The sequence below is a fragment of the Bacteroides sp. AF34-31BH genome (genome assembly GCF_003602795.1).
GTDB classification, from domain to species: domain Bacteria; phylum Bacteroidota; class Bacteroidia; order Bacteroidales; family Bacteroidaceae; genus Bacteroides; species Bacteroides uniformis.
Window position 1 is genome coordinate 79015 of record NZ_QTLV01000011.1, and the last position, 57671, is coordinate 136685.

The following is a 57671-nucleotide window of genomic DNA, read 5'->3' on the forward strand; positions in this document are numbered from 1 at the left end:
CAATCTACAATTTACAATTTCTATGCAGCACGACAGCGCGGCTAATTGTCAATTGCCAACCGTCAATTCCCAATTAAGCATGATGTATTTTCAAGAGTATCTGGAGCGCCTCTGCTGGCAACAAGGCAATATGAAGCAGACAGCACCGGCACAGAGAATGGCAGACTTCACTAAGAAAAAACTGAGTTACGACCTGCCGGAAACTTCGTATGCACCGGGACTGGTTTCCTCACCTCTGCACTTCTGGATGCCTTCTTTCATTGCAAAACGCCTGAGCAAAGGTTTCCAGCTATTCGGGAAATACAGCCGTGGTTTCTTGACGAACGAGGCGACAATGATTGGAGTGGAAACCCGTACTTCGGCGCCGGTACGCATAACAAGAGACAAGGAGACACTGCAACATGTACGCGTAAAAGGATTGTTCCCTTGCGGAGAAGGCGCCGGATATGCCGGAGGCATTGTTTCTGCCGGAATTGACGGCGAACGATGTGCGGAAGCGGCAAAGGCATTCTTTGATTAAGCTATAATATTTACATCCAAATTTTGATTTTTCACTTTTTCTCGTTTAATTTGTAAACTATTATCACATATATGTTGTTATATTGTATTTATTATGAGGTTCATCATAAACATTGTATGCTTTCTATTCCTTTTGCCTCTCATAGCTACGGCGCAAACATATAAATACATAGGGGTGGAAAACGGATTGAGCAACCGCAGAATCTTCGACATTCAAAAGGATTCGGTAGGTTACATGTGGTTCCTCACCAACGAAGGCATAGACCGGTACAATGGAAAAGACATCAAGCATTATAAATTAATAGAAGAAAACAAAGAGTCAAGTTTCCCCATCCATCTCGGTTGGCTATATTTTGAAGAGAAAGGGAAATTATGGGTCATAGGTAAAGCCGGTCGCATTTTTCAATACAACCAAGAACACGATGTGTTCAACAGAGTATATAAACTGCCCAAGACACCGGTCAATATCAGCTACGGCTATATGGACTGCAATCACAGGATTTGGCTCTGCAGCAGATACAGCATCGCTCTCTACGACACACAAACCGGAGAGGTCCATCAAATGTCCAATGAACTGAAAAGCAGCATTACAAGTATCGAACAAGTGGACAATAACCACTTCTTCATGGGTACCGACAAGGGATTGCGATATGTCAAACTCGAAAATGAGACATTGCAGATTGTCCCTCTTGAACCTCTTGACAAAATCCAGGCCCAAATCAGTTCACTCTATTTCCGCCAAGAATCACAAAGACTTTTCATCGGTACTTTTGAAAAAGGAGTCTTTGCCTACGACATACGGCAACAACGGATTATACACTCCAATACGGATTTGAGCGATGTAAACATTGCCCGAATCAAGCCTCTGAACCAGACAGAGCTATTGATAGCGACAGAAGGTATGGGTATACACAAAATCAACATGAACTCGTGTATCTCGGAACCGTACATCGTCTCCAGCTACAAAAGCCACAATGAGATGAACAGCAATAACATCAATGACATTTATATTGATGAAGAAAAGCGGATATGGATAGCCAACTACCCGGAAGGAATTACCATTATAGACAACCGGTACAAAAGCTACAACTGGATAAAGCATTCTATCGGAAACAGACAATCGCTGGTCAACGACCAGGTACACTCTGTCATTGAAGACAGTGACGGAGACCTATGGTTCGGAACAAGTAACGGAATCAGCCTTTATCAATCGAAAACCGGGCAGTGGCATTCATTCCTGAGCTCCTTCGACCATCAACTGAAAAACAAGAATCACATCTTCATTACGCTATGCGAGGTATCACCCGGCATTATTTGGGCAGGAGGATATACTTCGGGAGTATACAAAATAAATAAAAGGACACTCTCGGTAGAATATTTCTCCCCTTACCTGCTCAATCCGGACAACATTCGTCCTGACAAGTATATCCGCGACATCGTAAAAGACTCCAAAGGATATATCTGGTCCGGAGGGTTCTATAATCTGAAGTGCTTCGATTTGTCCCTGAATTCCGTCCGTCTGTATCCCGGAATAAATTCCGTCACCGCCATTACAGAAAAGGATGACGGACACATGTGGATTGGGACAAGTGCCGGACTGTATCTGCTGGACAAAGAGTCGGGTAGATTCCAATATGTCGCCTTGCAGGAAGAGATGACCTACATCAACACACTTTACCAAGCGGAAGACCTCTCTCTATATATAGGAACAAACGGCTCCGGAGTGGTTGTCTACAACGCAAAGGACAATACGTTCAAGCATTATCACAAGGACAATTGTGCCTTGATTTCAAACAACATCTACACCATACTCCCCGAGTCGGACGGGCATATCCTGATGAGTACCGAAAACGGAATCAGCTGTTTCCACCCTACGGAGAAGACATTCCACAACTGGACCAAAGAGCAAGGGCTGATGTCCTCCTGCTTCAGTGCCTCTTCCGGAACGCTACGCAAGAACAAGGGTTTTGTCTTTGGCAGCACAGACGGAGCCATCGAGTTCCCCGAAGGAACCCGTTTGCCCAAGTACATCTACTCTCCTATGATACTCAGCGATTTTCAGATACTCTATCAGCCTGTCTTTCCCGGCAGTCCGAATTCCCCCTTGAAGGAAAACATCAACCAGACAGACCGGTTAAAGCTGAAATATAACCAGAACACTTTTTCCCTCAGCATTTCATCCATCAATTATGACGCGCCGGACAATGTCACTTTCTACTGGAAGCTGGAAGGCTTTTACGATGACTGGAACCGCCTGGGTGAAGAAGGGCATCTCCGCTTCACCAACCTTGCCTCGGGCGATTACAAACTTTACATACGGGCGGTATCCAAGGAAGAGCCGTATCTATACTTTGAAGAGCGAAGCATCGACATCAGCATTGCGCGCCCCGTCTGGTTCAGTTTTTGGGCCATAGCCTGCTATGTCCTGCTGACAGTACTGATGTCCGTTGTCGGTTTCCGTGTCATGGCACTGAGAAAACAGAAAAAGATATCCGATGAGAAAACCCGTTTCTTTGTCAATACCGCGCATGATATCCGCACGCCATTGACACTGATAAAGGCACCTCTGGAAGAAATGCTTGAAAACAAGACACTGAACGAAGCCGAGACCAACAATATGCACATGGCACTGAGAAATGTCAACTCCCTCCTGCGCATGACTACCAATCTGATAAACTTTGAACGGGCAGAAGTATATTCCCCTCATCTGTACATAGCAGAATATGAATTGAATACTTACATCAAGGAGATATACAACAATTTCCAGACCTATGCCACCATAAAACATATCACTTTCAGATACGAAAGCAATTTCAGCTACATGAATGTATGGTTCGACAAAGAGAAGATGGACTCTATCCTGGAAAATGTCATATCCAATGCTCTGAAGTATACTCCCCAAAATGGCGATATACTCATTTCTGTTTATGACATGAAAAGTTCCTGGAGACTGGAAGTCAAAGATAATGGAATAGGAATTCCCGCCAAAGAACAAAGAAAACTGTTCAAGATGCACTTCCGTGGAACAAATGCCATCAACTCCAAAATAACGGGAAGCGGTATCGGTCTGATGCTGGTGCGGAAGCTGGTAAGCCTGCACAATGGAAAAATATACATTGAGAGCACCGAATGCCAAGGCAGTACTGTCAGAATCATCCTTCCCAAAGAGAAAGAACAGTTCAAGAACTTCACTCTGTCCGTTAAGGATAAGAAGACCTTCTATGAACCGGATGTCCCCACCGTTCCTTTGAAACTTGCCGGAGAACTCCGGACTGAAGACAATGACAAACTGCATCGCATCTTGATTGTAGAAGACAATGACGAGCTGCGCAACTATCTCTTCCAGTCGTTCTCCCCGATTTACAATGTACAAGTATGCAACAACGGCAAGGAAGCGCTGACCATTGTAAAACAATTCTGGCCGGAACTGATTCTTTCCGACATCATGATGCCGGAAATGCGAGGCGACGAATTATGCATCGCCATCAAGAACGATATTGAAACATCCCACATCCCGGTAGTACTGCTGACGGCACTGGGAGATGAAAAGAACATTCTCGAAGGACTCCATATCGGTGCGGACGAATATATTGTAAAACCTTTCAGCATAAACATACTGAAAGCCAGCATTGCCAATCTGCTTGCCAACCGCGCATTGCTGCGCAAGAGATATGCGAATTTGGAAATCAATACAGAAGAAGAGCCCTCCACAACTACCACTTGCTCCAACAGTCTCGACTGGAAATTCATGTCGAATGTAAAGAGACATATCGAGGAGAACATGGATAATCCCGATTTCACAGTGGACGTATTGTGCTCGCTCCTGAATATGAGCCGTACCAGTTTCTACAGTAAACTGAAAGCGCTGACCGGCCAGGCACCGGCAGATTTCGTACGGAATATCCGTTTGAAACATGCTGCCGAGCTATTGAAAGAAGGGAAATATTCCGTGACTGAAGTAGCAGAAAGAACCGGTTTCTGCGATGGGAAATACTTCCGGGAAGTCTTTAAGAAATATTTCAATGTCAGCCCCAGCCAATATGCGAAAGGAGACACTCCCCGTTCCCCAAAAGGAGAGGGAGAATAGTTCTGCATAGGAGAATTTTTCATTTTGCAGCCCCGCACAGACAAACCCTAAAAAATAATCCGTATTTTTGCAGAAACAAAAAAACGAGAATGACTCCTGAAATAGCAATCGTCGACTCCAACACCCTCTCCTGTCTGGGACTGCAGAACTTGCTGGAGGAAATCATCCCGACAGCCATCATCCGCTCTTTCCGTTCCTTTGGCGAACTGATGGATGATACGCCTGACATGTATGTGCATTATTTCATCTCTTCACAGATTTACTTCGAGCATACCGCTTTCTTTCTGGAGCGCAAGCCCAAAACCATTGTGCTGGTCAATGGTGAAACCGTCCCCCAACTGTCGGGCATGCCGACGCTAAACATCTATCAGGACGAACAAAATCTGGCAAAAAACATTCTGCAGCTGCGCCAATACGGAAACCAATACAGACAAAACCACGGAAAGCCGGCACCCGCCAGACACTCGGATATGGCAATAAATACAGCCGCCGGGCACGACCTTTCCGCCCGCGAAATAGAAGTGCTGGTGCTGATTACCAAAGGTCTCATCAACAAGGAGATTGCCGACAAACTGAACATCAGCCTGACCACCGTCATCTCACACCGCAAGAATATCACCGAGAAGCTGGGTATCAAGTCCGTGTCCGGGCTGACTATCTATGCCGTGATGCACGGATATGTGGAAGCGGACAGAATATAATCCTACAACCGGATACATCAGAAGCGAAGTCTTTTCAGAAAGACTTCGCCCCAATTAGTGTGCTAATGTGCTAACATCTAATCGTTCCTCCGTGGGGTAAAAATCGTTCCACCATGGTGGAACGATTTTTACCCCACGGAGGAACGATATTTTCCGCATGATGGAACGATTTAAGATTAGCACTCCAGGAACGAAATCCTAATAAATGAGGATTGTCCCTTCCGCAAGAATCCCTTTACTTTGCAGGCGCTAAAAAACCAGTTTATGAATAGATATAGAATTTTGACCGGTATCTTCTGCCTCCTGGCAACCGGCAACGTACTTGCCGAAGAGGCAGACACCTTGAAAGTGGTGGATGTAGAGGAAATAACCGTCATCGCCGCCCCCAAAGAAAACCGGAAACTGCGCGAGCAGCCCGCCGCCGTCACCCTGCTTTCGCAGCAGGACATGCAGAACGCACAGGTGAACTCCATCAAGAATCTGACATCCGTAGTGCCCAATATGTTTATCCCCGACTACGGCTCGCGACTGACTTCGGCAGTCTATATCCGCGGCATCGGCTCGCGCATCAACACTCCCTCCGTAGGACTTTATGTAGACAATATACCTTATATAGACAAGTCAGCCTTCGACTTCAGCTATGCCGACGTAGAGCGCATCGACGTGCTACGCGGTCCGCAGGGCACGCTCTACGGGCGCAATGCCATGGGTGGATTGATTAAGGTGCACACCAAATCGCCCTTCTCCTACCAGGGGACGGACTTCCGCATGGGGGCAGGTACGTACAATGCCTATAATACCTCGCTGACCCACTATCACCGCCTTTCGGAACGGTTCGCCTTTTCCACCGGAGGTTTTTACGATTATCAAGGAGGATTCTTCCGCAACACGGTGAGGGACGAGAAAGCGGACAAGGGGCAATCGGCAGGTGGACGCATCCGCGCCATCTACCTCCCCTCGGACAACTGGAAGGTGGACCTAAACATCAACTACGAATACAGCGACCAGGGTGGCTACCCGTATTTCTACCAAGGCAGCCTGGCCCCCGAAGCACAGAGCGAGCCGCTGAAGCCCTACATCGGAAAAATCTCCAATAACGCCCGTAGCAACTACTACCGCAACCTGCTGAACACGGGTCTGAACCTGGAATACCAGGCACAGCACTTCACGTTGAGCATGGTCACCGGCTACCAGTTTCTAAAGGACTGCATGGACATAGACCAAGACTTCACCGCCAACGACATCTATACCCTGCAACAGAAACAACGCTCCCACGCACTGAGCGAGGAAATCATCTTGAAGAGTAAAAGCGGCAGCCACTGGCAATGGACCACCGGCGCCTTCGGCTTCTACCAATGGCTGAATACGGAAGCTCCCGTCACTTTCAGGGAAGCCGGAATGGGGATGCTGAACCAGATGTTGGGCAGTGTCATCCCATCGCAAATACAAGTAGAGATGGGACCATCCATGAGTATGAATATCCTGCCCTCACTGGGCATCAGCAGCCGGACCATGCCCATCGGGGGCAGTTTCAACACTCCGCTGCTGAATGGGGCACTCTTTCATCAATCCACCTTCAGAGATTTATTCGGGCTGAAAGGAGTATCGTTCACTGCCGGGTTACGCCTGGATTATGAGCGTATGAAGATGGATTACAACTCCGGCACCAGCCTGGACTACAAGGTGGGCATCAAGGGAGAAATGAAGCGGGGCGACGTCGTCATCCGCGAAATAGAGATGATGCCGGAGACGGCGCTGACCGTAGAGTCGCGCTACCAAGGAAGCATTGATAAGGATTATCTTCAGCTGTTGCCCAAGTTTGCTTTGCAGTATGACTTTGCGCGAAACAGAGGAAATGTATATGCAGCGGTCAGCAAAGGTTACCGTTCGGGAGGCTACAACGTGCAGATGTTCTCCGACTTGCTGCAATCCAGTTTGAAGAATGACATGATGCGGCAAAGCAAAGAGGCGATTATGCCCAACGTGCCGGATGCCTACAAAGAGCTGGTGGGCAAATACTTCCCCGATGCGGGAGAGAATCCGGATGCAAAATCCGCCACCGTCTACAAGCCCGAACAGACCTGGAACTACGAAATAGGAACACACTTGAATCTGCTGGACGGACGTCTGCATGCCGACGCCGCCATCTTCTGGCTGGAAACCCGCGACCAGCAGATTTCACGCTTCGCCCCAAGCGGACTGGGACGCGAAACGGCAAATGCCGGCAAAAGCCGCAGCCAGGGGGCAGAGGTTGCCTTGACGGCTGCCGTTGCTACGGACTTCACGCTGAATGCAAGTTATGGTTATACCTATGCCACCTTTAAGGATTACATCACCAACGAGAAAGTGAATGGGGAGCTTCAGGAAATCAGCTACAACGGCAAGTACGTACCCTTTGTTCCCAAGCATACCATGAACGTGGGCGGTCAGTACATCTTCCGCATCCGTCCGGGGCACTGGCTGGACCGCATCCAGCTGAACGCCAACTACACCGGTGCCGGGCGCATCTACTGGACCGAGAAGAATACCGTGAGCCAAGCCTTCTACGGCACGCTGAACGGACGTATCAGCTTCCAGAAAGGACATGGACAGATTGATTTCTGGGTGCGCAATGCACTGGACAAAGAGTATGCTTCGTTCTATTTTGAGAGTATAGGGAACGGATTTATGCAGAAAGGACGGCCTGTGCAGGCGGGAATAGAGTTGAGGTGCAGGTTCTGATTGGAGAGCTTTGTCCCTCCGAAAGTAAAGGAAAATAGAAACGGGCGTTCGGGTACTTACACATTGCATACCCGAACGACCGTTTCTATGTTTCTATCTGACAGAGGAGAAGTTATCCTCTATGTACCCAGTTTTCAATTTCAATATTAGGTATTCTTTCCAGATGTTTCTTGTTTTCAGTAACCATTATCATTTGGTTAGCCACCGCTGTACATCCTATAAATAAGTCCAAATCCTCAATGGGAGTTTCTTGACTATATAAGGCAGCCTTACTCCGGGCATAACAACATAAAGCCGAGGACAAAGGTATTACCTTGATATCTTGGCAGAAATCAGTAACAAGCTGCAAGTTTCTCTCCACATTATTACTTCGCTCTGCACCGAACAACAACTCTGCTACCGTAACCTCCGAAATGCAACAATGTTCCCAGCCCACCTTTTCAATATGTTCGTCTACTCCAAATTTCTGACGCATGAAGTGAACACAAATATTAGATCAAGCAAATATCGTTTCATTCGTCAAAGGGGCTAAAGTTTTCTTCTTTTCGAGAAAGGCGTGATGCATATATATCATCATTGATTTCATCAGAATCACGATTGTCCTTCCAACTACCGGCATACTTTGCAAGCATACGCTTAGTCAGCAATTTGCTATCTGCCGCTGTCGGAATGGAATGACTATTCTTATTCAAAACCTCCTTCATATATTTTCTGAGGCTCTCCAATGCAGTACTGCTATTGATATTGACTATCTCACGAATCAACTCCAATTTTCCGGCTTCCAACTCCAAACTACTCATAATCAATTCCTCCTTTTAAAAGTTCAACTACAAAGTTACATTTTCCTACTGAATATGGAAAAGTTACAAAGCTTTTTTATTCATTGATAGCTCCGCAATGTGGGCAGACTCCCTTCTCCCTCAGTTTCTGCCCGCATCTGCCGCAACGATAGCGTGAAGCCAGCAGCGAAATGCGAAGCCTTTTGAGGAATACCCATACAAAAGCGGTCAAAAACAAGTATCCGACGTAGATAGATGTAGTCAGGATAAAGAAGAAATAACAGAAGATGCAGCAGGAGGCCAGCCCCAACAGATAGAATACGGCCGCCGCCGGACTTAACTGGCGAGACAAATCGTCGAGTACCGCCAGCAACACCACTATAAACAGCCAGATACCCATCAGAAAAGCAGAAAGCACAAGCGGTACCTTGAACGGCGACAAGGTAGGATTAAAATAGAAGTGTTGCCACGTCTCCGGCGCAAACACTTGTATAGATTCGTAAATAGTGGCACAGAACGCCATCAGCAGACATAGCAACAACGGATAGAGACTGTCTATATCATTAAAGTACACCATCCTCAACTGCTTGCGCCGAAAAGCCCGGAACAGCCAGACTGCCACAAACAAGGCAAAAATAATGATAAAATAAGAGGCATGGGTATCACTGAACAAGTAGATGGCCTGCGAAATGCTGTCTGTAGGAACAAAGGCATGCATCATTTCGGACTCCCGCAACCAGCCCTGCACTTCCTGCGAATGGGCAAGCTTCACCCATACACTATCCACACTGTCGGCAGGATGGATGGCGAACTCGGCAACCACCACGCGGTCTCCCCGATAAAGCATATTATAGCAGTCCTTCACGGGCAGACAAGCCAAATTCACAGAATCTGCCAGCACTTCCAGATTGGTATTCCAAGTATAATGCCGCTCAAAAAGATAGGCCAGCGAATCACGCGTCTCCTTAGACAGATGTTCATCTTCAAGATTAGGACGGGAATAATGGCAGGAAACTAAAGCAATGAAGCATGAAAAATAAAGAATGCAGAATAGGAGGGAACGCAGTGAACGCAAAGGATGTTTGTCCCTGCCCGCTTCCCGGTACCGGTCATTTGCCAGCCTTTCATTATGTGCCCGTTCCTCACTCCTCATTTTCTAGTTTTTATTAGTAATTCCTCATTCTTCATCCTTCATTAAAGCGGCTCTTCATGAGCAATGACTTTCATCTGGCAATTCTTGCAATCAAAAGACAAGCGGAAACGCTTGCCGTCCGTCCCAACCAAATAATAAGGTTCCCTATAAGGAGAATGTCCTTTCTGATAGGTGGGACACCATCCCATACTGAAACGCAGGCAATGTTTGCAGAACATGAGTACAGCATCCGGAACCGCTTGTGCCTCGTAAGCAGGTGCTATGGACGACAACCCGTGCTCACGGTAGAAACTCCGGGCAGCACCGTTCATCACATTACCCAGATAGGTCAGCGAAGTAGCCGGGAAAGCATGGCTGGTCGGTTTCCAAACAGCCAGCTCACGACGATAAGTAACACGCCGAGCCGCAATCAGCTTATCTATCACCTGCCGGCGCCAGTCCGCCACCGCAGAAGCAGGAAGGAACCAGTTAGCAGAAAGATTGAGCCTGATGCCCGAAGCATCTTCAGACAAATATCCTGCTATCTCAAAAGGAGTATTCCCCAACTTGCCCAGCTGATTACGCAGATTATCCACCTGCGGTGTACGTGCCAACTCTTTCGGATAAGGGAAAGAGAGCGTCACGCGGTTATCATCCTCGTCCGCAGCCGTCAGGCTAAACCCGAAAGAAGTATCTGACAACTCCCAACAAACACCGATTTTACGTTCGGAGGATTTGCGGGTAAGAATACGTTCAAACTCCTGGTCGAAGTTACGATAAAGTCGGGTACGGGGTTTGATACGAGGCACTTCCCCTGCCGGATAGAGTTTGTTACCATCCACCCGGTTGATGCGGAAACCTTGCAAACGTCCCTGCTCATCAAGAAAACAGACACCGTCTCCGTTGTGGAAAGGCTTTACGCCTGCCACCGTGAGATATCCCCCGCGCTGTTCCTTCAAAGTGCCCATCTCCTCTCCCAAAGATTTGGGCGTATCGAACGAAGTGATCTCCCCTCCCCTTCCTTGCAGGAAATAATGGGTGAAACCGCGGCTGAAACTCTTGTCCAACTGTGGCTGGAAATCGAAACGGCAGGTGCCCGAAGAAGCACGGGCATATTCCTTGCGACGGGCAAAAATGGCATCGAGCTTCCTACGGTAAGCCGCCGTCACATTCTTCACATAGGTCACATCCTTCAAGCGGCCTTCTATCTTCAGCGAAGTGGCTCCGGCATCCAGCAGTTCTTCCAACACCTCGCTTTGGTTGAGGTCCTTCAAAGAAAGCAGATGCTTATTACGCACAATGGTCTTGCCATCGGCATCTACCAGACTGAAGGGTAAACGGCAGAATTGCGCACATTCCCCCCGGTTGGCACTCCGTCCGAAACAAGCCTGGCTGACATAGCACTGCCCGCTATAACTGACGCAAAGAGCCCCGTGTACAAAGACTTCGAGCGGCACGTCGGGACACGCCTCATGGATACCGCGTATCTCCTGCAAAGAAAGTTCGCGTGCCAACACCACCTGACGGAAACCGGCATCGGCAAGGAAACGTACTTTCTCCGGCGTACGGTTATCCATCTGCGTACTGCCATGCAACGGAATGGGCGGCAAATTCAACCGCGTAATCCCCATATCCTGTACAATCAGTGCATCCACACCGATGCGGTACAGCTCCCAAATCATCCTCTCCGTCTCTTTCAGCTCTTCTTCTTTCAGAATGGTATTGACCGTCACATAGATACGGGCATTATACAGATGGGCATGCTCCACCAAAGCGGCAATATCCTCCAAAGAGTTGACAGCAGCCGCACGCGCACCGAACTTGGGTGCACCGATGTATACCGCATCTGCCCCATGATTCACAGCTTCTATGCCACACTCCAAATTCTTGGCAGGAGCCAGCAGCTCTATTTTACGTTGCTTTATCATCGTTTAGTTACGAGTAACTCACCCTATTTCATTAATATTATACGGCGTCTCCTGATATACAAAATAATTCAGCCAATTGGAGAACAACAGATTGGCATGGGCACGCCAACGCACCAGCACTCCTTTGTCCGGGTCATCGTCCACATAGTAGTTACGGGGTATCTCAATGGGCAGGCCCTTATTCAAGTCACGGCGATACTCTGTATCCAATGTCAGCGGGGAGTATTCCGAATGGCCGGTCACGAAGAACTCACGCCCTCCACGGGCCACCGCCATATATACACCAGCATCCTCCGACTCGGAAAGCAGCGTCAATTCCGGAACCTTCTGTATATCTTCCCGGCGCACTTCCGTGTGGCGGCTATGCGGCACATAGAACATATCATCAAATCCACGGAAAATGGGATGCAACGGTTGCAAGGTACGATGTTCAAAGATACCGAACATCTTCTTATCCAGTGCATACTTCGGCACTCCATAATGATGATAGAGCCCTGCCTGCGCCGCCCAGCAGATGTAGAGCGTAGAGGTGACATGCGTACGCGCCCAGTCGAAGATTTCAGTAATCTCATCCCAATAAGTCACCTCCTCAAAATCCATCTGCTCTACCGGAGCACCGGTGATAATCATGCCATCGTACTTTTCACCGCGCATCTTGTCGAAATCCGTATAAAATGTTTTCATGTGTTCTATCGGAGTGTTCTTGGAAGTATGGCTTTTTATCTTCATGAACGAGATTTCCACCTGAAGCGGAGTATTGGAAAGCAGACGCACCAGGTCCGTTTCCGTTGTAATCTTTAGCGGCATCAAGTTCAGAATCACGATACGCAGCGGACGGATATCCTGCTGGGTTGCCCGGGAATTGTCAATGACAAATATATTCTCCTCTTTCAGCAACTCGATAGCGGGTAGTTTATCGGGTAAATTTAAAGGCATGAGTTTATATCTATGGTTTAACTTATTACTGTCTACGATTTTAGCGTGTAAAGTTAGGCAAAAAATCAGAGTGTGATAAATAAATTATAAAAGTTTTATCGATTTATCCCTCTTCATTTAACACGTTTAATTACATTTGTACCCGAAACCTATTAAAAGTTATTAAAAAATAAGATTAAAAAGCACTGCGGCATCAAGCGTGATACTGATAATTAGCATCCAAAAGCGTAAAAGACTTTTCCATACCGGTTATAGCTCTGCTAAATCCATATTTTTAAGACAAGGTTCATTGAGTATAATTGGGAAAGCGGAAAAACCGTTGCCCCACAATAATAATACAATGAAGAAACTTATTCTTGCAAGAGGAGTCTTGGCTGCCTCTTTATTCTGCTGCATGTCCTTAGGGAATACAGCTTGTGTGAACCGGATTGACGAAGAATCAGAAGCGGAAATCGAGGAAGGGACGACACCTATCACGTTCTCTATCAAAATGGAAAAAGCCAGTACCAAGGTCACAAACACCGCCTTTGAAAAAGGAGACAGAATGGGCTTGTTTGCAACCACTTCCTCCGGCTCCATCAAGGGAAAACGGTATATTGACAATCTGGCCCTGGAATATACGGAAGGCTCCACACTGGTTCCCAAAAAGACAGTATTCTATCCGGAAGGAGATGTGTCACTGGACTTTATCAGTTACCACCCTTACCAAACCGAAGGGGTAGCTGCCGGTACACCCGTTCTTCCCGTATCTGTGCAGATAGACCAGAGCAATGAGAAAAACCGCGCACAAAGTGACTTCTTGGTAGCTAAAGCGCAAGGAATCACCAGTAAAACCAAATCTGTAACCCTGGAGTTCCAACACAAGCTGTCCAAACTGGCAATCTCTCTGACACCCGACGCAAGCAACTCTGCCAATGATTTGCTGAAAGCCAATCCGCGTATCATCGCAACCGGGCTCAAGACCTCGGCCGATTATAATCTGGAAGACGGGACTTTCAGTAATCTTACGGGGACACAAGACATCATAGCCTCCGGCGAATGGAGCGTCAAAGACAACAAACTTACCGGCAAGGAATTCATCATCATACCCCAAACGATAAATGATGGCAAGCAATCCTTCATTATGGAGTGGAGCGGACGTATATACAGTTGTGCAATACCCGAAGTGGAAATGAGTAGCAGCACGCAATGTATCATTAACATATCAGCCATGCAGAGCAACAGCAACGTACTGAGCAGTTTTGCCGGAAAAATCAAGGAATGGAGCAGCCTCCCTCCCATCGACACCGACAATATGGAAGATTACACTGCCATACATATCTCCGCTCTCTCCTTTTCTCTTTCAAATGTGTACAGAATTTATCACGAAGGGATACCCATTGCAGAAGTCTGCAAGGAATATCTCAAATCAGCGTCATTGACTTCCAGAGCCGTTATAGCCTATCCCATAGGCGAAAATGAAAAGACCGACCTGAGCAATGGAGTCATCCTACAGCTTGCAGACCGTAAAGACACCATCTGCGGAGGAAGAATAAGCTGGAATACAGACGACTATGGATTTACCTACACTAAAGGGGAATATACCGGCATAGACAAGCTCTATATAGACAATAACCATAAGCTACTTCTGGATAAACCGGAAAACGCCATCAAAGTGAATGTGGCATGCTACACCCTTCGAGACATCAGAAAAGGAGTGTCTACCGAATACCCCATTGTCAAGATTGGAGCCCAATACTGGATGGGTAAAGAGCTCCATGCCACCACCTACCGTGACGGAGCTCCCTTGAAAAAACAGAGTGACTTGGGAACAGACAAAGCCGGATATTACAAGCCGGACAAATATGATATTTATTTTTACAATGGAGAATCCATACTGGCAGGAGAGCTGGCTCCCGAGGGCTGGAAAATTCCATCGGATGCAGACTGGGAACAGCTGAAAAACTACACCGGCAACGATGCCTCCATACTAAAAGCAGGAGAATGGCAGGCAATGGTATCCGGTGAAGTTGCCCCCGTCAACAACCATACCCGGTTCAATGCTTTTCCCGTAGGAATGTGGTACAACAAGGGGCACAACAGCCCAAACAAAATGACCGCCTTCTGGAGTTGGGACTACACAAAGCATACCCTTTCGGAAAGCACCATTTATTTTCTCGGAGAAAGCGACGAGTTTGTATCAAGCGCCGCCCATGTCACCGGCAAGCCCTACTATAAAGCTCTTTCCATCCGTTGTATAAAAGAATAGCCGGCAATTTCGACATTTCTCATTTCTTTTTTGTATTTTTGTTCCCAATGTGCAAGATTTTTGCCAATCGGACAAAGATAACGAAAGAGAAATGAGAGTAATCGACTTGATAAACAGTAACGAAAAAACAGCTTTTTCCTTTGAAATATTGCCACCACTGAAAGGTACGGGCATCGAAAAGCTGTATCAGACCATAGATACGTTACGGGAATTCGACCCCAAATACATCAACATCACCACGCACCGCAGCGAGTACGTATACAAAGACCTCGGGAACGGATTGTTCCAGCGAAACCGCCTACGCCGCCGCCCCGGCACCGTAGCCGTAGCTGCTGCCATCCAGAACAAGTACAACATCACCATGGTGCCGCACATCCTTTGCAGCGGCTTCACCCGCGAAGAGACGGAGTACGTGCTGCTCGACCTGCAATTCCTCGGCATCACCGACCTGCTGGTGCTTCGTGGCGACAAGGCAAAGCACGAATCCTCTTTTATCCCCGTGGGCAACGGTTACCACCACGCCGTCGAACTACAAGAGCAAATCAACAACTTCAATAAAGGTATTTTTGTGGACGGCTCCGAGATGAAAGTTACCAATACCCCGTTTTCATACGGTGTGGCGTGCTATCCGGAAAAGCATGAAGAAGCCCCCAACATGGATACAGACATCTACTGGCTAAAGAAGAAAATGGAAATGGGTGCAGAGTATGCCGTGACCCAGCTCTTCTACGACAACCGGAAATATTTCGACTTCGTGGAACGTGCCCGTCAAGCCGGTGTCACCATCCCGATTATCCCGGGCATCAAGCCCTTCAAGAAGTTGTCACAACTCAGCATGATACCCAAGACGTTCAAAGTAGATTTGCCCGAGGAACTGACCCAAGAGGTTCTGAAGTGCAACACCGATGCGGAAGCTCAGCAAGTGGGTATCGAATGGTGCGTGCAGCAGTGCAAAGAGCTGATAGCCCATGGCGTCCCAAGCCTCCACTTCTACTCGGTAGGAGCTACAGACAGCATCAAGGAAGTAGCCAAACAAATCTACTAAACAATGGACAATCAACAGTTGACAATTGACAATAGGCAGTGTCACAAGTAATAACTTATAACTAATTAACCCGTGTTCAGTTTCAAGGACATAATAGGCCAAGAGGCAGCCAAGCAAAGGCTGATACAAGAAGTGCAGGAAGGACGTATCCCCCACGCACAACTCTTCTGTGGCCCTGCCGGAGTAGGAAAACTCCCATTGGCACTTGCCTATGCCCGCTACATCTGCTGTCCCAACCGGACGGAAACCGATGCCTGCGGTACTTGTCCCTCCTGCGTAAAATGGAATAAGCTGGTGCACCCGGACGTACACTTCGTATACCCTATCGTCAAGAGCGCCAAAGGGAAAAAGGAAGTCTGCGACGACTATATCGCCAACTGGCGGCACCTGTTGCTGAACAGCCCCTACTTCGGGCTGAACCACTGGCTGAACGAGATGGATGCCGAAAACGGACAAGCTATTATCTATGCCAAAGAAAGCGACGAGATAACCCGCAAGCTGAGTCTGAAATCCAGTGAAGGAGGTTACAAAGTCACCATCGTATGGCTACCCGAAAAGCTGCATGAAGTATGCGCCAACAAGCTGCTGAAACTGCTGGAAGAGCCACCCGAGAAAACGATATTCCTCCTCATCTCCGAAGCTCCGGAAATGATACTGCCCACCATCCTCAGCCGCACGCAGCGCTTCAACATTCCTAAGATTGAAGAAGCCGACATAGCCGAAGCCCTGCAGCAGAAGTACGGAGTGCAGCCCCGCGACAGCGAGACGATAGCCCACCTGGCAAACGGAGACTTTATCAAAGCATTGGAGACCATCCATCTGAACGAAGAGAACGAACTGTTCTTCAACCTCTTTGTCAGCCTGATGCGACTCTCCTACCAGCGCAAGATACGGGAAATGAAACAATGGAGCGAGCAGCTTGCTGCCATGGGACGCGAACGGCAGAAGAACTTCCTGGACTACTGCCAGCGCATGACCCGCGAGAACTTCATCTACAACCTGCACCGCAAGGAGATGAACTACATGACGCTGCCCGAACAGAACTTCGCCACCCGTTTCGCCCCCTTTGTCAACGAACGGAACGTCATGGGTATCATGGACGAACTAAGTGAAGCGCAACGCCACATCGAGCAGAACGTAAACGCCCGCATGGTGTTTTTCGACTTCTCTCTCAAAATGATTGTTTTATTGAAACAATGAAAAGTGGCAAAATAATGAAATGCAAAGTATCAAATCGTAAATAGTAAATAGTAAATAAATAGATGATGGAATTTAAACTACATAATGGAAGCGGAGGTCTCTGCTGCAAGAGTTGCGGCAGGCAGGACAAGCAACTGAACACCTACGACTGGCTGGCAGACATTCCGGGCAATGCCGATGAGAGCGAGCTGGTAGAGGTTCAGTTCAAGAATACCCGCAAGGGATATTTCCGCAACAGCAACAAGATACCTCTGGAGAAAGGCGACATCGTAGCCGTAGAAGCCACCCCCGGACATGATATCGGTGTGGTGACCCTGACCGGACGTCTCGTGCCGCTGCAAATGAAGAAAGCCAATATCAAGTCTGAGGCAGACATCAAACGCATTTACCGCAAGGCGAAGCCTGTGGATATGGAGAAGTACAACGAGGCAAAAGCCCGTGAACACTCCACCATGATACGCTCGCGTCAGATAGCCCTGGACCTCAACCTCAACATGAAGATTGGAGACGTGGAATATCAGGGAGACGGCAACAAGGCCATCTTCTACTACATAGCCGACGAACGGGTGGACTTCCGCCAGCTCATCAAAGTACTTGCCGACGCTTTTCGCGTGCGTATCGAGATGAAACAGATTGGTGCCCGCCAGGAAGCCGGACGCATCGGCGGTATCGGTCCCTGCGGACGCGAGCTGTGCTGCGCCACCTGGATGACCTCCTTCGTATCGGTATCCACCAGCGCGGCGCGCTTCCAGGACATTTCACTGAATCCGCAGAAGCTTGCCGGACAATGCGCCAAACTGAAGTGCTGCCTCAACTACGAAGTAGACTGCTACGTGGAAGCACAGAAACGCCTGCCCTCACGCGAGATTACCTTAGAGACCAAAGACGGTGAGTTCTTCTTCTTCAAAGCCGACATTCTGAGCAACCAGATAACCTACTCGAGCGACAAGAACATCCCTGCCAACCTGGTGACCATCAGCGGCAGACGCGCCTTCGAGATTATCGGTTTGAACAAACGTGGCATCAAGCCCGACAGCTTGATAGAAGAAACCCATCGCTCCGAGCCCAAAAAGCCGGTGGACTTGCTGGAACAAGAGAGCCTCACCCGCTTTGACCGCAGCCGGAAAGGCAAGAGTGGCAGTGACGGCAACGGTGGCGAGAACAGCAACAACAGCCGTAACAAGAGAAAGAAAAAGAGTGGAAACGGTCGTCCGCAAGGAGGTGAGCAGCAGGGTGCTCCGCAATCCAACAACCAGAGAGAACAATCCAGGCAAGACCGGCAACCGAGACAGAAACAAGACCGGCAAGCACCCAAACAAGGTGAACAGCAACAAGGCGAACGTCAACAACGGAACAATAACAACCGTCGTCCGCCCCGTAACAATAAGCCCAAACCTCAAGGTGAAAGACCTGCCCAAAATGACAAACCGGCTCAAGAATAGGAATCTCTGCCTGAAAGGTATCATACTACTGTTTGTCGCAAGCCTGCTGAGCGCTTGCGACAAACAGACTGTATACCATTCCTTCCAATCCCTTCCCACCGAAGGCTGGCTGCGCGAAGACACGCTCTCTTTCGACGTGAAGGTCACCGACTCACTGACCTACTACAAACTGTCTTTGGAAGTTCGTAACCGAAGCAACTACCCCTATCAGAATCTACCTCTATCCATCTGCTACACCATCGCAGATTCCATTCCGTCACCCACGGACACCATACAGCTAATCCTCGCGGACAAAGAAGGAATCTGGAAAGGTGACGGCTGGGGAGGTCTCTATCAGACTGCCGTCTCCGCAGGAAGCGTTCAAATCGGCAAACCCGGCACCTACCTCTTTAAAGTGGCCTATACGCTACCGGACGAAAGGCTGCAAGGAATCAATGACATCGGCATCAAACTGAAGAGATAGGAACTCCCTATTGTTCTTTATCACCTTCTTCTAACAACCATCTCAGTCTCCCACTCACGTCTCCTTGAAGCGGAAACGGGCGGGGTATCATAACTTGCCCTCTTACCTCATAGCGTTACGTCTTTTACGCCAGGATGTAACGACCGTTACACCAGCATGTAAAGGGCGTTACAATATAGCGTAAAAGTCGTTACGATACAGCGTAAAGGACGTTACAATGCGGTGTAACAGCCTTTACATTACGATGTCAACAATGTGTAAATGCAATGTAATGATAATCAAGTCCATTCGTATGTCCCACAAGGAAACGGTCATAACTAAATTCGGCGATTACGTCCCGCATCAATCCGCAGGAAAATAAACAGCAGGATTGTGAATCCCCAAAGAGAAGAACCTCCGTAACTGAAGAAAGGCAACGGGATACCGATGACGGGGGTCAGTCCCAGCACCATGCCTATATTGATGAATAGATGGAACAAGAATATACTAAGCACAGAGTAACCATACACCCGGCCAAAGGGAGATTGCTGCCGCTCGGCCACGGCAATCAGCCGTAAAATAAGAATAAGGAACAGTAACAGTACAGCCGTAGACCCTACGAATCCTTCCTCCTCACCCACGGTGCAAAAAATGAAGTCCGTATCTTGCTCCGGCACATACTTCAGCTTTGTCTGCGTACCGTTCAAGAAACCTTTGCCGGTCAGCCCCCCGGAACCGATGGCTATCTTCGACTGGTTCACGTTATAGCCGGCACCAGCAAGGTCCTCTTCCATACCGAGCACCACCTTGATACGTATCTGTTGATGGGGCTCCAGCACTTTATTGAAGAAGTAGTCGCTGGAGTAGAGGAAACCTATCGAACCCAAAGCAAACAGCCCAATCAGAAAATAAGATAAATGGCGCTCGCTTAAAGAAAGAAAGACAAGATACCCGACAACAAGTGCACAAAGCCCCCACTGCACCCACACCAAGTTGAAGGGTACCACGTATTCCGAAATCAGATAAGCCACGAGCAGCACTCCCAGCGAACCGCCGATAATATTCCGCGTGGGTTCCCAACGTTTTTTATAAACCCATACCATGCCTCCGGCAAAAAGCAGTACCATCAGCAGCACGGCAAATTCTCCGATAGGCGTCGGCGTATCGGCAATCATCACCGCATCAAAACGGATACCCACCACGAAGTAGACCACTGCACATATACCCGAGAACAGCACCACGCCCGGCATTCCCTCCCGATAAAGCATCAGGAAAAATGCAGAGTACACCAATGCCGAACCCGTCTCCCGCTGCAGGATAATCAGCAACATGGGGAAGAGAATCAGGAAAGCCAGCATAAGGGAGCTTTTCCAGTTCTTCATCGTAAACGAGTAGGCGCTCATATACTTGGCAAGCGCCAGCGCCGTGGCAAACTTGGCAAACTCCGCCGGCTGCAAACTGACCGGCCCCAGGATGAGCCACGACCGCGACCCTTTTGTGTCGGGCGCAATGAATATCGTGACAATCAGCAACAGCATCAGCCCTATATATATAAGGTAGGAGAACATGTCATAGAGGGAATCGTCCAGCATCAGCAGCACAAACCCCAGCCCGAAGGAACATATAATCCAGACAAACTGCTTGCCGGCACGCGTAGAGAAGTCCAGAAAGTCACGGTCACCATAATCATAACTCGCCCCACAGACACTGAACCAGCCGAATACAATCAGCAGCAGGTAAACGACAATCGTCACCCAGTCCAATGATTTCCATATGCTATCTCTCCTTGTCACCAATTTATTTACGATTTTACGATTTACTATTTACTATTGAAGTCACTCACCGTTCATCCCTAACCCCTCATCATCATCTCTCCTCATCTCCGTAAAGTATCACCCGGTTACTGAATTCTTCCGCCCGTATCTCATTCTCGGGCGACAACTTTCCATGCAGATACTGGTCCATCATCATGGCACCGATAGGTACGCCATACGTGGCACCGAAACCACCGTTCTCCACATAGACGGCAATGGCTATCTTAGGGTTGTCCATCGGGGCAAAGCCCATAAAGACAGAATGGTCCTTGCCGCGGTTCTGTGCCGTGCCCGTCTTTCCGCAGACCTCCACACCCGGCAGGATGGCTCCCGCCATGCGGCAAGTGGCGCTACCCGTACTTCCGTCTACGGCGGCACGCATACCTTTCACCACCATTTCATAATATTCGCGGTCGATGGTGGGATAACGGGGATTGCGATAGATGCTGTCCAGTTCATTGTCTTCTATCTCCTTCACGATGTGCGGAGTAATGAAATGCCCCCGGTTGGCAATGGTGGCACCCAGATTGGCTATCTGCAACGGGGTGGCAAGAATCTCTCCCTGCCCGATGGAGATACTAATCACCGTCAGACCGTTCCACGAACCCCGATAGGGCTTGTCGTAGAACTTGGCATTCGGTATCAGTCCACGCTGTTCGCCGGGGAGGTCGGTACCGAGCCGATAGCCGAAGCCCTGCGATACCATGTGGTCTTTCCATACGGTAATGGCATTCTGCGGCGAACCGTATTTTTTATCACCGAACATGCGATACAATCCCCAACAGAAATAGGAATTACAAGAGGTCGCGATGGCAGGAATCAGCGACAGAGGCGAACCATGTCCGTGACATCCCACATGAAGGCCTTTATGATTGAAACCATGCGCACAAGGGAAAGTCGGATAATCTTCGTGGATAATCTCTTCTTGAAGGAAAGTCAGTGCCTGCGCCGTCTTGAAGGTGGAGCCCGGCGGATAAGCTCCCATGATGGCACGGTTCAACAAAGGCTTCCGCTTGTCCATCTGCAACAGGCGGTGGTTCTTTCCCCGCTGGCGCCCTATCATCAGATGAGGGTCAAAGGTAGGCGAGGAAACCATACATAGAATCTCACCCGTAGCCGGTTCGATGGCCACAATGGCACCGATTTTGTGTTGAAGCAGTCGTTCTCCCAACATCTGAAGGTCAATGTCGATGCCCAACGTCAGGTTCTTGCCGGGTACGGAGGAACGGTCCAACTGTCCGTCCATGTAGTGTCCCTGGATACGCCCGTGAGCGTCACGAAGCAGAATCTCCACCCCCTTCTCTCCACGCAGATACTTTTCATAGGATTTCTCGATGCCTTGCTTGCCTATATAGTCTCCGCGAATATAATAGTCATCGTTCTCAATGTCTTTCTTGGACACTTCGCCGATGTCTCCCAGCAAATGGCCGGCAGAGTTATAGGTATATTGGCGGATAGTACGCCGCTGAATATAGAAACCTGGAAATTTGAACAGCTTCTCCTGAAACACACCGCACTCTTCGGCAGAAAGCTGCGTCATGAACACCTGATGGGTGTATTTGGAATAACCGGGGTTCATCCAGCGGTTCTTGACGTCCTTCATCCGTTTGTCAAACTGCTCACGGGTAATGTTCAAGGCACTGCAAAGGTCGAGTGTATCCAGCTGCGTCACCTCCCGAGGCACAAACGTAATATCATAGGCAGGCTGGTTAAACACGAGCAACTTACCGTTACGGTCGTAGATAGCCCCCCGTGATGGATATTGTATCTTGTTCAGAAAAGCGTTACTGTCCGCGTTCTTCTTGTAGTCATCAGTCATGATTTGCAGGTCGAACAGCCGGAACACGTAAATAAGAACGATGACAATAGCCGCCGCTCCAATTACATATTTCCGCTTTTCCAGTGTATAGTCTTTCATCAATTCCTAATCCTTAATCCCTTTATCCTTTCTTTCTTATTCCCTCAACAGCCATAATGCAGGTCACAGTAAGCAGGGTACTTGCCGCAATTCTCAACAACAGCGTACCAATATGGGCAAAAGAGAAGAATTCGAGGGTAAGCAACAAGCCGTGATGTATCAGCACACTCACAACCAGATATTTCAGGAAAGGAAGAATCCCCATTGTACGGATGGCCGGAACCAGTGTATCCAACGTGTCACGAGGCACGAACAGCCGCAGGAAAGTGGGGCGCAAGAAAGCCAGCAACACCGTAGCGGCAGCGTTCATCCCCGGTGTGTCGGAAAAGACGTCGACAGCCAGCCCTAAAAAGAATGCCCACAACATCAACGCATTGCGGGGAGTGTCCGACTCAAACTTCAGTATCAAGTAGATATACAGAAATGGAGTGGCATATCCTGCAATATGCACATTGTTCAATATCAGCACCTGCAACAGTACCAAGCCTATGAACCATCCTATTTTATGCAGATAATTAATTAACAACGCTAATGAGTTATAAGTTACGAGTTACAAGTTATTGAGTGTATAAGTTATAAGATATAAAGATGATTAATCCCTAATCCTTAACCCCTAATCCCTAATTTCTTAGTCACTTCTCGTCTGCCCTCGACTCCAATGCCTTTTGTTCATCCTGCCCGTTGCGGGAAATGACGCGCACATTGCTCACCTTTCCAAAGTCCGTAGCCAGCTTTATCTTCAACAGATACGAAAGCCCGTCGTGCGAGTCAGACATGTCATCCACCGTCCCCACCATGACACCTTCTGGAAACACGGTGGAATAGCCGCTGGTCACTACTGTATCTCCCAGATTGAATTCGGCATGCCGGGGCAAATCCTTCAGATAGGCAAAACGGGAATTACCTCCCTCCCACTTCAAATAACCGAAATAATCACTGCCCACAATCTTACAGCTGATGCTTGACTTGCTGTTCAGCAACGGAATGACCAATGAATAATGAGGAGAGGTTTTATACACAATACCCACCACGCCATTGGCATCCACAACTCCCATCTCAGGACGGATACCTTCTGTTGTTCCACGGTCTAAAGTGATATAATTGTCAGCCTTGTTCAAGCTGTTCTTTATGACATTCGCCTTGAATATCTGATACTCCGTAGGAGCAAGCCGTTCCATGCTGTACAACCTGGCGGAGTCCAATCCTTTCTCCTTCAAGACATTTTCCAGAAACGAAAGCCGCTGCTCCAGCCACATGTTGCGGTCGAGCAGGTCTTCGTTGGCCGTCTTCAAGTGGAAATAGGAAGTGATGCCACCCGATATTTCATAAACCTTCCCCGCCACGCCATTGGCAGAGGTGAAATACACACTCTGCTGGTAATGATTAAAGCGAAATAATAAAATAAAACTGGCAACCTCTAACAGAAGAAAGAGGAACCAGTAATTATATTTAATGAGAAAGTTTAATAAATTTCGCATTACCGCATCAAGAATGAGAAGCGGTCAACGTTCTTCAATGCCACGCCCGTACCTTTGGCAACGGCATGCAAGGGGTCTTCCGCAATGTGGAACGGTATGTTTATTTTATCAGTCAGACGCTTATCCAGTCCACGAAGCAATGCACCGCCACCGGCAAGATAGATACCGTTGTGAACGATGTCGGCATACAATTCGGGAGGCGTATTTTCCAATGCGCTCAAGATGGCTGTCTCAATCTTAGAGATAGACTTCTCCAAGCAATGCGCCACTTCCTGATAGCATACCGGCACTTCCATGGGCAATGCCGTGATGCGGTTCGGACCATGAACGATATAGTCTTCAGGAGCATCCTCACCGAGTTCCGTCAAGGCAGCACCCACATTAATCTTAATACGCTCAGCCATACGCTCGCTGACCTTCACGTTGTGCTGGCGGCTCATGTATTCCTGAATATCGGCAGTCAAGTCGTCACCGGCAATGCGGATGGAGTTGTTACTTACGATACCTCCCAAAGAGATAACGGCAATTTCCGTAGAACCACCACCTATGTCAACAATCATGTTGCCTTCGGGAGCCTCTACATCGATACCGATACCGATGGCAGCAGCCATCGGCTCGAAAATCAAATAAACGTCGCGCCCGCCGGCATGCTCGGCAGAGTCGCGCACGGCACGCAGCTCCACTTCGGTACTGCCCGAAGGAACACCAATCACCATGCGGAGTGACGGAGAGAAAAGACGGTTACGGTTGTTCACCATCTTGATAAGTCCACGTATCATCTGCTCGCAGGCATAGAAGTCGGCAATCACACCATCGCGCAACGGACGGATGGTACGTATGTTTTCGTGGGTCTTTTCGTGCATCATCTTTGCCTTGTCACCCACGGCAATCATCTTATCGGTACGACGGTCCAAAGCCACCACCGAAGGCTCATCCACCACAATCTTGCCATTCGTGGTGATGATGGTATTGGCTGTGCCAAGGTCCATCGCTATTTCTTGTGTAAAGGAGAATAATCCCATTAATATTTACGATTTAACTATTTACGATTTACGATTGATATTCCTCTTGTTTACAATTTGAGATTCAGACTTACGATGTAACTTCAATCGTAAATCGTAAATCGTCAAATCGTAAATCCGAATTAGTGTTTAAAGTGACGGAACCCAGTAGTTACCATGGCAATGCCATGCTCGTTGCAATATTCAAACGAGAGTTCATCCTTGATGCTTCCACCCGGCTGGATGACGGCTGTTACGCCTTCATTGCCGGCAATTTCCACGCAGTCGGGGAAGGGGAAGAATGCGTCACTTGCCATTACAGCGCCATTCAAGTCGAAACCGAAGTTCTTGGCTTTCTCGATAGCCTGCTTCAAAGCATCTACACGGCTGGTCTGGCCTACACCGCTTGCCAACAACTGCTTTCCTTTTGCCAACACAATGGCATTCGACTTACTGTTCTTCACAATCTTGTTTGCAAAGAGCATGTCCTCGATTTCCTGTGCAGTGGGAGCCTTCGTAGTTACAGTCTTCAATTCTTCAGGAGTTTCCACCTTAAGGTCGCGGTCCTGAACCAATACGCCATTCAGCAAAGAACGGAACTGCTTCTTAGGCAGAGCTGCCGGCTTGCGAACCAGGATAATACGGTTCTTCTTCTGACCGAGGATTTCCAACGCATCCACATCATAATCGGGAGCGATAATCACCTCAAAGAAAATTTTATTGATTTCTTCGGCAGCAGCCTTGTCAACCACGGCATTCGTGATGAGCACACCACCAAAAGCGGATACCGGGTCACCGGCAAGCGCATCGTTCCATGCTTCGAGCACAGTGGGACGTGAAGCCAGTCCACAAGCATTATTATGCTTCAGGATAGCGAAAGTCGTATCCTTGAATTCGTCAATCAAGTCAACGGCAGCATTGATGTCGAGCAGGTTGTTATAAGAGATTTCCTTACCGTGAATCTGGTCGAACATAGCATCCAGATTGCCATAGAAATAACCTTTCTGATGCGGATTCTCACCATAGCGTAAAGTCTTCTGGCTGTTGGCAGAACAACGGAAAGCGGAACCTTCCTCGCCATCGAAATAGTTGAAGATGGCAGAATCATAGTGTGAAGACACTCCGAAAGCCTCTTTGGCAAACCAACGGCGTTCTTCGATGGTAGTAGTGGCTCCGTGTTCCATCAGCATGTCGCGGAACGGCTGATATTGTGCTTGCGAAGCGATGATAACCACGTCGTTATAGTTCTTGGCTGCGGCACGAATCAGAGAGATACCGCCTATGTCAATCTTTTCGATGATGGCAGGTTCTTCGGCACCACTGGCAACGGTAGCCTCAAACGGATAGAGGTCAACAATGACGAGGTCTATTTCGGGGATTTCATATTTTTCAATCTGTTGCATGTCTTGCTCCAATCCGCGGCGGCAAAGAATACCTCCAAAAACCTTCGGATGTAAAGTCTTCACGCGTCCGCCCAGGATGGAAGGGTATGTAGTGAGGTCTTCCACTGCCTTGCAGGGATAACCCAGGGATTCTATAAACTGACGGGTTCCACCGGTTGAGAGGAACTCTACACCTTCTTCATGCAGTTTGGTAATGATTTCGTCCAAACCTTCCTTATGGTAAACAGATACCAGAGCTGTTTTGATTCTTTTTGTTTCAGACATGGATTTGCGTATTAAAGTATGCGTATATTAGTATTTGATGCGCAAAGTTACAAATTTTGTTTATTCATACATACATTCATACACAATAAATTAGGTATAATTAAAAAAGGCGGCATCTGTTTCCAGTCTGCCGCCTTTTTTTAAGGGTTATTTTGTTGGTTTACCAAATAGATACACGTTTTTCTACCGGCAAGAACATCGGGTCTTTTTCTGTCACGTTGAATGCCTCATACCAAGCACCGATTTGCGGCAATGCACCGTTTACGCGCCATTCGCCCAATGAGTGCACATCACTTTTTGTGCGGTTCAGCACTTCTTCGGGACGGATATCATTAGCCCATACACCTGCGTATGCCAGGAAGAAACGTTGTTCGGGAGTAAGACCGTCCAGCACCGGCAGCGGATTGGCAGCCGTAGCTTTCTTGAATGCCTGATAAGAAACCTGCAGACCACCGTGGTCGGCAATATTCTCACCCAATGTCATGCGTCCGTTGGCATATACGCCCGGAGCAACCTCGATGCTATCGAAGAAGTTCACCATCACCTGAGCACGCTCGTCAAAGTTCTTGGCATCTTCAGCAGTCCACCAGTCTTTCAGGTTACCGTCCTTGTCGTACTGGCGACCCTGGTCGTCGAATCCGTGAGTCATCTCATGACCGATTACCACACCGATGGCACCATAGTTGAAGGCATCATCCGCATTCATATCGAAGAAAGGATATTGCAGGATACCGGCGGGGAAACAGATTTCGTTCGTAGTCGGGTTATAGTAAGCGTTGACGGTCTGCGGAGTCATCAGCCATTCGTCCTTATCCACCGGCTTGCCGGCCTTGGCTATCATTTCGGCATGGCTCCACTCGTTGGCACGTTCCATGTTTGCCCAGTAAGAGTCGTTTTTGATTTCCAGTGTGGAGTAGTCTTTCCAAGTGTCGGGATAACCAATCTTCACATGGAAGGTAGCCAGTTTCTCCAGAGCTTTCACCTTAGTGGAATCACCCATCCAGGCAAGATTCTGAATACGTTCGCCCAAGCTTTCCTGCAAGTTCTTCACCAAAGTCACCATACGCTCCTTGGCAGCAGCAGGGAAATATTTCTCCACGTACATCTGACCTACAGCTTCGCCCAGCGCGCTGCTTACAGTGCTTACCGCTCTCTTCCAGCGGGGCTGCATTTCTTGTGTACCGCTCATGGTGCGGCTGTAGAAGTCGAAGTTCTGTTCTGCCATAGCATCGTTCAGCAAGCTTGCGGCAGAATCAATCAATTTCCATTGCAGATAAAGGCTCTGCTGTTCAATGGGCAGCGTATCCAGAATATCGGCAGCAGCTTTCAGTGAAGCGGGCTGGCCTACGATGATTTCCTTCACATCCTTCAAGCCCATGGCAGACAAATAAGCATCCCAATCGAAAGTAGGATAATTCTTCTTCAACTCTTCCATGCTCATCTTGTTATAATTGGCATGCGGGTCACGCAACTCCGTACGAGAGCGGAAAGCCTTGGCAAGACGTGTTTCCACATCCATCACCACCTCCATACCTTTCTTGGCAGTAGCCTCGTCGAAACCAGCCAACTGATACATCTTCTGTACATGTGTACGGAAAGCATCACGAATTTTGGCAGTAGCCTCATCATTCTCCAGATAGTATTCACGTTCGCCCATGCTCAGCCCGGTCTGATAGGTCTGTACAGCATTCATGCTACTGTTCATTTCGTCAGCGCCAACATACAGCACGTTGTAGGCGATGATACCCTTCTTCTGCATATCGCCCAGCAAGGCATAAAGCTCCTTCTTGTCCTTCAAAGCAGCCAGCTGGTCGAGTTCAGCCTTGATGGGAGCTACACCATCTTTGTTCAGCTTCACGCTGTCCATTACGATTTTGTACAAGTCACCGATTTTTTGTGCCACGCTGCCGGCTTCGTGCTGGGTGGCGGCAAGTTCTTCAATCAGTCCTTGAATCTGCTTGCGGTTGTTTTCTGCAAGGATAGTAAAAGAACCGTACTGTGAGTATTCAGCAGGAATCGGATTGTTCTTCATCCAACCGCCACATGCGTATTGGTAAAAGTCAGTTCCGGGTAGAGCCGTTGTGTCAAGATTGGCGAGCTGGATGCCTGCTGTAAGTTCAGCCTGCTGCTTGCCGGTGTTGCAGGAAGCCGTCATCAGACAGAATGCTGCAATGGGTAACAAATGATTTGCTTTCATAAACATATAAAATATAATAGTTAGTGATTCTCCAACTCTACAGTAGCCGCGTCCCACTCTTCCATCACGCGGTCAAGCTGCTCTTTCAGTTTTTGGTGCTGCTCATAAAGCGACATGTCCGAAGCACCTTCCGGTGTGGCCATCCTGGCCTCAAGAATGGCAATGGCAGCCTCCGTCTGCTCTATCTCCGCTTCACAATCGGCAACGCGACGTTCCAGTTTCTTGAGCTTCTTATTAAGCTCCTTCTGCTCCTCATAAGAGAGTTTGGCTGCCGAGGGTTGAACCGGTTCTGCACCAGCATTTCCCGATGCCGCCTTACCCGCAGTGGGCGAAGCGGAAAGTGAAGGGGATTTCTGTAACTCATTCAGGCTCTCTATCTGCTTCTTTTGCAGGAAATCATAAATTCCTCCCAGATGTTCCTTCACCAGTCCGCCACCAAACTCGTACACTTTAGTCGCAAGTCCGTCCAGAAAATCACGGTCATGGCTGACTATTATCACCGTTCCGTCAAAATCGCGGATAGCCTCCTTCAACACATCTTTGGAACGCATGTCAAGATGATTCGTAGGTTCGTCGAGAATCAGGAAATTCACCGGCTCCAACAGCAGTTTTATCATGGCAAGCCGGGTACGCTCTCCACCGCTGAGCACCTTCACCTTTTTATCCGAAGCCTCACCGCCGAACATGAAAGCACCTAGAATATCACGGATTTTGAGGCGGATATCCCCTACGGCCACGCGGTCAATCGTATCGAATACAGTCAGGCTCTCATCCAAAAGCTGTGCCTGGTTCTGGGCAAAATATCCAATCTGCACATTATGTCCCAGTGTAAGCTTACCGGTATAATCCGTAATCTCACCCATAATACACTTTACAAGCGTAGACTTACCTTCGCCGTTCTTACCGACAAAAGCAACCTTCTCTCCTCGGTTGATAGTCAAATTCACATCGTGGAAAACAACGTGCCCACCGTAGGATTTCTCCATATCCTCGCAGATAACGGGATAATTACCGCTACGGCTACTGCAAACAAACTTCAGGCGCAAAGAGGAGTTGTCTTCCTCATCCACTTCGATGCGCTCTATCTTTTCGAGCTGCTTGATGCGGCTCTGCACTTGCACAGCCTTGGTAGCTTTGTACCGGAAACGTTCGATGAAATCTTCCGTATCTTGTATCTGCTTCTGCTGATTCTCGTAAGCACGTAGTTGCTGCTCCCGGCGCTCCTTGCGAAGCACCACGAACTCATCGTATTTCACTTTATAGTCGTAAATGCGTCCACAAGTTATTTCGATGGTACGCGTAGTGACATTGTTCAAAAAGGCGCGGTCGTGGCTGACAAGCACCACCGCATTGGCACGGGTGGAAAGGAAGTTCTCCAACCACTGGATACTCTCGATGTCAAGGTGGTTGGTAGGCTCGTCGAGCAGCAACACATCCGGACGGCGAAGCAACAGCTTGGCAAGCTCTATACGCATACGCCAACCACCGGAAAACTCGCTTGTAGAGCGGTCAAAGTCCTCGCGGCTGAAGCCCAGCCCTTGGAGCGTGCGCTCTATTTCGGCACGGTAGTTGGTGCCGCCCATCATCAGAAAACGTTCGTTTTCGTGAGTGAAGCGGTCAATCAGTTTCTGGTAATCCTCGCTGTCGTAATCGGTACGTTCGGCAAGTTGCCGATTCATGCGTTCGATGCCCGCCTGCATCTCAAAAATATGCTCGAAGGCAAGTTCAGCCTCCTGCATTACGGTGCGCTTGTCACTGAGTATCATCACTTGGGGCAAATACCCGATAGTACATTCGCGAGGAACGGCAACAATGCCGGCAGTGGGCTGCTGAATGCCAGCCAATATCTTGAGCATGGTGGACTTACCGGCACCATTCTTGCCGACAAGAGCTATACGGTCTTTCTTATTGATAACATAAGAGACGTCTTCGAACAGAGGAGTGGCATTAAATTCTACCTTCAGTCCTTCTACAGATATCATAGTGTCAATGAATTTATCGTTCAAGACTGCAAAGGTAGCGATTTTCAACGTTATACAATATCATACGCTCACATAATTACATCAAATATCCAAGAAAGAGAACACTACTCCCGCATTTCCTGCGGAAGGACAATTGCAAAGCGGCTCCCCTTGCCAAGAGTTGAAGCCACTTCTATTTTTCCATGAAACCTTTCAACGATAGTCCTGCAAATGGCCAATCCCAATCCCGTGCCCTGCACAAAAGCATCTCCCTTATAGAAACGTTCAAAAATGTGCGCCAGAACTTCTTCCGACATGCCAGTTCCCGTATCTTCCACAAAGACTTCCAATGTAGCAAAGTCCTTCAGCCTATACCCTATGGTTATGCGTCCTTCAGCAGTGAACTTCACCGCATTATTGATAAGATTGTTGACAACTTGCCCCAAACGCGTAGGATCTGTATAGATAACTGCCGCCCGGTCCGGAAGGTCTAGCAGTAGCTCCACTCCTTTCCGAAGATTCATCTTCTGCGCACTGTAAATGCTTTCCAATATGCCATTTAAAGAAACCTTCTCAAAATGGAATTCCATCGTGTTCGATTCTATCTTGGACAAATCCAGAATATCTGAAATCAACACCATTAACAACTGGCTGTTCTTTTCAATCAAAGACGTAAATTCCATAATCTCCTGCCGCGACAAGTCGGCATCCCCACAAGCCAGTAGTGTAGAGAAGCCCACAATGGCATTTAGTGGCGTACGTATCTCGTGGCTCATATTAGCAAGAAATACGCTCTTCAACTCATCGCTACGTTGCGCTTTCTGCAAAGCCTCGTTCAATTTATTCTCCGTATCCTTGTATTTCTGCGTACTCATGCAAATACCGATGATACGGAACGGCAAATCCGTCAATTGTCCCACATAGGTAGATTGCGCCTCAAACCACTCCCACTTGCCGTCTCCCCTCCGTAGACGGTATTCCACTGGGCGTTCGTACAAATTACCACGCAACTGTAAAGCCAAAGCATCAAACACTCCCTTCCGGTCGTCCGGATGAATCAGAAATGCGAATTCCTCAGGCGTCAGCGTATAGTCACGCGTAGGAATCCCCAAATATTCAAAATAACGCGGTTCTATAATCATCAGATTATGTTCCATGTCGAAAGACCATTGAAATATCTGGGTGCGGCTCAGCGCAATATTCAGCAAATGCTTCTGTGTCCGTTCTTCCAACACATTCCTGAAATAGAGTACAATCCTCACCAATTGTCCATCTTCATGAATTCCCACCATAGCACCTTGTATCAGAAAACTGATACCACTCTTCAATTCACGTATAAAGCAATTGGTATCTAAGGGAATAATCCGCACATCCCTCTCCCGAAGTTGCAGCAAAAGGTCTTCTAACACATTCTTTTTATCACATACCACCTCCAATAAGTCAGTGATATGCCGCCCTATCACATGCTCATTCAATTGGAGTTCATTCATCACCTGCTGATTCAGACGCCAGATACAATCTTCCAAATCAATCATAATAATGCTGACGGGCCATGAGTTGAACAACTGCTCGGAGATGGCATTTATTATACGTACTTCTTGAGGAACATTCGGATTCATCAGAATTGTTTTATCATACAAGGAGCAAAGTTCGGGCTAAAATGCTTATGCCACAAACAAACCCTTATAAATCAATATTCCATTTTAATATGTATATATTCTATTATTCACAACTTTACCTTATTTAACAGAGATAAGTTGAGCGTAATATTGATTTTAACTGTTACCTCTGTCATTTATACATTATTATCCCCCATTTTTGCGTCTTAAAATCTCCAACATGAATATATCCGAATTCAATATAAATGACAAGTTCATTGCCTGCAATCATATCACAACCAATGAACTGAATCCGCTAGTGGAAAAGCCATACCACACCAAGGCCAGTATCTTCGCTCTATGCACCAAAGGAGTTCTGAAAACTATCATAAACCATACTCAATTCAGGGTTGAAGCTAACGCCCTCCTAGTTATTCCTCCCGAGACCTTCGTACAATTGCTACACACGTCAGACGATGCTGAAATATATGTCGTCATATTTTCCCAACAACTTATCCAGAGTTCAGGGGCCGGCAAGGTCATGATGGATAAGTTTCACATTATAGGCAAACACTATATTTTTCCTCTATCGAAAACGGACTTCCAGCTTTATGCCGAGTTCATGACCTATTTGTCACACCTCTACCAAAGAACAGAAAGCCCCTCAAGTCTAGTTTCATTGCAAACTCTACTGGCATATCTGTTACAAGGTATATCCGAACTCTGTCCGGAACGCCCTAGAATAAAAGAGACTCCGGGCAGCAGGCATTTCAACCAATACCGCATTTTTATCCGATTGGTACACACAGACTATGTCCGGGAGCATCAAGTGTCCTATTATGCATTGAAAATGAATATGAGGCCGGCAGCTCTTTGCCGCCTTGTCAAAAAGGAATCAGGACATACAGCCATGGAAATCATCAACAATACTATCATCATGGATGCCAAAGCACAGCTTTGTACCGCCAACACTCCGATAAAGGATATAGCCGTGAGTCTAGGTTTTAATAATGCGGCCTTCTTCAACAAATTCTTTAAACGTCATACGGGAATACCTCCTCAGAAGTTCCGTACATCCTCAAAACAATAAAATCCACTCAAAACACAAAATGCGGATATTCTGCCATGAGAATACCCGCATTCCTCAATAAGAGAAGTCTGCCATCAACCTACCTTCTTAGCAATAAAAAACACATAACCGTAGAATTCCTTATACTTGCCGTATAGTTCATCCTCAATCATTTGGAGTGAGCTGAACTCTTCGGCAATTTTATTACCGGCATATTTCTTACGGAAAATCTCCTGGGCCGCAACCTTTGAAGCAAAGTAATGCTCTGTCCAGCAATTCTCCGGCAAAATGAATGTAGCAACGGGAAGATAACCTGCCTTGTACAACTTGGTCACCTGATTGGGAAGTGTATCCATTTCAGAATAGGCGTCCATCCAGAAGTCATTGATTTCCGCAGGACGTTCGTCCGTAAACCATGAACTCTCGGATACGGCAATATACCCTCCCGGTTTCAGATATTTACGCCACTCCTTCAAGCCACGTTCAAAGCCGATGTTATAGATAGCACCTTCACACCAAATCATATCCAGCTCCTCCTCACCGAAAGGGAGGGCATCCATTGAACCGACAATTCCTTTTACTCTGTCCTGCAAGCCCAACTGCCTTGCATTACGGTTGAAGATGTCAATAAAGCCGGGGAAAAGGTCAATTCCGGTAATCTGTCCCGGAACATGGCCAGCCAATACCATTGTCTGACCACCCGTTCCACAACCGATATCGGCAATAAGGGATTCATCGGTAAGACCGTCTACAAAGCTCAATGCCTTCAACGTCACTTCAGGACTGCCAGGGCCTTGCCGTTCCATATTGGAGAAAAAGTCACAGATTAAATTAAATTCGAAATCGTGGATAGTTTTATTTTCGTTACTCATTTTCTTACTATATTTTGCATATACGGAAAGTATCACAACACCTTCAGCATAATATGCGGATTAAACTTGAATTATAACAATAGAAAAACACTCTCGAAAGAAGTTATCCGAAAGTAAACGAAAGGGACAATCTGTGCATGGAACACAGATTGTTTACAAAACCAAATCCGATTTAAATGTCTTTGTCATACTGCAAAGATAAGCAATATTTTATTTAATCAAAGAATTTACGGTTAATAAAGATTTTCCTTTGCACCGGGCGCATGCTGAAGAACGGCACCTACCACCTGGCAAGTTTCCAGTTCCTTACAGTCACCGCAAGTATTGAAACCTTTTTCGTACACACATTTGCGGATAGCACAATAATCGCTGCAATAGGCAAACTTCACCCCGTCTGCACGGCACCCCATACAATGGATGGTTTCCGGCGTAATTTCCGGCGTATTGTTCAGCACACTCCACTCTTTGGCGGTTTTCTCTCTCAGCTCATCGTCATTATTGACAGTGGCTATACGGGCGGCGCAATTTTCGCAATCCAACCCGCAACATGCAATTAATTGTTTCATCACTTGGTTATAACCATTTATGTGTTTCTCATAGCAAGCATTTGTCTACCTCCTCTTTATCTGAATTTAAGAGGAGGCAGACAGCCATGCTACAAATATACGGTTATTATTGTGTGAATGCCAAATTAATTTTCCATCACTTTGCTTCCACACTTCCACCCACCTCCTGCATCCCCCTGTCCATCGGCATTTGCCCTGCGGTGGAAGCAACCTGAAAAGGTGGAAGCAAAATTTGCTTCCACCTGCCCGAAACGCCTGAGTTTTGCAGTAAGCTGCTATCCCCTACCATAATACTGCATGCAGATTACATGAATCGGCAGGTTCGGTTTTCCTGCATTTTCGGGCTTGTCCTTACTGTGAAGTCAACAGATATGGAGTTGGACTGTAGGGGCATAGTAGGAGTTATCGGGAGTCAAAGGCCGACTATGAATAATGCACTCTAATGTCTTTTACACCGTTGTATAATACGTTTGCGCCTTGTGCGCAATAGGTTCGGGCTACGTACTTCATCTGTAATAGCTCTGGAGTTAGTGACGCCTAACGGCCATGAACAACCCTGCTTACGGTCGTCAAGCGATCGCTTTATGGCCGAAAGCAGGGTTGTTCATGGCCGTTAGGCGTCATAAATTCCCTATGCCACAGCAGACAAACAAAGGGAGAAGAGCAAAGGAATACCTATGTTTTAGATAAAAATCCACAAGCTTTCACTCGTGCTCCCCATAGGTTATGAGAGCAGGCTTCGCGCTCTGTGCGATAAATTCCCATTTATCAGCAGGCATACTCACTTACGAAACTTCAATTACTTATATAAATTGTTTCAGCCAAAGGCAGTACGGACATTTGCAAAAATATGGAAAGTCTTATTATGAAAAATTGCTATGGCATCGACTTCCGTTCGTGGCGTAAGGAGCTACGTACACGCGAGAAAACCAAGCAGCCACCCTGCAAACTGCCGGACAGAGTAAGCCGGAGTTTGCAGGGTGTTCTGTTTAAAGTATATCAAATCTCTGTTTTAATTTTGCTTAAAAAGATTTTATTCAGCTTCTTTTCGGTCTGTCTTCCTCTCTTTATTCGCCACATAGCCGCTATGCTCCTCAGAAAAACATCCTCAAAGACAATGCAGACAGTTACTAAATATTTGAAGGAGTTATCGGGAGTTAGAAGTGATAACTCTCCTAACTCCTATAAATGAAAGAGACGTGAGCCTTTCCCCAAAAAAAATAGAGAAACATAGATACACTTAAACAAAAAACAATTATCTTTGTCACAAATCCGCTATAGCGTAGTGGGTTTATTTACATATTAGTAAGAGCATTATTGAAATTATCTTCTTTATTCAAACTTCGCAACTTTGAAAATTACAGATGAAGATAACAACAAGGATGCTCACGTCTATGTTTATATGGTTTTCTCCCATCAGGGGGATGGTATATACACAAACGACGTGGGTGACTGTTGTATATTCATCTGTAGGGCAATGCGAAGGCCTGAATAAAGGATATACAAACATAGTTACTCACGTTTTTTTTTATTGTTTAACCTTTAAATAATTTGTGTATATGAAACAGAACACACCAGACGGTAGAGAAGCATACATCACTCCGTCTATCGAAGTTATCAAAATGGAGAATGAAGGAGTCATTGCAACAAGCGGCGAACCTTACCATCCCATTACGCGCTCCTATTCGGGCAGCACCTCTACCCATAGCTACAATTCGGCATCCAGCAGCGACTTGGAAGACCTAATCAATGACATCTTAACCGTAGAAAACTAAGGGGGACTTCATTATGATGAAATTAAGAAACCTTATGCAAGTTGCCTGCATGGCAACTGCTGCCTTGACCGCATTCAGTTGCAGCCAAGAGGAATTTGAAAACAGCGGGTGGAAAGGAAACATCACCGTTAACGCAACGTTTGAAGGCGCAGGTACCGACACCCGTACTACCGTAAACGATGAATACAAGATTCTATGGCAAGATACCGATGCCCTAGGGTTGTTCTGTAGTAATGCAGAAAGTAATTATAGCAATACAAAATTAGAATATGCAAGCGGTGCTGGTCAAACTTCCGCCACTTTCAACGGCAGCAAGCCAAGCGGAGAAACGGCTGTATTCTCCATCTATCCTTACCAACAAAACATGAGCGTAAGCGGCAATACATTGACCATGACTCTACCTGCCACGCTTACAAATTATAACGGCAGCAGCAATGGCCCGATGTATGCCAAGGTGACAAATCCCGACAATCTGAGCGCTCTGTCCTTCAAGCACATGGCAGCCATGATAAAACTGACCGTCAACAAGATTCCGGCAGAGGCCACTACTTTCAAGATTATTGCCTCCAATAACATTGCAGGTACTTGTACGGTAGACTTAACCGCAGCAGACCCGATACTGACGGTAGCAAGCAATGGAAGCAAGGAAATCACTGCCTCCTTCACTGCTTCAAACGATATAAAATCGCGCAACTTCTACATTCCTTTGCCCACAGGTACTTATAGTTCCATCACTGCCCAACTGACGAATGGAAGCGACAAGGTATATTTTACCAAGACGCTTAATGACAAAATCTTAGGGAGAAGAGACATATTGGTAGTACCTCCTTTGGATTGCGTTGTGGTAGAGGCTACAACCCCCAGTGCGCTTAGTACAGCTTTAGCTGATTCAAAAAATCTCCCACAAGAAGCACCGACAGCAGCAACCGTAACCGACATTGCAGTCAGCGGCAGCTTCAATACCACTTCTGGCAGCAACGACGGCATCGCCATCCCGGTTTTACAGAACTCGGACATCAACCTGACGTTCAATACAGCCCCAACGACCAGTACTGCCGCTCCGTTGACGCTGACCGACAAGACCAATACCAGCGTAAGTGCTCCCGCCGCCACTGCCACCAACAGTGTATCCTTGGCTGTACCGGAAACCACAGCAGAGCAAGAAGCTCCTTCTGTAGCCATCACCATGCCAAGCACCACCGTTACATTGGCAGCAGTAGGCAATAAAGCCACTTACAATGAAGTGACTGCCACTACCGCCCAGCAGACATTGATTATCAATGCAGGCGTCACCGTAAAGAAGCTGACCGTAAAAGGCGGTAACTTGAAGATATATGGAAAGGTAGAACAATTGGTACACGATGCCGGCGATACCACAATCTATATAATAAAAGGAACTGAAGCATCACTTCCGGCAACAATCGACAGCAAATTTGTAGTTCAATCCGACGTGGCAGTCCTAAAGACCGCTTTCGCCAACGGCGAAGATTTTAAATTGTCCGCCGATGCCGACATCACAGGGCAAAGCGTCAGTGTACCCGCCGGAAAGTCCGTGGTTCTTGACTTGAACGGATATGCACTGACTGCCGACAACAGCGCAACAGGCAAAATCATCGTCTTGGGCAAGATGACACTGAAGGACAGCTCTACCGAGAAGAAAGGCAAGATAGTTGCCAGCCAGGATTATACAGCGGCTTCTTATAATGGCAGTCTGATTGAAATAGCCGGTGAAGATGCCTCCATGACCATGGAAAGCGGCAACATCAGTGCAGTCAGAGAGACTCCGGACAGTAACGGCCAATATGGCGTCGGAGTGACGGACGGTGGAGACTTCACCATGACAGGCGGCAAGATAGAAGCCGGATGGTTTGCAGTGGCAGGCAACGGCAATTACAAGACGCAGAACTCCATCATCAACATCACAGACGGAGAACTCATTTCTACTGCTGACTATGCAGTCTATCTGCCCCAATCCGGCACAACGACCATCAGTGGCGGCAAGGTTTATGGTGCCGCAGGAGGTGTATGCATCCAACGAGGCACTCTGAATGTGGAAGGTACAGCCTTGATTACCAGTAAAGGCACAGGTAGCACCGGCAACTGGGGCGACGGTACCGGAGGACTGGACTGCGCCGCCATCAACGTAAGTGGAGCATATGGCATTGCCACAGTAAACATCAAAGGCGGTACACTGATTGCCGAAGCAAAGTCACTCATCACAGAAGGCACCACTTATACACCGGTCATCAACGTTACCGGCGGTACATTCTCCGACCCAAGCGCGCTGAAGTACATGAAGGCAAATGCAAATGTGAATATAAAGTTGACCGCCGACAAGACCTGCCCGGGATTCAAGACCACAAGCGGACAAACCTTGACGATGGACTTAGGCGGCAAGATTCTTACACTTGCTGACCCGACCGTAGGCTCCACCGGCACCGAAACGAACAGCTGTCAATTACTCGAAGGTTCAAACGTTACTTTCAAGAACGGAACGCTGAAGAGTGACAACAACAAAATCATGATTCAGAACTACTGCAACCTGACATTAGATAATATGACAGTAGACGGCACAAATGCCCAATACGTAGTAAGCAACAATTGTGGCAACATAAGCATCAACAATACCACTATCAACGCAGGAAGCAATGCGAATCAATTTGCATTCGACGTATGCGGCTATGCAAAGTACACTGCTGGAGTCACGGTTACGGTAAGCGGTACGAGCGTCATCAATGGAAAAGTGGAAATTTCCAAGAGTGCAGGAAATACCGAACTTATGAAGCTGAATATCACAAGCGGTACTTTCAACGGTGACTTAAAGGTAGATGCATCCGTGGGAACCGAAAATGCCCAAAGTATCATCTCTGTTTCCGGAGGTACATTCTCCGACCCAAGCGTACTGAAGTACATGGCAACCAACGCAACTGTGGATATAAAACTTCTCTCAAATATCAACATCGCCAAGACGGAGCTTGCCACAGGCTACATATTGAATGCTGCAAACGCAACGGCAAACTTAAACCTGAATGGCCACGACATCATCAATTCCTCAGAAACAGCTGATGCCACTCCTTTCACACAAATCTTTACTGTACAGAACGGAACACTAAACATTTCAGGCAACGGCAATGTGAAGTGCGATGCATCTGCTACAGCGAAAGACGATGGTTATCGCATGGTAATTGAAGCCCGAGGATACGGGACAGTAAATATTCATGGCGGTTCTTACTATAACACCCAGAAACTGAACACCCAGATAGACCTGATTTATGCAAGAGAGAATGGGAAAATCAATATCTATGGAGGAACATTTGAATCCGGCAAATATGGTACACCCAACAACGACACGGATGGCAGATACTGGGTACTGAACTTAAAGAATACAGACAAGAACACTGCCAGCATCCAGGTGTCCGGTGGAACGTTCATCAATTTCAACCCGGCAAATCCGAATATGGACGACAATGAGTCCTATTTGGTAACAGGCTACGAGGTTACCCGTGACGGCAGTGTATATACAGCAGCCCACAAAGTCGGTGATGGGAGGAAAGAATATATTGTTGGCCAAACAAGTCAGGAGAACCGATAAGCCAAATTCTAAGAAAGGAAGCAATATATCCTCGCAAACCAAACGAAGAGATATCGGAATCGCCTTATTACTATCTTTTAGATGCGGCGGACAGCGGATTTTCTTTTATAGATCTGCGTCCTCCGCGTCTAAAGAATGACAACAAGACAGTTGAAAAATCTCTCAAATCTTCCTCATTCACACAAACATTCATTATTTTTCTGAGTAGCCCAAAGTATCATGAATAACAACTAACAATCAAAACATATGAGAATACAGATATTGGATTATCAAGTAGGACCGCACACCTTTCGCATGGTGAAACCTTCCGACTTCAATATATTCAAGGCGCTGCCTTCACTGATTCCGTTCATCACGACAATAGACACGACGCAAAAAGTAATCTTTGAAACAGAGATAGACGATGACGAAACAACGACAAAACGAACCATAGCGAAAACTCCCGATGATATATGTTTCAACTGGGAAGATGCCGATTGCATCATTCGCCCTTTGCCCCACAGCTCACACCTTGTATCCATCACCCCACGGAAAAGCGGGAAAAACTATTGGATGGAGTGCAACGATAACTTCAGGCAATGCTTCATCCACCTACCGGCCTGCAGGACAGAAACACCGGCTCCGGAAAACGAAACGAACTTCGTACTGAACAACTTCTTGATGATGCTCTATGCCTTCAATGCCGCCCGCCACCATACACTGCTGATGCATGCCTCGGTTGTCGCTACTGAAACAGGCAAAGGCTACCTCTTCTTAGGGAAAAGCGGCACGGGCAAAAGTACGCACACCGGGCTCTGGCTGCAACAGTTCTCGGACTGCCATCTACTGAACGATGACAATCCGATAGTACATGTGGACAGCCTCGGCAAGCAAGCCACTGTTTTCGGTTCTCCGTGGAGCGGAAAGACACCTTGCTATCGGAAAGAATCCATGACCGTAGGCGCCTTCGTCCGCTTGGAACAAGCACCGCAGAATGAAATAGAGCAAGAGAGAGCAGCACATGCTTTCGCCACCCTCCTCCCCTCCTGCTCTTGCCTGAAGCAGAACAAGGAAATCTATAACGCCATTGTCGCCACTGTGACGGAACTTGCCACGCTGGCACCCGTCTATCATCTGAAATGCCTGCCCGACCGTGAAGCGACGGAACTTTGCAGAAAGACGGTAGAAGGATAAGTTATGAATGATGAACTGAACAGCCGATGAAGAAAAGCATTCCCAACGAGATATTGCTTCCCGAAGTGGCGCGTCTCATCAAAGAGGGACATACAGTAACCATCACCGTGCGGGGCAACAGCATGAATCCTTTCTTAGTGGACCGCCGTGACCGGGTGACACTGGGCGATTTCACCACAGAACAGCTGCAACCGGGCGTCACCGTACTGGCACGCGACCTGACGGAACGCATCGTCTTTCACCGCATCATCCGTCGGAACGGAGACATACTCATCCTGCAAGGCGACGGCAACCTCGCCCAGACCGAAGAAACCGACATCGGACGGGTAATGGGCGTCATGACCGAAGCCATGCGAAAAGACAAACGGTACACCGCCGACGGCAAAGTCTGGAAGCTCTACTCCTACTGGTGGATGAAGCTAAACCCCGCTCGCCGCTGGCTGCTCGCCCTGTTCAGAAGAATATAAAACAAAATAACCATGAAAATCAAACAAGGATTTATCCTGCACCGGATAGGCGATGACTACATCATCATGCAAGACGGCTCGTCGAACGTGGACTTCAGCAAAGTCATCAGCCTGAACCAAACTTCCGCCATGCTTTGGCAAGAGATAGAAAACAAAGAGTTCGATACAGACAGCGTGACAGAAGCCCTGACCAGCCGCTATGATGTAGATAACGAATCGGCCCGTCGCGATGCGCAGAAGTTTATCGACTCCCTTGACCGCGAAGGAATCATAGAATAAGGACGGATATGCAACACGCTTTCTTTTCATTGGTACGCTCCGGCCTGTGGGGCACTCCGGCAGACCGACAACTCTTCCGGTCGGTCTCGCCGGACGACTGGGAAACCGTGTACCGCATGGCAAACTCACAAGCCCTGCTTGCACTGACTTTTGACGGCATAAGCAGTCTGCCGGCCGAACTGCGCCCTCCACGCGTCCTCTATCTGAAATGGGCTGCCCGGACTGCACAGATAGAACAAGCCAACAAACGCCTCAACCAGCTTCTGCCCGAACTCAATACCCTTTACCGGGAAGCCGGGCTGCATCCCGTACTGCTGAAAGGGCAAGGCATCGGCACCAACTACCGCACTCCCTTGCACCGGCAATGCGGAGACATCGACATCTATTTAGGAAAACAAGGGCAACCCATAGCCAATCGCCTCCTGCTGCAACAAGGCGCCATAGTCGAGGGAGAAGCGTCCGACAAGCATGCCAGCTACAGTTTGAAAGGAGTACACATCGAGAACCACCGCATCATCCTCCGGCTGAACAGTCCGCTTGCCAACCGGCACTTTCAGCAGATTATCAGAAAATGGTACCCGCAGGAAACAGACTATGCCCTATTCTCCGAAACCGGGAAAGAGGACTCGAAGGCCGTCAGTATCGCCATACCTCCGGCCACCTTCAATGCACTTTATATCTTCCTGCATGCCTTTGTACATTTCCTGAACAGCGGAATCGGCCTGCGCCAGCTATGCGACTGGACTTGTCTGCTTGCCAATCGCCACAAAGAAATAGATGCCACCACCCTGCTTCGCCAGTTGCAGGACCTCGGACTATTGCATGCCGCACAAGCATTCGGCTACATTGCCGTCACCCGACTGGGATTGCCCGCTAACCGGCTTCCTTTCCCCTTGGAAGGCACCAAGCAGATAGGAGAACAATTATTGGAAGACATCCTGTCTACCGGTAACTTCGGGCAACATGATAACCGCATCAAGCCACGCCCCAAAGGATATTGGGCAGGAAAGTGGTACACCTTCTGCCGCGCCACCCGACGCTGCAACGAACTGCGTCAATTTGCACCGTACGAAGCACTCTGGTATCCCGTGACTCTGATAGGGGGAACGATAGCTATACAAATAAACCGATCAAAAGGAGTAAAAGACAAGAAAGCAAGGACAAAGAAATAAAAGAACCCGGAAAATAAAAGGAATGAAAAAGCAACAGAAGGACAAAAAAGTGAAAAAGGACAGACGTGAAAAACTTAGGTATATTCGAGAGGTATCTGCCGAACAACGCGGACGTATCCTGCTAAGTTGCCTCACCGGCATTCTGGGCGTGGCCTTTGCCCTAGCCTTTATCTATGCAACCAAACGGGTGATAGACACCGCTACCGGAATAACAGACGACAACCTGACGCATATCGCCGTTCTCACCGTTGTCCTGCTGACTGCCCAATTACTGTGCGGAGCTGCTGACACTTGGATAAGTACCCGTATGCAGATAGAGACGGGCAACGCCCTTCGCCACCGCCTCTTCTCGCGCTTACTGCAAAGCCGCTGGAACGAATTGGAGCGTTTCCATACCGGAGACGTAGTGAACCGGGTAGAACAAGACACCACCGCCATCGTCACATTGCTCACCTCTTCTGTCCCGGCATTCATCGTCACGAGTATACAACTGCTGGCAGCCTTTCTATTCTTCTACTTTTTAGACCCTTCACTGCCATGGCTGATTGTTGCCATCCTGCCCGTCTTTCTATCAGGCAGCCGTTTCTATATGCGACGAATGAAACGCTATACACATGATATTCGGAACAGTGACGGTCGCATCCAGTCCGTCATACAAGAGAGCCTGCAACATCGCATAGTGATTAAAACATTGGAACAAGGCGAACGGCATCTGGACAAACTCGATGACTTGCAAGACATGCTCCACAGCCAAGTCATGGGACGTACCCGTTTCTCGCTTTCTGCCCACATGTTAGTGGCCCTTGCCTTTTCCGGCGGATACCTCACGGCTTTTCTTTGGGGAGCCGTTCACCTCAGCGCAGGCTGTATCACCTTCGGAACGATGACCGCCTTTTTGCAATTGGTAGGAAAAGTCCAGCGTCCCGTGTTCGACCTCTCACGCCTGATACCTTCCGTAGTCAATGCCCTTACCGCCATAGACCGGCTATTGGAATTGGAAAGACTGCCGGCAGAAGCGGATGGTGACAGCATATTCCTCGCCTCTACCCCGGAACTGGAACTGAAAGACGTGACTTTTCGCTACACTCCCGATGACCGTCCGGTATTCAGCCGCTTCTCCTGCCGTTTCCCCGCCGGTAGCTGCATAGCTATAGTCGGAGAAACAGGAAAAGGAAAGACAACGCTCATCCGGCTATTGTTGGCACTGGCAACGCCACAAGAGGGACAGATACTCTTGATACCCGCCAAACATCCACTTGAAACCAATCATACCGTCTCTCCGCAAACCCGCAAGAACTTCGTATATGTCCCGCAAGGCAATACCCTTTTCAGCGGAACTATCCGTGACAACCTGCTGATGGGAAACCCACAAGCTTCTCAAGAAGCCATATATCAAGCCCTGCAAACCGCCACCGCCGACTTCGTCTTCCACCTTCCCGACGGCGTAGACTCCCCACTCAGCGAACGAGGTGGTGGACTCAGTGAAGGACAAGCCCAACGCATCGCCATTGCCCGCGCTCTGCTACGCCCCGGAAACATTCTTCTTTTAGATGAAGCCACTTCTGCCCTCGACCCCGACACGGAACGGCTGTTAATAAAAAACCTGCGCAGAGACTGCGCAGGCAAAACATGTATCTTCGTCACCCACCATCCGGCAGTAGCGGAGGCATGCGAATCTATTGTCCGATTATAATCAGAGAATAAGCCCCAACGGGTATCTGCCTTTGGTTAACAAACTCAGAACAGCTTCGCAGGATACTCGCCCGCATCCACCAAAGCCTGAATCTTGTCGACTACACTCTGACGGTCTTCGGGATAAGTCACACCGAACCACTTGCTGGTTGTATCAAGCACTTCGCAGGTAGCAGTGCCATCGTTAATCAGCTTATCCACCATCAGCGGGATGAAGAATTCGCTTTTCAGGTTCTCCATATTCTTCGGGTCGCTCAAGAAACTCTTGAAAAACTCTGCACTGTAAGCAAAATAATCGGGAGTGAAACCCCAGAAGTTCATGCTGACCGGAGTCGTCTCGGGAGTGGCAGTCCATTCACCGTTATCATCGATGTACTTCACCTCGCCGTCCATACGCTGAATCTTGGTACGCTCTACTACAGAAGTCAACAAGTTGTTTGCATCCGTTCCGCACAAACCACGGGATACGGTACCGCTTTCGCTCAATGTATTACCGATGCGGAAGCCTACCATGGAATATACATTTTTGGAACCTTCGGGAAGGGCTGCAAGAAATTTGCCCATTACCTGGAAGGAATCACGACCGTAGAAATCGTCGCAGTTGATAACAGCAAACGGTTCCTTTATTACATCGGCACCCATCATTACAGCATGGTTGGTTCCCCAAGGTTTGGTACGGCCTTCGGGGCAGGTGAAGCCTTCGGGAAGGTCATCGATGGACTGGAATACCAGTTCGCAGGGGATATGGCCTTCGTATTTGGAAATAATCTTGTCGCGGAAATCCTGCTCAAAATCTTTACGAATTACGAAAACGAGCTTTCCAAAACCGGCATTGATGGCATCGTAAATAGAATAATCCATGATAGTTTCGCCATTCGGGCCTAGTCCGTCCAATTGTTTCAAGCCACCATAACGGCTGCCCATGCCGGCTGCCAATAAGAATAAAGTTGGTTTCATATTTAGTTATTATTTAAAAAGGTTAGTATATCACAGTTGATAACGGCTGCAAATGTACAAAAATTTATGGCTGACAGAAGGGAGTTTTAGTTCATTCTTTACCACTATCCGTTCAAAAAGGTACATTTAGAACGGATAACCGATGGCAAAATGCAACGCCATGCTGTCCTTGAACTTGGGAATATTATAATACCCCGACTTCCCGGTATCATACGGGTCGTGAAGCCCGATACCCAAATCCAGACGGAAAACAAGAAAGTCCAAATCGTAACGCAAGCCAAATCCCGTGCCCAAAGCAATCTGTTTCGGGAAATTCTTCAAGGTGAACTCACCGTTCGGGCGATTTTCGTCCTTACGCATCAGCCATACATTGCCGGCATCCAGAAACACCGCTCCATGCAAGTCGGCAATCATACGGAAGCGATACTCGATATTGGCTTCTATGCGAATATCACCCACGTGGTTGATATAGGTATATTTTCTGTCCGTCTCGGGAGGATAGCCGCCCGGACCTATACTGCGTGCAGAAAAGGCGCGCACACTGTTGGCACCGCCGATATAGAACTGTTCCGTATAAGGTGCAGTCGTAGCGTTGCCATACGACCATATCACCCCTCCGGCAATACGCGAGGCTATCATTTGGTTCTTGTCTATCCGGTAATGGTACCTGAATTCCGAGTTCAGCTTCAGGAACTGTGCAAAAGGTACCCCGAAAAGCTTCTTTCCTTCCTCACTGAACGGCTTGCCGAAAATACGGTAGACGGCAGAAGTCAGGTTACCGGCCGACGCAACGGTGGTCTGCCACCAGATGGGGTTACGCTTGCCGCGCACGGAAGCGTTGTCATAAGTATAGGTGTACTCCATGGCAGGAATGAACTGGTCGCGCAAACTAACGTAGAGTGCCGGATTCTCGGCACGCAACGTATCGAAAGCGGCAGTAGGATTACGCAGCACATTGAATGTCAAACGGAAAGGAGTTATACTGTGCCTGGAAGTCGATTTGGGCTGGAAGTCATAAGTGACATTACCGCCAAAAGCCAACAGCTTATAATACTTGGCACGGTTCATCTGGTCGGCATATAAACGGAAAGTCGTTGTAGCCGGGAAGTCATACTCACGGTCGCCCATCCTAGGAAACACCACGCGCGGAAAGATAAGCGAAGTGGAGATACCCAGTTCATAACTGTTCATCAAGGAAGAACTTGCCTTGCCCGTCTGCCATTCGTACGAACCGTTCAACTTCACATTCCAGCTTTCACCGCCACCGAAGACATTGTTCTTCGTCACCGTAAAAGCGGCACCCGGTCCCGTCTGGTTATTGCTCTTCATGGTGACATTAAAATCCAACTCCGCATCGTAGGGTTTATCGAGCGCGGCAATGACCCTCACATCCAATGTATCAGACACAAACGCCGTATCACGCGGTATATACTGCATCTCCGCATAACGGAAAATACCGACGCTTGCCAGACGCTCCTGAATACGGGTCTGACGGTACAAACTATACAAACTCTGCATAGAACGCTGGCGGGCAATACCTGCGCTGTCCTGTATCTGACGTTTCCGCCGATAACCTTGATAGTTCAACCAACGGTAAAGCATGTTGGGACGTACCGGAGGTTTGTTGTAGTAATGTATGGTCAAGCCTTTGTAATCCATGCTGTCATTGGGTTCCTGCCCCTGCTTTCCAAGAAGATAGACGGATTTACGCCCCACACGGAACTGCTTCTCGGCTACCTTTGGCATACCGGGAACGGGAATCAAGCGCATCTGGACATGCCCATTGGGAACTATCATGGTATCGGCCTGATAGGTCAGGTAGTCGGGACGGAAATAATAACAGCCCACATTACGCAGCAGGGTACTGATACGGGTACGCTCCCCATCCAAATCAGCCACATTGAATTGTTCTCCCGAACTGATAAGGGAACGTCGGCGTCCCAGCTCCATAATGCGAGTGGTACGCTCGCTGAAACCACGATAATATACCGTATCTATAAAGTAGGGGTTACGCATGTTCACCGTATATTGCAACTTTGCCTTCAGCGAGTCCTTCGGGTCGATAAATGTCTTGTAGCTGACGCTTCCGTTGAAATAGCCATAATCGCGCAGCAAGTTAACCGCCGCCTTCTGGCGTATATCGGGATTCACCGTAGACATAAGCACCGGAGTGGCGGCAAATTTATTGAATATCCACTTTCCGAATCCCTTCTCATACTTCTGGAAACCATTGTAAATCCACAGTCCGAAAGGAAAGGGATAGCGGATAGTAGAGCTTCCCAGCAACGAATTGTTCGGTGCCGTAGCAAGGGCGGCTTCCACCTCTTCCATAGCAATCTCACCAACAGACGTTTCACTGCGGTTCAATACAATCATCGGCTTTTGGCCGGTATAGAGTATCTCCCCCTCGGGCAAGTGCTTCGTGGTGGAGCAACCTGCCAGAAATATCAATCCTGCAATATATAATATCAGTCGTTTCATATCACATTCCTACTTTTTCATATCGCTATTTTCAGCCTCCGGTTTTATCTTTTTCTTCCTAAAGATGAAGAGTTCACTCAATCGGTCCATCTTCCGGCGCAGCACAAGGCCGACACCCGTTTCGGTTATCTCACCGTCGAGTATGCTTTCGTAGTTTTTATTATGGAATACACGGACATATCGAGTACCCGACGCATCAAGACGGTATTCCAGCGATATATTGTCAATGAATGATTCCGCATCGTTCGTGGCATTGGCCCCGGTGGACACTTTTCCACCGATGACTATCTGTACACGGTCGTTGAAGAAACGCTGGGAATAACGGAAACTGAAGTCTTTCTGCGTGTCGCCCGTTTCAGCAGAGGTACGGTCTTCCACACCTACACTGATATTGGCGCCTTTTATACCTCCCGCCAAGGAGTTTATCTGGCTCTGAAGCACTGAGTTCAAGGCGGCTCCCATTGACAAACCTCCTCCTTTGGCACCACTGTTCAGGTAAATACCCGTGGCAAGCATGGCAATGGCCTGCTTACTACGCTCTTCTGCACCCATTGCCTGCAGCTCATTCTCTACTGCGGCATCTTCGGGCGCCGAAATATCGAATATCAAATCGGGAGCGTCAAGCCTGTTCTTGATGGAAATGGAAACATCGAAGTTCACCATGCGCGAACCGTCCCCGTCACCATCGGCCACAGAAGCACGCATACGTTCCGTAGCCTTCAGGCTCAGCGTAGGATTCATAATATTCCCCCGCCAATCCACATAACTGCCGGGATTGAACTGGAACTCCTTCAACGGGATGATAGGCAGCGAATATTTCATGACGCCACCCGAAAGGGTATAGCGTCCGGTAAGGCTCATATCCCCTTGGGGAGTATACTGCATATTCAAATCACCGCCACCTTCCAGTTCGATGTATTTGCTGCGGTCGGGACTCAAGTCAGCACGAAGACGGACAGCATCGTCAATATGGACGGACATATACATTTCCAATCCTCCCAAAGACATGGCAGGAACCTCATCCGCTTTTACCGACGTCGTATCGGTGAACGAGGTAAAGGTAACCAGCCCGCTGAGACGGTCTTCCACCGTTAAAGGGGAATCGGTCAACACGTAGGTTACGTTGGTATTGCCCAGCAAATTCATGTTTCCACGCATCGTGAGCCCGTCAAGCGGCCCCTTCACCGTGGCATGCAAGTCGACGAACACCTTTCCATACACCAGACTTTCGCGAGTACGCGGTGCATCCAGCAACGTATAGTTCTCTGCCAGCAGATTGAGGTTGGCAGTAGGACGCTCCATATTCCGGAAATCAACCTTACCGTCAATCGTAAACGGATTCTTGCTGGTGGTATAAATGGCAAACTTATCAAATATCAACTGATTGTCCTTTATCTGTACCGGACGGTTGTCGAACCAGTAACGTGCTCCCGCCTGGCGTGCATAGACAGACACACTGTCCAAAACAATATCACCATGCATCTGAGGCTTGTCCAGCGAACCGTAAATATAAAGCCCTCCATCAATATCTCCGGTAAAGGCCACCATTTGGTCAGGGATGAATGCATTGGCCATCTTCAATGGGAAATGCTCGAAACGGGTGGACACTTCCAGAGTATCCTTTCCGTTTTTCTGCGTCAAGATACCGTCGGCGGTCATCACTTCTTCGTTATCATGTGTAAAATAGGTATTCAAATAGTGCGTATTCTTGTCGCCCGGCAACCAGGTAGCCCCCAAGCCGATATCTCCAACCGGTTGGCGTTCGTAGGTCAGTTTCTCTACATTGGCTTCGGCGGACACCTGCAGGGAAGTGGCAGTCTGTATATAATTTGCTTCGGCGGAGAACAATCCCGTAAGCCGGGGCATATAAGGAAGTACCTCCGTAAGTTCATCCAGGCGCAATCGGCTCAGTTCTACGTTTATATTCTGCAAGGAAAGGGTATCATTCTTGTCGGATTGCATACGGAAACACAGACCATCGTCGCTGTCCATATCAATATTGGCATAGACGCGCATATTCTTATGCAGATAAATCCAGTTACTATTGTCCGCAAAGTGGAATTTACGGAAAGCGATAATCGGCTCGGCAGGAATAAGGTTCAGCAGCACACCATTACCGCGACCGTGTCCTTCGGTCAACGGACGGGCATTAATACCGAATAGAACACCGGTCTGCCCTTTTCCATTCACATAATCCACAGTCAGTTCCGCATCTTCATTACGGACTTCACCCGTCAGTGTGCTACGGAACACAAACTGCGGGTTCTTGGGACCGTTTATGACACCACCTTGCAACTTCATGCGGGCAGTATCCTGCTTCACTGTAAAAAATATCGTATCGAGCTGCAAGGAGTCCATGCGCAATCCGTGAACAGCTGTACGTCCATTGATGCCGACTTGCGGAGTAAATCCGAAGCTCAGTTTGAAATCATTATAGGAAATACCCTTTGCAGCCAGGAAATAGCTGACGGGATTCTGGTTACCGGCTTCCAGATGCATGCCCGCTGAAGGAAGGACTTGGCGCAAAGCGGCATGGTCCAAACGCCGTTCATCAATCTGCTTTGTCAGGATAGAGACAAATTTATCCGACTGTTCCATCAACTTCTTCAACGTGCTGTGAGCGCGGAAACGCAGATTCAAGTCACCGGCATCAAGCCTCAACTTGAGAGAATCATGACGTGCCTCCGCTCCCATTGTAAAGGCAAACGGGTGTTTCAATGGTCGGGGCACCAAACCCAGCTTATGCAGATTCACCTCTTCCACATTTAAATCCAAAGCGCCATCCAGATAGCTGCGGTCAAGACGCATATCCGCATTTCCCTGCATCTTGAGAAGGACATTATCGCTGGCAAGACGGACGGTAGCAACGGATGACTTGAGTCCGGCATGCACATCTACACCGGAAATGTCCCAATGGCCATACTGTAGTTTTTCCAAGGAGGCATTCAAAGCGGCCACAGTTTTTCGTGATGCCACATCCACCCCTTGCCCCTTAGCGGACATCTTTGCCGTAAGAGTATAGATAGAGTCCTTGGGCAGGAAGTGATGCACCTGCAAGTTGTTGATGGCAAGGTCGGCATGGTAGGCTTCCGTAACAAGATTATAGGCGGCGTCCAAATTCAAGGCGCCTTCCTTCTCCTTCAGTTTCAGGGCGGCAGTGCACTGCGCCCCCTCCATACCGAGACGTGCCGCAAGGTGCATACTGTCCGGCACAATGATGGAGCCATCGGGAGCAATGTCAGCTAGTCCGGTCAGGAAGTTCAAGTTCTGCGTATGCATTTCGAAGTCCATGCTTCCATTGCGTTTCACACTGTCGGTCAAGCTCCAGAATTCTCCTCCCCCACTCAACGAAAAGGCTCCGGGCAGCTCAGCCGTAAAACGGGAAATCTGCATCTGCTTCAGGTTTCCTTCCGTACCTGCATGAATCACCAACGGACGGAACGGATAGGCTTCCTTGAAAGCTTCCGGCAAGCCACCGGCAAAAAGCAGTACATCCTGTTTGCCGATACGGGCATTGAAACGGGCTGTCAGACGGCCGGTGGTAGGTATATTTATCAGTTCCCAGTAAGTCTGTGCCGTAAGGTTCATCTCACTATGAGGTGTCAGCAACTTCAAAGAAGGGATACGGATAACGGTAGAATCGGCAAACAACCGCCCGGTCAGGGAAGTTACACTCAAACCGGAACGCTCATACATGGAAAATTCCCGGATAACGGCATTCATATCTCTGCCGTAGTACATCACAGAATCAATGCCCAGGCGAATGTCGCGAAGAGCAATGTGCGAGGGGTCGAAGCCTATCGCACTCCCCGGGCCACCGGTATCATAATTGACAGAAGTTCCAGTCAGCAGGAATTTTCTCCAGCCATAGAACTGGTGTTTCAGGTCGGCAGCAGCGTCCGCAATCTCAGCATCTCCTATATGGGCTTTCAGCCCCATGGAGTCCAATGGCATCTGTAAATCGACCGAGACGTTCTTCAACTTCAGAGTATGGAGTGTGACTTTCCAGTTTAACGCAGTGTCAGTAGTGTCTTTGGGAGTCTCAGTGGTATCTGCAAGCATCACCTGCACATGGGTATCGCTCAATTCTATATTATTGAGGATGGCATCTTCTTTTGTAAGGTCTATGCCATGGCTTTCGAAAAAGAAATGCCCCAGTACTCCTTTGATGCACATACCTTCCATTAAATTGGAGGAGTTGACAGCAACTTGTTTCAAGGTAATGTCATCCACCTCCACTTTCCCTTTGAGTAAAGGCCATGCCTGTACCCGTACGTTCAAACTTCCAAGATTCAGCAAGGTATCGGGATGCTGCACATCAACAGCACTGTCGGCAGGCTGTACCACCAATACACCGCGGACCAACAAATTCAAAGGAAAGCGAAGGTCAATCCGCTCCACGGATATGTCCATACCCGTAGCACCTGATGCAATTGCCGTAGCCTGCTTCCGTATCAAATTCTGTACGGGAGGCACATAAAGCAATATCATCAATATTATAAACAGTATAATAGGAGTAAGCAACACCCACAGTGCTGTTCTCAACCATTTTCTTCTCATCGGAACGTCAATCTTTCATCGTATTTAAAAGTCCTACAAAGTAAACAATTTCTTTCGACATTTGGTTCCCGACAGAGAAAAATCACGTATTCTTCTCTGTTCCCCCATTACGGAAAAGCTGTTGCCTGAGTAATGACATCCTCTATCAAAACGAGGGCGGCAAGGGCGTGTTCTTTCAACTCTCCGGTAAAAGGCACTCCATGAGAAGTTTCCAACAGTTTCAGCAATGCAACCAGTTCCGCTGCTCCAATTAAAGTAAAGAGGGGAATCATTTTGTGGGAGACAGCAGCCATCTCGTCCACATCCTCATTCTCCACAGCCTTCTGCAAACGCTCCGCATTGAGGCGGGTTTCAGCCACAAAACTTTCCAGAATGGACTTTGCCGCCTCGGGGTCATCGACCGAAAAAGCAGTGAGCGAAGAGAATTTATACCCCGGGCAAGCCGAAGTTTCCGAAACTTCCATAACCTCCATCCCTTTGTCCTCCATATTCAATTCATGTAGCAATTCACTGACGGTAAACGGCTTATGCAGGCATCCGGCAAATCCATGCACCGTAAATTCCTCACGCTGCATGTCACTGCGGGCAGTGACAGCAATCACCGGAACAGACTGTGCCTGCGGTATGTTCGAAGCACGAAGCAGTTTCAGTAAATCAAAACCATTAATAGCAGGCATCTGCACATCAGTAAGCAGAACATCAAAGGTTGCAGTGCGCAAGGCATCCAGCAGTTCATCCAGTTGTAAACAAGAGACAGAATTTATACCACTCTGCTGAAGCATGGCGGCAGTAAGGGTAAGCTGAATACGGTCATCATCGATAAGGAGGACATTCTTCAGTGAAGAATGAGGAACGGGGAATGAAGAATTGCCATTCGGCGTGGCAGCACATCCCGATTCTTCATCCTTCATTCTCCGTCCTTCACTCCTTACGGGATAGATAGGAATATATATGGTGAAAGTGCTTCCCTTGCCTGGCACACTGTCTACATCAATCGTGCCTTCAAGCAACTGTACCAGCATACGGACAATGGAAAGTCCAAGTCCAAACCCCTCTTTACCCTGAGCACCCGGTAAGCGGGTAAACTCCTGGAAGATACGTTCCCGGTCGGCAGGTTCCATACCTTTACCGGTATCAGCAATGGCAACTACCAGTCGACGGTCCTCGTAACGGGCAGTCATGGTAACACTGCCTTGGTCCGTAAACTTCACGGCATTGGACAGCAAATTGTTGATAATCTGGCGCAGACGCAAGGGGTCGCAAATATAGGTACCGCCCAGCTCCGGGGCAATGTCGCAATGAAGCGCCAGTCCTTTGGCAGCCGTAAGTGGTTCAAAACTGACGTGTATCTCTTCAAGCAGGCGGGAAGGATGAAAGGTGACCCGGTTGATTTCGGCCTTGTTCAAATCAAGACGATGGAAGTCGAGCAAATCAACGACCAGCTTCAGCAGATGTTCCGATGAGGTTTTCATATTGTCCAGATAGAACCGCTGACGCTCATCCACCGTCAGACGGGAAAGCAAGTCGGCATAGCCCATAATAGAACCGAGCGGGGCTTTGAAATCATGGGTAATGGCAAGCATCAGTTTTTCACGGACAGCGAGTAAATCCTCGGCACGACGACGGGCCTCTTCCAACTCACGACGGTAACGGTTGCTTCGGGTTATGTCGCGGCCGATGATAATAAGAAAAAAAGCGGAAAGCAACACCGCACCTACGGCAATGCCACTGATAATCTTGGCCGAACGGCGTCGGACCGCTTGTTGATACTCGGCTTCCGTCCGTGCACGCAGCAGAGTTTCCGTCTCGTAATCTTTCAGCAAGCTGTCAATACGAGCGGTCAGCATATGGTCCAAGCGTTGCAGATAGCGTTTACGTCGCTGTATAACAGTGTTTACAGCTTTTTTCTGCTGGGCCACGGCACGCAGTTTCTCATGCAAAGAATCGGCCGGATTATAGGGTTCAATCACCGTATCCGTTGCAAATTCAAGGGAGGTCTTTACCTGGATAGCCGTATCTTTCTTTGGGGGGACAAACACTTCACCCAAACGACGGAAAAACCCCTTCTTCCGAGGGCGTGTCACGACGGTATCCCGATGTGTAATGATACGGTGCTGCACACGCTGCTGGGTCACTACCGAGTCCTGCTGGGCAATTATCTGCTCAATGTCACTGGTGGATACCATGCTGTCATTCGCCTCACTCAGCGTGCGCAGCATTTTTATCGTATTGGTATCCTTCTCGCGTATCAAAGCAAGCACGCTGTCTGTCCATTGTACATCGCGGTCATCAGTAAGAATAAGGTTCTCCATTTCCCGGTGTACGAAAAACAAGGAAAAAAACAATACCGCCAGCAACAAAGTGTAGCCTACGGCAATCTTTACTTTGGAGACATTATTCATACTATCAAATCCTTTCCCTGGTCTGTTTACGGAACCTCAACCACAGCATCACTCCCGCACTGGTCAGTCCGAACGGGAAAGCCATCCAGACTCCCGTCAGCCCCCAACCGAAAACGAAACCGCAAAGGTACCCTACGGGCAAAGATATAATAAAATAGGATATAAATGCAATAATCATCATCGGTTTCACATCCGAGATGCCGCGCAGGGCATTGGCAAAGTTAATCTGCAACCCATCGCCGAACTGGTAAACCAAGAACGGGAAGAAGAGAGCGGCAACCATGCCGGACACTTCCGCATTGTCCGTAAACCATCCCCCTACCTGACCGCGAAGCGCAAAGACGATACCCAGCAACACCACCTCCATACACAGGATGATGTGAAGGCCGGCATACGCCGAGCGGCGCACATTCTGCCCGTCTCCCTGCCCCTTGAAGTTGCTGACACGCACGGCAACCGCAGCGCCCATGCCATAATACATCATGAAGGTGAACTGAGAGATAGTAAGCATTATCTGATGCGATGCCAGGGCAAGTGTCCCCAGCCAGCCCACCATGACGACGCTCAGACTGAAGGAAGCGGTCTCCATACCCATCTGCATACCCACGGGCCAGCCCAGTGCATTGAGCTTCCTGAACATCGGCATCGACCACCCCAGCCGCATGAAGCCGAGCCTGTAACGGATAAACCGGCGGCCGCGAAGCACAATCGCCGCAAAGACCACCACCATCACAATGCGGGAGAACAAAGTGCTGATACCCGCACCAAGCAGTCCCATCTCCGGAAAGCCCAGCTTTCCATTGATAAGTATATAGTTTCCTACGATGTTAAGCGCATTCCCTCCGAGCAGAATCCACATGGCCGTCTTGGTATCGGTGATGCCGTCCGTAAACTGTTTGAAACCGTTGAACAGCATGACAAAGACCAGTGAAGCAAGCAACACCAGATAGTAAGGCTTGATTAGAGGCAGCAATTCTCCGGGCTGTCCCAGCCGCTCCACATTGAAATAGAGAACAGCCATGACAAGAGTCAGCAACAAAGCCACCAGCACATTGGCAACCAGGCTACACCGCAACGCCTGCCCTGCCTCGGCAAAGCGGCGGTTACCGTAGAAGCCCCCTACAACCGGTGTCAGCCCGTAGCTGAAGCCCGTACTGAAAATAATGCAAAGAGTAAACAGATTGTTTACGAAAGAAGCGGCACCCAGCTCTTCCGTGCTGTGATGCCCAATCATCAGCGTATCGGCAAAACCAAGCACAATGACTCCCAACTGCCCCACCACAATGGGCAGCCCCAGGAGAAGCAATGCTTTGTAGTGCTGCTTATACGTATCAAATAAATTTTTCATACTAAAGGTTTTCTTTTTGGTAATAAAGCACAATCCCGTTTTCATCGCGGAAGGTCTGTTGGGCGACCCTATGAAGCTGTTCTGCCGTCACAGAGCGGTAATTGTCCACTTCACGGTCTATGTCTTCTGCCTGTCCGGTCAGTTCAAACCAGGCAAGATTCGTGGCAACATTCAGATAATTGATGTTGCCGAATATCTGTGTAGACTCAAACTTGTTCTTTACTTTCTCCAATTCTTGTTCTCCAACAAACCCGGATTTCAACTCTTCCAACTCTTTCCGGACAGCAGCCTCGGCTTGTTCCAAAGATACGCCTGCAGATGGTTTTCCACTGATATGCAGCAGGCCGGCATCCCGTGTACCGGAGATATAGGCATCGAGACTGGAAAAGAACTTCTGCTCCTGCACCAGCCTGCGGGTCAAGCGACTGGAACGTCCATTGCTCAGAATATCC

Annotated in this window: 39 protein-coding genes (2 of these 39 only partly in view); 17 read left to right on the plus strand and 22 right to left on the minus strand. The window is 48.3% G+C overall.

What is annotated here, in order from left to right; genetic code table 11:
* The 4 genes from DWZ67_RS15505 to DWZ67_RS15520 form a co-directional block, all read left to right on the plus strand.
* A protein-coding gene (locus DWZ67_RS15505; protein WP_120139267.1) for an NAD(P)/FAD-dependent oxidoreductase crosses the window boundary here: on the plus strand, positions 1 to 520 show its 3' portion. 1103 nt of this gene lie to the left of the window's left edge; 520 of the gene's 1623 nt are visible here — the last part of the coding sequence; the start codon falls outside the window, past its left edge; it ends in the stop codon at positions 518 to 520.
* Between the two features lie 93 nt (positions 521 to 613).
* Positions 614 to 4606 carry a two-component regulator propeller domain-containing protein gene (locus DWZ67_RS15510; RefSeq protein ID WP_120139268.1) on the plus strand — a complete coding sequence of 1331 codons (3993 nt, stop codon included), beginning with the start codon at positions 614 to 616 and terminating at the stop codon, positions 4604 to 4606.
* Between the two features lie 89 nt (positions 4607 to 4695).
* A complete protein-coding gene (locus tag DWZ67_RS15515; protein ID WP_005828517.1) occupies positions 4696 to 5307 on the plus strand; it encodes a helix-turn-helix transcriptional regulator in 612 nt (203 codons plus the stop codon).
* Between the two features lie 264 nt (positions 5308 to 5571).
* A complete protein-coding gene (locus DWZ67_RS15520) occupies positions 5572 to 8028 on the plus strand; it encodes a TonB-dependent receptor (protein ID WP_120139269.1) in 2457 nt (818 codons plus the stop codon).
* Positions 8029 to 8140: 112 nt separating this feature from the next.
* Here the strand turns inward: DWZ67_RS15520 and DWZ67_RS15525 are convergent, their stop codons facing one another.
* From DWZ67_RS15525 to metA, 5 genes are all read right to left on the minus strand, one after another.
* The gene (locus DWZ67_RS15525; RefSeq protein WP_044468412.1) at positions 8141 to 8503 is read right to left on the minus strand and encodes a type II toxin-antitoxin system VapC family toxin; all 363 of its coding nucleotides are present in this window, start codon (positions 8501 to 8503) and stop codon (positions 8141 to 8143) included.
* Positions 8504 to 8540: 37 nt separating this feature from the next.
* On the minus strand, positions 8541 to 8828 hold the full coding sequence (locus DWZ67_RS15530) for a hypothetical protein (RefSeq protein ID WP_005828523.1): 288 nt from the start codon (positions 8826 to 8828) through the stop codon (positions 8541 to 8543).
* Positions 8829 to 8904: 76 nt separating this feature from the next.
* The gene (locus tag DWZ67_RS15535; RefSeq protein WP_120139270.1) at positions 8905 to 9960 is read right to left on the minus strand and encodes a hypothetical protein; all 1056 of its coding nucleotides are present in this window, start codon (positions 9958 to 9960) and stop codon (positions 8905 to 8907) included.
* A gap of 41 nt (positions 9961 to 10001) precedes the next feature.
* Positions 10002 to 11867 carry a peptidase U32 family protein gene (locus tag DWZ67_RS15540; RefSeq protein ID WP_057097262.1) on the minus strand — a complete coding sequence of 622 codons (1866 nt, stop codon included), beginning with the start codon at positions 11865 to 11867 and terminating at the stop codon, positions 10002 to 10004.
* Positions 11868 to 11885: 18 nt separating this feature from the next.
* The gene (gene metA, locus DWZ67_RS15545; protein WP_005828529.1) at positions 11886 to 12803 is read right to left on the minus strand and encodes a homoserine O-succinyltransferase; all 918 of its coding nucleotides are present in this window, start codon (positions 12801 to 12803) and stop codon (positions 11886 to 11888) included.
* A 340-nt stretch (positions 12804 to 13143) separates the two neighbouring features.
* On the opposite strand from metA, the gene DWZ67_RS15550 reads away from it, so the two are divergent.
* The 5 genes from DWZ67_RS15550 (at position 13144) to DWZ67_RS15570 (ending at position 19201) form a co-directional block, all read left to right on the plus strand.
* Entirely contained in the window at positions 13144 to 15051 is a 1908-nt protein-coding gene (locus tag DWZ67_RS15550; RefSeq protein WP_120139271.1) for a fimbrillin family protein, read from the plus strand.
* Positions 15052 to 15142: 91 nt separating this feature from the next.
* Positions 15143 to 16096 carry a methylenetetrahydrofolate reductase [NAD(P)H] gene (metF, locus tag DWZ67_RS15555; RefSeq protein WP_016274213.1) on the plus strand — a complete coding sequence of 318 codons (954 nt, stop codon included), beginning with the start codon at positions 15143 to 15145 and terminating at the stop codon, positions 16094 to 16096.
* 72 nt (positions 16097 to 16168) lie between these two features.
* On the plus strand, positions 16169 to 17296 hold the full coding sequence (gene holB / locus DWZ67_RS15560) for a DNA polymerase III subunit delta' (protein ID WP_005828533.1): 1128 nt from the start codon (positions 16169 to 16171) through the stop codon (positions 17294 to 17296).
* Positions 17297 to 17361: 65 nt separating this feature from the next.
* Positions 17362 to 18738 (plus strand): regulatory iron-sulfur-containing complex subunit RicT, encoded by a 1377-nt coding sequence (gene ricT / locus DWZ67_RS15565; protein WP_207888813.1) that lies wholly within the window; start codon positions 17362 to 17364, stop codon positions 18736 to 18738.
* Positions 18716 to 19201, plus strand: coding sequence for a gliding motility lipoprotein GldH (locus DWZ67_RS15570; protein ID WP_061412065.1), 486 nt, complete (start codon positions 18716 to 18718; stop codon positions 19199 to 19201). Before ricT ends, DWZ67_RS15570 begins: the two co-directional genes overlap by 23 nt.
* Positions 19202 to 19518: 317 nt before the next feature.
* Here DWZ67_RS15570 and rodA read toward each other — a convergent pair whose 3' ends face one another.
* The 9 genes from rodA to DWZ67_RS15615 form a co-directional block, all read right to left on the minus strand.
* Positions 19519 to 20976, minus strand: a complete 1458-nt coding sequence (rodA, locus tag DWZ67_RS15575) for a rod shape-determining protein RodA (protein ID WP_061412063.1) — start codon at positions 20974 to 20976, stop codon at positions 19519 to 19521.
* A 70-nt stretch (positions 20977 to 21046) separates the two neighbouring features.
* Positions 21047 to 22915, minus strand: a complete 1869-nt coding sequence (gene mrdA / locus DWZ67_RS15580) for a penicillin-binding protein 2 (protein ID WP_034523063.1) — start codon at positions 22913 to 22915, stop codon at positions 21047 to 21049.
* Positions 22916 to 22934: 19 nt separating this feature from the next.
* Positions 22935 to 23438: a rod shape-determining protein MreD gene (gene mreD, locus DWZ67_RS15585; protein WP_005828540.1), complete on the minus strand. Its 504-nt coding sequence runs from the start codon at positions 23436 to 23438 to the stop codon at positions 22935 to 22937.
* A 106-nt stretch (positions 23439 to 23544) separates the two neighbouring features.
* Positions 23545 to 24390, minus strand: coding sequence for a rod shape-determining protein MreC (gene mreC, locus DWZ67_RS15590; protein WP_005828542.1), 846 nt, complete (start codon positions 24388 to 24390; stop codon positions 23545 to 23547).
* Positions 24390 to 25412: a rod shape-determining protein gene (locus DWZ67_RS15595; protein ID WP_005828544.1), complete on the minus strand. Its 1023-nt coding sequence runs from the start codon at positions 25410 to 25412 to the stop codon at positions 24390 to 24392. The genes mreC and DWZ67_RS15595 overlap by 1 nt, the downstream gene beginning before the upstream one ends.
* Positions 25413 to 25534: 122 nt before the next feature.
* Positions 25535 to 27058: a bifunctional phosphoribosylaminoimidazolecarboxamide formyltransferase/IMP cyclohydrolase gene (purH, locus tag DWZ67_RS15600; RefSeq protein WP_117681358.1), complete on the minus strand. Its 1524-nt coding sequence runs from the start codon at positions 27056 to 27058 to the stop codon at positions 25535 to 25537.
* Positions 27059 to 27218: 160 nt separating this feature from the next.
* On the minus strand, positions 27219 to 29255 hold the full coding sequence (locus DWZ67_RS15605) for a M13 family metallopeptidase (RefSeq protein ID WP_061412075.1): 2037 nt from the start codon (positions 29253 to 29255) through the stop codon (positions 27219 to 27221).
* A gap of 20 nt (positions 29256 to 29275) precedes the next feature.
* Positions 29276 to 31237 carry a ribosomal protection-like ABC-F family protein gene (abc-f, locus tag DWZ67_RS15610; protein ID WP_035450317.1) on the minus strand — a complete coding sequence of 654 codons (1962 nt, stop codon included), beginning with the start codon at positions 31235 to 31237 and terminating at the stop codon, positions 29276 to 29278.
* Positions 31238 to 31341: 104 nt separating this feature from the next.
* A complete protein-coding gene (locus DWZ67_RS15615) occupies positions 31342 to 32835 on the minus strand; it encodes an ATP-binding protein (protein ID WP_120139273.1) in 1494 nt (497 codons plus the stop codon).
* Between the two features lie 220 nt (positions 32836 to 33055).
* Here DWZ67_RS15615 and DWZ67_RS15620 point away from each other — a divergent pair, with 220 nt between their 5' ends.
* Positions 33056 to 33904: a helix-turn-helix domain-containing protein gene (locus tag DWZ67_RS15620; protein WP_120139274.1), complete on the plus strand. Its 849-nt coding sequence runs from the start codon at positions 33056 to 33058 to the stop codon at positions 33902 to 33904.
* 74 nt (positions 33905 to 33978) lie between these two features.
* Here DWZ67_RS15620 and DWZ67_RS15625 read toward each other — a convergent pair whose 3' ends face one another.
* Together DWZ67_RS15625 and DWZ67_RS15630 are read right to left on the minus strand one after the other, a co-directional pair.
* Positions 33979 to 34755, minus strand: coding sequence for a class I SAM-dependent methyltransferase (locus DWZ67_RS15625; RefSeq protein WP_165852485.1), 777 nt, complete (start codon positions 34753 to 34755; stop codon positions 33979 to 33981).
* Positions 34756 to 34988: 233 nt separating this feature from the next.
* A complete protein-coding gene (locus DWZ67_RS15630; protein WP_057282171.1) occupies positions 34989 to 35321 on the minus strand; it encodes a DUF3795 domain-containing protein in 333 nt (110 codons plus the stop codon).
* A 1559-nt stretch (positions 35322 to 36880) separates the two neighbouring features.
* Between DWZ67_RS15630 and DWZ67_RS15640 the strand changes: the two genes are divergently transcribed.
* The 7 genes from DWZ67_RS15640 (at position 36881) to DWZ67_RS15670 (ending at position 45472) form a co-directional block, all read left to right on the plus strand.
* Positions 36881 to 37096: a hypothetical protein gene (locus DWZ67_RS15640; protein ID WP_016274224.1), complete on the plus strand. Its 216-nt coding sequence runs from the start codon at positions 36881 to 36883 to the stop codon at positions 37094 to 37096.
* Positions 37097 to 37109: 13 nt separating this feature from the next.
* Positions 37110 to 40688 (plus strand): hypothetical protein, encoded by a 3579-nt coding sequence (locus DWZ67_RS15645; RefSeq protein ID WP_120139275.1) that lies wholly within the window; start codon positions 37110 to 37112, stop codon positions 40686 to 40688.
* Between the two features lie 246 nt (positions 40689 to 40934).
* Positions 40935 to 41861: a hypothetical protein gene (locus DWZ67_RS15650; RefSeq protein WP_016274226.1), complete on the plus strand. Its 927-nt coding sequence runs from the start codon at positions 40935 to 40937 to the stop codon at positions 41859 to 41861.
* A 26-nt stretch (positions 41862 to 41887) separates the two neighbouring features.
* Positions 41888 to 42328: a S24/S26 family peptidase gene (locus DWZ67_RS15655; RefSeq protein ID WP_016274227.1), complete on the plus strand. Its 441-nt coding sequence runs from the start codon at positions 41888 to 41890 to the stop codon at positions 42326 to 42328.
* A gap of 12 nt (positions 42329 to 42340) precedes the next feature.
* Positions 42341 to 42607: a PqqD family protein gene (locus DWZ67_RS15660; protein ID WP_005834925.1), complete on the plus strand. Its 267-nt coding sequence runs from the start codon at positions 42341 to 42343 to the stop codon at positions 42605 to 42607.
* An 8-nt stretch (positions 42608 to 42615) separates the two neighbouring features.
* Complete coding sequence (locus DWZ67_RS15665) at positions 42616 to 43779, plus strand: nucleotidyltransferase family protein (protein ID WP_044467568.1); 1164 nt, start codon at positions 42616 to 42618, stop codon at positions 43777 to 43779.
* A 22-nt stretch (positions 43780 to 43801) separates the two neighbouring features.
* Positions 43802 to 45472: an ABC transporter ATP-binding protein gene (locus DWZ67_RS15670; protein ID WP_016274229.1), complete on the plus strand. Its 1671-nt coding sequence runs from the start codon at positions 43802 to 43804 to the stop codon at positions 45470 to 45472.
* Between the two features lie 44 nt (positions 45473 to 45516).
* Here the strand turns inward: DWZ67_RS15670 and DWZ67_RS15675 are convergent, their stop codons facing one another.
* The 6 genes from DWZ67_RS15675 to DWZ67_RS15700 form a co-directional block, all read right to left on the minus strand.
* Positions 45517 to 46428 carry an NDP-sugar synthase gene (locus DWZ67_RS15675; protein ID WP_005834919.1) on the minus strand — a complete coding sequence of 304 codons (912 nt, stop codon included), beginning with the start codon at positions 46426 to 46428 and terminating at the stop codon, positions 45517 to 45519.
* A gap of 126 nt (positions 46429 to 46554) precedes the next feature.
* Positions 46555 to 48909, minus strand: coding sequence for a BamA/TamA family outer membrane protein (locus DWZ67_RS15680; RefSeq protein ID WP_016274230.1), 2355 nt, complete (start codon positions 48907 to 48909; stop codon positions 46555 to 46557).
* Between the two features lie 9 nt (positions 48910 to 48918).
* Positions 48919 to 53469, minus strand: coding sequence for a translocation/assembly module TamB domain-containing protein (locus DWZ67_RS15685; protein WP_120139276.1), 4551 nt, complete (start codon positions 53467 to 53469; stop codon positions 48919 to 48921).
* A gap of 107 nt (positions 53470 to 53576) precedes the next feature.
* On the minus strand, positions 53577 to 55871 hold the full coding sequence (locus DWZ67_RS15690) for a hybrid sensor histidine kinase/response regulator (protein WP_005828587.1): 2295 nt from the start codon (positions 55869 to 55871) through the stop codon (positions 53577 to 53579).
* 4 nt (positions 55872 to 55875) lie between these two features.
* Complete coding sequence (locus tag DWZ67_RS15695) at positions 55876 to 57219, minus strand: MATE family efflux transporter (RefSeq protein WP_120139277.1); 1344 nt, start codon at positions 57217 to 57219, stop codon at positions 55876 to 55878.
* A gap of 1 nt (position 57220) precedes the next feature.
* Positions 57221 to 57671, minus strand: partial view of a M16 family metallopeptidase gene (locus DWZ67_RS15700; protein WP_005834912.1) — the 3' portion only. 788 nt of this gene lie beyond the right edge of the window; only the last 451 of its 1239 coding nucleotides appear in the window; its start codon lies off the right edge, out of view — the gene reads right to left on this strand; it ends in the stop codon at positions 57221 to 57223.

Bases quoted from the DNA above. Each gene is read 5' to 3' on its own strand.
- DWZ67_RS15510 (WP_120139268.1), top strand. From the start codon at position 614: ATGAGGTTCATCATAAACATTGTATGCTTTCTATTCCTTTTGCCTCTC.
- DWZ67_RS15515 (WP_005828517.1), top strand. From the start codon at position 4,696: ATGACTCCTGAAATAGCAATCGTCGACTCCAACACCCTCTCCTGTCTG.
- DWZ67_RS15520 (WP_120139269.1), top strand. From the start codon at position 5,572: ATGAATAGATATAGAATTTTGACCGGTATCTTCTGCCTCCTGGCAACC.
- DWZ67_RS15525 (WP_044468412.1), bottom strand. From the start codon at position 8,503: ATGCGTCAGAAATTTGGAGTAGACGAACATATTGAAAAGGTGGGCTGG.
- DWZ67_RS15530 (WP_005828523.1), bottom strand. From the start codon at position 8,828: ATGAGTAGTTTGGAGTTGGAAGCCGGAAAATTGGAGTTGATTCGTGAG.
- DWZ67_RS15535 (WP_120139270.1), bottom strand. From the start codon at position 9,960: ATGAGGAGTGAGGAACGGGCACATAATGAAAGGCTGGCAAATGACCGG.
- DWZ67_RS15540 (WP_057097262.1), bottom strand. From the start codon at position 11,867: ATGATAAAGCAACGTAAAATAGAGCTGCTGGCTCCTGCCAAGAATTTG.
- metA (WP_005828529.1), bottom strand. From the start codon at position 12,803: ATGCCTTTAAATTTACCCGATAAACTACCCGCTATCGAGTTGCTGAAA.
- DWZ67_RS15550 (WP_120139271.1), top strand. From the start codon at position 13,144: ATGAAGAAACTTATTCTTGCAAGAGGAGTCTTGGCTGCCTCTTTATTC.
- metF (WP_016274213.1), top strand. From the start codon at position 15,143: ATGAGAGTAATCGACTTGATAAACAGTAACGAAAAAACAGCTTTTTCC.
- ricT (WP_207888813.1), top strand. From the start codon at position 17,362: ATGGAATTTAAACTACATAATGGAAGCGGAGGTCTCTGCTGCAAGAGT.
- DWZ67_RS15570 (WP_061412065.1), top strand. From the start codon at position 18,716: ATGACAAACCGGCTCAAGAATAGGAATCTCTGCCTGAAAGGTATCATA.
- mreC (WP_005828542.1), bottom strand. From the start codon at position 24,390: ATGCGAAATTTATTAAACTTTCTCATTAAATATAATTACTGGTTCCTC.
- DWZ67_RS15595 (WP_005828544.1), bottom strand. From the start codon at position 25,412: ATGGGATTATTCTCCTTTACACAAGAAATAGCGATGGACCTTGGCACA.
- purH (WP_117681358.1), bottom strand. From the start codon at position 27,058: ATGTCTGAAACAAAAAGAATCAAAACAGCTCTGGTATCTGTTTACCAT.
- DWZ67_RS15605 (WP_061412075.1), bottom strand. From the start codon at position 29,255: ATGAAAGCAAATCATTTGTTACCCATTGCAGCATTCTGTCTGATGACG.
- abc-f (WP_035450317.1), bottom strand. From the start codon at position 31,237: ATGATATCTGTAGAAGGACTGAAGGTAGAATTTAATGCCACTCCTCTG.
- DWZ67_RS15615 (WP_120139273.1), bottom strand. From the start codon at position 32,835: ATGAATCCGAATGTTCCTCAAGAAGTACGTATAATAAATGCCATCTCC.
- DWZ67_RS15620 (WP_120139274.1), top strand. From the start codon at position 33,056: ATGAATATATCCGAATTCAATATAAATGACAAGTTCATTGCCTGCAAT.
- DWZ67_RS15625 (WP_165852485.1), bottom strand. From the start codon at position 34,755: ATGAGTAACGAAAATAAAACTATCCACGATTTCGAATTTAATTTAATC.
- DWZ67_RS15630 (WP_057282171.1), bottom strand. From the start codon at position 35,321: ATGAAACAATTAATTGCATGTTGCGGGTTGGATTGCGAAAATTGCGCC.
- DWZ67_RS15640 (WP_016274224.1), top strand. From the start codon at position 36,881: ATGAAACAGAACACACCAGACGGTAGAGAAGCATACATCACTCCGTCT.
- DWZ67_RS15645 (WP_120139275.1), top strand. From the start codon at position 37,110: ATGATGAAATTAAGAAACCTTATGCAAGTTGCCTGCATGGCAACTGCT.
- DWZ67_RS15650 (WP_016274226.1), top strand. From the start codon at position 40,935: ATGAGAATACAGATATTGGATTATCAAGTAGGACCGCACACCTTTCGC.
- DWZ67_RS15655 (WP_016274227.1), top strand. From the start codon at position 41,888: ATGAAGAAAAGCATTCCCAACGAGATATTGCTTCCCGAAGTGGCGCGT.
- DWZ67_RS15660 (WP_005834925.1), top strand. From the start codon at position 42,341: ATGAAAATCAAACAAGGATTTATCCTGCACCGGATAGGCGATGACTAC.
- DWZ67_RS15665 (WP_044467568.1), top strand. From the start codon at position 42,616: ATGCAACACGCTTTCTTTTCATTGGTACGCTCCGGCCTGTGGGGCACT.
- DWZ67_RS15670 (WP_016274229.1), top strand. From the start codon at position 43,802: ATGAAAAAGCAACAGAAGGACAAAAAAGTGAAAAAGGACAGACGTGAA.
- DWZ67_RS15675 (WP_005834919.1), bottom strand. From the start codon at position 46,428: ATGAAACCAACTTTATTCTTATTGGCAGCCGGCATGGGCAGCCGTTAT.
- DWZ67_RS15680 (WP_016274230.1), bottom strand. From the start codon at position 48,909: ATGAAACGACTGATATTATATATTGCAGGATTGATATTTCTGGCAGGT.
- DWZ67_RS15685 (WP_120139276.1), bottom strand. From the start codon at position 53,469: ATGAGAAGAAAATGGTTGAGAACAGCACTGTGGGTGTTGCTTACTCCT.
- DWZ67_RS15690 (WP_005828587.1), bottom strand. From the start codon at position 55,871: ATGAATAATGTCTCCAAAGTAAAGATTGCCGTAGGCTACACTTTGTTG.
- DWZ67_RS15695 (WP_120139277.1), bottom strand. From the start codon at position 57,219: ATGAAAAATTTATTTGATACGTATAAGCAGCACTACAAAGCATTGCTT.